This is a genomic window from Streptococcus sp. SM5 (assembly GCF_027497975.1).
Genome location: NZ_JAJNSC010000001.1, coordinates 173014 through 230684 on the forward strand (window position 1 = coordinate 173014; position 57671 = coordinate 230684).

A 57671-nucleotide genomic window follows, 5' to 3' on the forward strand; every position below is an offset into this window, starting at 1 on the left:
CAGACAAAAAAAAATAACTATTCGTGAAGGAGCAGAAATCTTAGGAGTTTCAAAAAGTACTTTTCATAATTGGCTAAAAAACTATAGTTTTTGTCAAAAAAAGTAGGAAATTTTGGACAACTAGTATCTCACCATTTTTAATTCAAAATAATGAAAAATTTAGTATTTTGATGGATTATATCTTCTTTGTTTATTCTATCAATTTTGTCCATAAAAGTCTACATTATTGGACAAAGGATTACTTCAAAAATAATAGGAGGTCTCTTTTAATGAAGACAAAATCTAAAATTAAACTTTTTGCAACTGCTATAATTGCAACTGCTAGTATAGGTGTAGCTGGTGCGATTACACAATCTAATACTGTTACCGCAAACGAAGTTACAGTTACAGAACGAGACGGGTTCCCAACAGTGACGTTCGAGACTGATGCAGTATTTAAGAATTTTGAAGAAGCTAATACTTTTGCTGAAGGACGTGCTGCTGAAATCTTAGAAGCAACTGATGGCTATAAAGATTATTCCCTAAATGCTGCTCCAGCGCTAGACGGAACTTCAAACTATCTTGTTAGTGGTGAAATCCGTGCCTACAAAGATTATTCAGGCGCAAGTGTAACTGCTGAACAAGCAAAGAAGAATATCGAAACTGCTGCTCGTAAGGTGGTTAAAGATGCAAACCCTTCAATTTCAACTACAAAACCTGTTACTCCTACTAAACCTGTAGAAGAGGTCAAACCTGTTACTCCAGCTAAACCTGTGGAAGAAGTTAAATCTGAAACTCCTACTAAACCAGAAAAAGATGTTAAATCTGAAACTCCGGCTAAACCAGAAAAAGATGTTAAATCTGAAACTCCGGCTAAACCAGAAAAAGATGTTAAATCTGAAACTCCGGCTAAACCAGAAAACAACAAAAACAACGACAAGAAGACTTTACCAAATACAGGTGAATCAACATCTACTCTTGGAATTATCGGTACTGTCCTTTCAATCACTGGACTAGGATTTATCGTAAAACGTAAGCGTGGGTAGAGAGATTAAATAACTGTAGAGTACTATCTTACAAACTTAAAAAGTTCTAACATTACAAAAATTAGCTATGATTAAAAAAACAACCTTATTTACTATTCTTACCTTAACTAGTCTAACTCTTGTAGCCTGTCAACAAAAGCAAGAAGCTACTACTTCAGCAAGTACAGAACAAACGAGTTCCACTAGTAAGGAATCCTCCAGCTCCTCTTCTGAAGTGAAGAAAACGTTTTATAGTTTATATAACGAGGTAATAGAAAAATATTCTCAACCACAAAATATACCAATCATGGACATGAAGATTAATCCCGTAGCCAAGTTTATAAATACCGAGCCAGAAGTATATTCAGATATCGACTACTGTCTATATGATTTTGATAAAAATGGGACAGACGAACTAATCATTGCTCTGAAAATTAAGTCAGGTAAACATGATATTCTAGACATCAGAACGATTCAGAATGATAAAGTCGTTCAACTCACTAATGCAGAAAATTATCTAGATGTTATCGGAGTAGAAGAGATTTTTGTCCCTCTTGAAGATGGATATTTTCAACTTTCAAGAGCATCTGGTGGTGAAAAATCTCACAAGCTCTATAAACTAAATACAAATACACCTGACTTAGAATTACTCACTGAATCAGATACAGAAGCAGGATTAGGAACTAGACCACCACTACTGAACCAAGATACATTTTCTTGGAAATCTGTAACAAAGCCAATATTAGGAGAAACAACACCCTCACAAGAAATTAAAGGAATGAATCTATCAGCTATCCAAAACGGTGATTTTTCAAGTATCTCTGGTACATGGCGCAATAGTGCTGGTGTAGAACTTGTATTTGACGAACATGGACTGGTTAGTGATCATTCGCAAGTTTCAATTGAATATGCTAAAGAAATTGACCACTATATTAAGGCAGGTTTACTTCCTAGAAATGGAGGAGCTGGTGGTTCTGCCCTTGCCTTTTTACCTGCAGGAATTCCTTTGACAACGGCTATCACTTCTTCACCCGAAAACGGATATAAGGACCTGTCCGATATTAGCCAAGAACGACTATGGGCAGGACAACAACTTATAGAAGGAAATAGCTCAGGATTTTTCTATAAGGTAGAATAGTCTTAGTAGACTCTTAAACTAGCTCATAAAATATCTATTAACTTTCCATAAATACATATAGGATAAATATTCTTATTTTCTTAGAATATTTATCCTATATTTTTATTAACTTTACATTCCTATCAATACTATCTGAATTCACTCTGAAAAAGATTAGACTTTTAAGTCTAAAATTGATAAAATAAAAAAGAAAATAATTGGAAAAGGAAACTATAAATTACCATGATGAATATGCAAAACATGATGCGCCAAGCGCAAAAACTTCAAAAACAGATGGAACAAAGTCAAGCTGAACTTGCTACTATGCAATTTGTTGGCAAATCTGCTCAAGACCTTGTTCAAGCGACCTTGACTGGAGATAAGAAAGTTATCAGCATTGACTTCAATCCAGCTGTCGTTGACCCAGAAGATCTTGAAACTCTTTCTGATATGACCGTTCAGGCTATCAACTCAGCTCTTGAACAGATCAATGAAACTACTAAGAAAAAACTGGGTGCTTTCGCTGGAAAATTGCCATTCTAATCATAAGAAAAACCGGCTCTATAATATTTGTAGGGGGTAAATCCCCCTACAGATATTATGGAGCCATTTTGTTTTATTGAAAAAAGTCTGACAAAATCAATACAATGCATTTTTTATAAGAATGAAACTTCCAGCAGCCTTTTAACTTTTTATTAATAAGTCCCTTCTTCACCTTGACTAGTCAAGATAACAGGTCCATCTTTAGTAATCACGAATTGGTGTTCATATTGACAAGATAAACCACCGTCAATGGTCTTATGCGCCCAGCCAGTTTTCATATCTGTATCAATTTCCCAGTCACCTGTATTGATCATTGGTTCAATGGTCAATACCATTCCTTCACGGAGACGAAGCCCACGACCAGCAATACCATAGTTAGGAACCATTGGTTCTTCGTGCATGGTTGGACCAACACCATGACCAACCAAATCACGTACTACACCGTAACCACGACTTTCAGCGTATTCTTGAATAGCTGCACCAATATCACCAATACGATTTCCAACAACAGCTTGCTCGATTCCCTTGTACATAGCTTCTTTGGTTACATCCATCAAGTTTTTCACTTCTTCGGACGGCGTACCAACAGCATAAGCCCAACATGAGTCTGCAAGACCACCAGAGTAGCTCTGGGTGTATTTTTTCATTTGCTCCACATTGTTGAAGTTTAGTTTTGAGACATTCAGGTCAGATTTCGCAATAGGACCTCCCAAAACCATATCAACCTTGAGCAAATCACCATCTTTCAAAATATAGTGACGAGGGAAAGCGTGAGCTACTTCATCGTTAAGAGAGCAACAAGTAGCATAAGGATAGTCCATCATGGCACCGTCAACCCCAATCTGAAGTGGAAGGAAATTTTCTTCCTTACAACGACGGCGAACGTATTCTTCAACTTCCCACATATCTACTCCAGGCTTAATCAAATCACGCAAGCCGATATGAATACTTGCTAGAAAATCACCGGCCTTATCCATAGCTTCAATTTCACGAGCTGATTTTAATGTTATCATTTTTTCTCCTAGTTTCTAATTAATTTTAACGGTTACATTTGCTTTTGAAACAATCTGATGCCCATGATAAATATCGTAATCAATAATAGCTGACCGTCTCGTATGATGGATAATGCGTGCTTGAATGCGCAATATATCATCTATCTGAACAGCCTGCAAAAAGTAGATTAGCATCTGCTCGATAATGAGATTGCGACCACTATTAACAACCAAATCTTGAGTCATATGGGTCAGAATTTCTGCCAATACTCCATTAGCCAAAACACCGTTCTTCTCTAGCATAAAGGGTTCCACTGTAATCACTACTTCATCATGGTGATAAGAAAGTTTTTGACCAATCTGCTCAGAAAAAGTTGGTAGAGCCGAAACTTGGGAACGACTCATCTTCTCCATGACATCTCGTCTGGTTACAACCCCAAGCAAGGTTTGATTATTACGAACAACTGGTACCATTTCAAAATCTTCAGCAATCATCCGTTGACTCACATTGGCAATATTTGTAGATAATCCAACTAAAAATAGACTACGAGACATGACCTTATCAATTGTGGTACTTGGTGACTTATCACCAGCATCTCTCATAGTAACAACCCCAACAACAACCTGATGTTGATTAATAACAGGGAAACGACTGCTACGATTCTTACGTACCAAGTCCAAATAATCTTTAACAGTGTCAGTCTCTCTCAAAAAACCATACTCATGACTCGGACGGTACAGTTTCTCAACTGTCAAAATATCTGTTTTGATTTGAACATTTGACAAGGCTTTATTGATCATGGTCGCAACGGTGAAAGTGTCATGTTTGCTTCTTAAAACAGGAATTCCTTTTTGATTAGCCAGTTTAATCACATCATCATGAACCTGAAATCCACCTGTCACAAGAACGGCATTTTCATTTTCCAGCGCTAATAATTGAATACGAGTCCGGTCTCCGACAATCAAGAGTCCCCCATCATGAAGGTAAGACAAAATATTTTGCTCAGTCATGGCACCGATTGAAAACTTACTAAATTCTCTCTCTAAACCTTCTTGCCCAGCCAAAACCTCAGAAGAAGTCACTTCTGCAATTTCTGCAAATGTTAATCTTTCAATAGCAACTTTCTGAGATTTAACACGGATAGTACCACTTCTTGGACGAGTCTCTACAATTCCACGATTTTCAGCTTCTTTAATGGCCCGATAAGCCGTTCCATCACTGACTCCTAGATGGTTGGAAATACTTCGAACACTGACTCTTTTACCAACGGGTAATTCTTCCAAATAGCTTAGAATTTCTTGGTGTTTACTCATTAATTTCTCCCTTTACAAAGCGAAACTCAAGATAATCACGCATTTTCTTTGTATAGCGATCACTTCCTTTAAACTGACGAATCAATCGAAATCCAGACTTAAGAGCAACCCGTTGACTAGCTTCATTTTCAAGGTGGGTAATGATGGATAATTGTTTTAAACCAAATTCCCCAAAAGAAAGTTGGCAAAGTTTTTTAACAACTTCTGTCATAAAACCTTTAGACCATGAATCTTTTCTCAAAAAATAACCAAGTTCTGCTTCTTTTTTTATTTCATCTAGCTTTTCAAACTTAATTGAACCAATCATTTTTTCAGTTTTCTTATCACAAATAGCCCATACCCCTAAAGGAGCCTTCATAAAATAATTGGCCAGTGCATATTGACTTTCTTCTGGACTAGCTTGACTTGGAAAAATGAATTGTAAATTTTCTGGATTTGAAGCTATATCATGGAAGTCCTTACTATCACTAAAAAAGAAAGGACGCAAATACAAGCGATCCGTTTCAAAAAAAGAAAACATTGCTAATTTGGTCCAAATATTCATAACCACCTCTACGGTTTATTCTTCAACAAGTGTAATATCCGCTCCTAGATTACGTAATTTTTCAATAATATCTGAATAACCACGTAAGATGAACTCAATATTTGTAATTTCAGTTTTACCTTCAGCCATTAGTCCAGCAATGACAAGTGCTGCCCCAGCTCTAAGGTCAGTAGCTTTTACATTTGCACCACGTAAACTACGTCCACCAGTATATAAAATATGGTCGTTTGTAGTCGTAATATCCGCGTCCATCTTTGCTAGTTCAAAAACATGGTTTACACGTTTCTCATAAATGGTATCAATAATGGTTCCACGCCCCTCTGCTGTTAACAGAAGAGGAGTAATTGGTTGTTGCAAGTCAGTAGCAAAACCTGGATAAGGAGCTGTCTTAATATTGATTGCTTTCAAATTAGACTGTTCCTCAACAAAAATGCTGTCTTCAGATACAGTCATTCGTACTCCCATTTCTTCCAACTTAGCAATAAATCCTTCTAAGTGTTCATAAAGAACATTATTAATACGAATTCCCTTACCAACTGCAGCAGCTAAGGAAATGTACGTTCCCGCTTCAATACGGTCTGGAATCACCTGATGACGCGTTCCATGTAATCTGTCAACACCATCAATAATGATAATATTGGTTCCAGCACCACGGATATGAGCCCCCATATTATTCAAGAGAGTAGCAACGTCAATAATCTCAGGTTCTCGGGCTGCATTTTCAATAATAGTACGACCATTTGCTTTAACCGCAGCAATCATTGTATTAATCGTCGCACCTACACTTACCGTATCCATGTAAATACTTGCACCATGAAGTCCCACATCTTTAGCAGATAACTTCATGTTATCACCCTCGTAGCTAACAGTGGCTCCCATAGCTTCAAAAGCCTTAAGATGTAAGTCAATAGGACGTGGTCCCAAATCACATCCACCAGGTAAACCAACTGTAGCTTCTCCAAAGCGACCTAAAAGACTTCCATAAAAATAATAAGATGCACGAAGACTATTGATTTTCCCATAAGGCATTGGAATATTTTGAACACCTCTTGGATCAATCTCTAACACATCGTCATAACGCTTAACGGTAGCACCCATCAATTCCATAATTTCGACAAGACTAGCAACATCCGAAATATCTGGAACACAATCCAAAGTCACAACATCATCTGCCAAGATAATAGCTGGAATCAAAGCTACAACACTATTTTTTGCACCACTAATGGTAATCTCACCTTGCAGGGGCAAGCCACCATTGATAACAATTTTTCTCATTTTAAATTTTTAATACTCTTTCAAAATTTCTAAAAAGGTCCTGTGTTAAAGTATACCATAATTTCACCTTTTTTTCCATCATTTTCAATTATATTAGCTGAATCGTATTTGTATTAACTGGCCTTTTTTAAAAAGTTTTGCCCCTTATTTGCCCCCTGCTACAAAAAAACCTATCATACAGGCTAGAAAGCTTGATATGATAGGCTTTTTTCATTTTAATTAACGTACTGTACGGATACGCATTGTGTTTGTACGTACAGCTTCTCCAACTGGTACACCAGCTACGATAACGATATCGTCACCAGATTGTACAAGACCTGCTTCAACTGCTTTACGTTCAGCAATTTCGAACATATCATCAGTTGATGATGGAGCATCTGTCAACATTGGGATAACACCCCAGTTCAACATCAATCCACGTTCTGTCAATTCGTCGAATGTCAATGCCAAGATGTCAGCATTTGGACGGTATTTAGAAATCAAACGTGCAGTGTGACCTGTCTTAGTAAGAGTTACAACCAATTTAATGTCCATTGAGTTAGTAGCATCTTTAACAGCTGAAGCCATTACTTCTGTCTTAGAGTTACGTTCAAATGAATCTGAGTTCAAACGACCGTATTCGTTAAGAAGAGTCTGAGCGTTCTTGTCGATTGTAGCCATTGTAGTTACTGACTCAAGTGGGTATTTACCGTTTGCAGACTCACCTGAAAGCATTGTAGCATCAGTACCGTCGATAACAGCGTTGAATACGTCTGATACTTCTGAACGAGTTGCACGTGGTTTTTCAGTCATTGTTTCAAGCATGTTTGTTGCTGTGATAACAACTTTACCTGCAGCATTGACTTTCTTGATAATCATTTTTTGGTAAACTGGAACCATTTCGAATGGTACTTCGATACCCATGTCACCACGAGCGATCATGATACCATCAGCAGCTTCGATGATTTCATCCAAGTTGTCGATACCTTGTTGGTTTTCGATTTTAGCGAACAATTGAACGTGTCCGTTTCCAGTTTCTTTACAGATTGCACGAACTTCGTTCACGTCTTTTGCAGTACGTACGAATGAAATCGCGATGAAGTTAATTCCTTGTTCAAGACCAAAGCGGATATCGTCGTTATCACGTTCAGCAAGAGCTGGGAAAGGAATTTTAGTGTTAGGGATGTTAACACCTTTTTGTTTAGCAATTACACCATCGTTTTCAACTTCAACTTCAAACTCACGAGTTGCGTCATCTTTAGCAACCACACGAAGACCAAGTTTACCATCGTCAACCAAAACTTGACGACCAACTTCAACATCATCATAGATGTCAAGAGCACCAGCAACGTTCAATGCGATCACATCACGAGTTGATTTGATTCCTTGTTTAGTAGCAACACGGATTTTTTCACCAGTTGTGTAAGAGTATTCTTTTGCATCTCCTTCAAACAATTCAGTACGGATTTCTGGTCCTTTTGTATCAAGAAGGAAACCAACTTTTTTACCTGCAAGTTTTTCAGCAAGTTTAACAGTTGCCATACGGTCACCTTGCTCTTGGTGGTCACCGTGTGAGAAGTTGAAACGGAATGTGTTAGCACCAGCTTCGATCAATTTAGCAATGTTTTTAGCTGAAGCTTCAACATCAAGTTTTTCACCCCAGTATCCGTCATCACCGAATTTTTTACCACCACGGATTTCAACCGCAGGTCCCAAAGTTGCAACGATTTTTACACGTTTGTTCATGATTTTTGTGACTCCTTTATATATATGACCTTTTTGGTCTTATTAACTAAATTATAAATTATGATAAGCTCTTATTCAAGCTAGATAGCTCAAGGTCAGCTTTATGTGGGTTGTTAACCACAATCTTACCATCTGCAGTAAGGCTAAACAATGCTCCTTCTTCTGCAGTTCCAAGAATTGGGTTTTCAACCATTTTCTCGTTACGGATACCAACCGCAACACCACCGATACCTTCTTTAAGAAGTTTAACGGCATGTGCACCCATACGTGATGCCAAAACACGGTCACGCGCAGTTGGAGAACCACCACGTTGAATATGTCCAAGTTCTGTCACACGAAGGTCGCTTGTATCTCCAGCTTCTTTAAGTTTTTGACCAAATTCAGCTGCTGACATCACACCTTCTGCCAAGACGATGATATTGTGTTTTTTACCACACTCGTATCCACATTTAATGCTTTCTACGATATCTTCAATCTTGAATCCTTCTTCAGGAATGATGATTTCATCAGCACCAGTTGCAATACCAGCCCAAAGAGCGATATCACCTGCGTTACGACCCATTACTTCGATAACAAATGTACGACGGTGACTTGATGATGTATCACGAATCTTATCGATAGCATCCATAGCAGTAGTAACCGCTGTGTCAAAACCGATTGTGAAGTCAGTACCAACAATATCGTTATCGATTGTACCAGGAAGACCGATAGCTGGGAATCCATGTTCAGTCAAACGCATAGCACCGTGGTAAGATCCGTCACCACCAATAACAACTACACCTTCAATTCCGTGTTTTTTCAATTGCTCAATCCCTTTAAGTTGCCCTTCAAGTTGAGCGAACTCTGGGTAACGAGCAGAGTGAAGGAAAGTACCACCACGAGAAATGATGTCTCCTACTGAAGCCGCATCTAGGGGATGAATTTCACCAGCAACCATACCAGCATATCCATCATAGATACCAAATACTTCCATTCCTTCTGAAATTGCTTGACGAACAACTGCACGGATAGCAGCGTTCATACCAGGGGCGTCTCCACCACTAGTCAAAACAGCAATACGTTTCATATTGGTTATGCTCCTTTTTCTTTTAACATTCTTACTGATTATATCACATTTAAATGGAAAATTCTTCTATTTTCCGTAATTTTAGCGATAAATCGTTTTCATAACGATTCCACCTAATTTCTCTTCTAATTCAGTGGATTTAGTCACAAAATGATGGGGAGAAACAATCGTTCTCTGTTCCTCTTCATACCTGATGATGACTGGGATTGGGCCTTTATACTGGTCTAAAATTCTCGAAATTTCTTGATCCGATTCATGATTTTTTACCTGTATCCAAAAGCGTTCAGCCACTGCTGCTCTTATTTCTTGTGCAATCATTTGCAGACGGCCATCTCGTAACTGATTTTTTCCTCTTATATAGTAGAAAGCTCCTTCTTTCAATTCCTGCCCAATCTGTCGATATAAGTCTGAGAAGAGGGTAACATCCAATTTTTTCTTACTATCATCTACCTGTAAGAATGCCATGTTTTCACCCTTTTTGGTCCGAATCACTTTTATTTTCTGAATTTCAACCAATATAATGGCGTGACTATTTTCAGACAAATTTCCGATTGGTGTAATTGGGTAGATAGCCTTACTTGCAATAGCTTGTAAGGGATGTTTGCTAACTCCTACCCCTAGAAGCTCTTGTTCCATATAGAATTTTTCTTGTTCTGTCCAATCTTCCGATTCCTGCCAACTATATATCGTATCACCGAACAAGCTTCCTAACTCTTTCACAAATTCAAATAGATTACCTAAATTATTAAATACTTTTTGGCGATTTTTTTCAAATGAATCGAAAAGACCAACTTTTACCAAAGGTTCTAGCAGAGGAAGTTTCAGATAATTCTCAGGTAATTTAGCTATAAAATCTTCAATGCTCGAATAGGGTCTATTTTCAATAATCCAAAGCGCCAAATCATTGCTGACACCCTTAATCGATTTCAGACCTAGATAGATAGATTTGTTGGCAATTTTATCGTGATAGGGAATAGTATTAATGGACAATGGGGCTACTTCAAAACCTGCTTCTAAGGCATCTGTTACATAATCACTGTTGGCAGAATTCGACATGACTTGATAAAAAATGGCTGGATAATGTGTTTTGAAATAGGCCAACTGGAAGGCCAAGGCTGAGTAAGCATAGGCGTGAGATCGGTTAAATCCATAACCTGCAAACTTCTCCATAACATCAAAGACCTGCTCTGCCTTTTCCCTAGTATGACCAGCATCTAATGATCCTTGAATAAAGGATTCCCTCATTTCATGCATGGCAAAGGCATCTTTTTTCCCCATAGCCCGACGCAAAATATCGGCTTTTCCGAGGCTAAATCCAGCAAATCGCTGAGCAACCTGCATAACCTGCTCCTGATAGAGCATAATGCCGTAGGTTGGAGCCAAAATATCCTCCAGTACTGGATCCAGAACAGTCACTTCTTCCTGCCCATGCTTTCTTGCCACAAAATTATTGATGTAGTCACTGGCACCTGGTCGATTTAGAGAAGTAGTTGCTACGACATCTTCAAAACAGACTGGTTGCACACGTTTGAGCAAGCGAATGGCACCAGGTTGCTCAAATTGAAAGATACCTTTTGTATTGCCAGAGGCAAATAAAGCTAACGTTTCTTTGTCTTCCAAATCAATTTCTTCAATTTTAAGGTGAATACCTTCTGATTCAGCAAGCAATTCTTGCATCTTCTGGACAAAGGTCAAATTTCGCAGTCCCAGAAAATCCATCTTCAAAAGTCCGCTAGATTCAACTCCATGAGCATCATACTGAGTCAGCGGAATTTCGTCGCCATGCTTTAGAGGGATGTAGTTGGTCAAGTCTTGGTCACTGATTACAACACCAGCCGCATGGACAGAGGTTTGTCTTGGATAGCCCTCTATCCTGCAAGCAATTTCAAAGGCTTTTTGGTATTCTAACTTACTATTGATTTGCTGACGAAACTGGAGATTCCCCTCATAGGCCGACTTGAGATTATCACGAAAACTGATTTTCTTGGTAATTGCAGATAATTCATACTCTGGCACACCAAAACGTTTCAAGACGTCACGTAAAGCTTGCTTGGCCCCAAAGGTCGAAAAAGTAACGATTTGAGCCGCATGTTTACTGCCATATTTATTACCAACATATCTGATAAAATCTGGACGATAAATATCTGGAATATCAATATCAATATCAGGCATGGTATAGCGTTCACGATTTAGGAAACGTTCAAAAATCAGATTTTTCTCTACTGGGTCAATCCCTGTGATGTCCAAGGCATAAGAAACCAAGCTACCAACTGCAGAACCCCGTCCCATACCCATATAATAGCCATTCGAACGTCCAAAACGCAGCAAATCCCAAACAACCAAGAAATAATCATCAAAGCCCATATCATGAATAACAGCCAATTCTTGGTCTAGACGGTCTTGATATTCTTTACCAGTTAACCCCTTCTGAGCAAGCCCCAATTCAGCGCGTTCTCTCAACTCTTCTACTGCTGGTCTAGCAGGATTAAAGCGAGGCAATTTCAGACTAGTATCCAAGTCATAAGAAATGCCTGAAATAAGCTTTTCTAAATTGTACAAGGCTTGAGGAAAACGTTCTTGGAATAGTTTCTCTAAAGAACTTGCTGATATAAAGACATCTTGTCGTGAGCGCAAGGGAACTTCTCTAAGGGGAAGATTTTCTTTAATCGCTGTTAACACTTGCAGAATTTCTCTATCCTTACTTTCAAATGTATTGACCCGATAAAGGGGCAAGATTGGATGGTGAAAGTCGCTGGCCAGTGTCTCTGGGTAAACCCCTATATAGTAATCACAGCCTATATTGAGCGACTCCAGTCCATCAAAATAAGGCACAATTACCGCAATATCCTCTAGATACTGAGATAAAACTGTCCAATCTTTCTCCCCCTGCATCTTGGATGTTGATAGTTTCATCAACTGCTGATAGCCCACACTAGATAAAGCTAAAAAGCGCAAATTCACATCCTTATCATCTACAAGCACATTCATTTCAAGCCCTAACAAAGGATGAATGCCGTATTTTTTTGTAACCTCTAGAAAATCGAAAGCCCCGTAAAGATTGTCAATATCCATCATAGCCAGATGAGTGTAGCCATAGTCTTTTGCTACTCTCACATACTTGTCGATTGAAATGACACTCTCCATAAAACTATAGACTGTTTTTGTATCTAGTTGTGCGATCAATTTACACTTCTCCTCTATCGTTCTCACTATATTATACCATTTTCTTAAAATTTCTATTACTATTACTGATGCTTTAATATCTAATAGCTCAAATCATAGTTAATTAGACAATCCTTGCCTGATTTACAACAGCACCACTAATATTTTTGTATTTAAGCTTATCATTTCACATGTTTATTTTATAAATACTTATTTTTATTTATTATAGTTTCTATTAATTTTTATAGTATCTTTTCTCTCTATTTTTTGATATAATAACTGTAATATATTTCATAAGTAGGAGGCTTTTATGCGTTTTAATCAATTCAGCTATTTTGCGCTACCTAGAGATACAATTATCTTTGAATTAAAAAAGTATGGATTTGATTTACCAGTCAACATCACAAATAAAAAAATGCTTGAAGCGTTTCTTATTCGTTTCTTTTTTAATTACAAAGATAGCTCCTATCCCCTATCCAGTTTAGCAGTTGATAAGGAAACTGACTTATTGACATTTTTTCAATCAGATAAAGAGTTGACTGCTGATATTTTCTATACTGTGGCTTTTCAACTTTTAGGTTTTTCTTACTTGGTTGACTTTGAAGACAGTGATGTTTTTCGTAAAGAGACTGGTTTTCCCATTGTATATGGTGACTTGATTGAAAATTTCTATCAGTTACTCAATACTCGCACCAAAAAGGGAAATACTCTTATCGACCAACTTGTCAGTGACGGCCTGATTCCTGAGGATAATGACTATCACTACTTTAACGGCAAGAGTTTGGCTACCTTTTCTAGCCATGATGCCATTCGCGAAGTCGTTTACGTTGAGACTCGTGTCGATACTGACCGAAAAGGGCTTCCAGACTTAGTCAAGGTCAGCATTATTCGTCCTCGTTATGATGGAAAAATCCCTGCTATCATGACAGCCAGCCCCTACCATCAGGGAACCAATGACAAGGCTAGTGATAAGGCTCTCTACAAGATGGAGGGTGAGCTTGAGGTCAAACCTACTCACAAGATTGAGCTTAAAGAACCTCAACTCAATCTCGTCCAACCCCAAGGTCAAGCTGAGCTTGTGTCAGAAGCTGAGGAAAAGCTAACGCACATCAACGCTAGCTATACTCTCAACGACTACTTCCTTCCACGAGGTTTTGCCAATCTTTATGTCTCAGGTGTCGGTACCAAAGACTCTACAGGTTTCATGACTAACGGGGACTACCAGCAAATAGAGGCTTATAAAAATGTCATTGACTGGCTCAATGGTCGCTGCCGTGCCTTTACTGACCATACGCGCCAGCGTCAAGTCAAGGCTGACTGGTCAAACGGAAAAGTTGCCACAACTGGACTTTCCTATCTAGGTACCATGTCCAATGGTCTAGCGACTACAGGTGTAGATGGTTTAGAGGTTATCATTGCCGAGGCTGGTATTTCTTCGTGGTACAACTACTACCGTGAAAACGGTCTAGTAACTAGCCCAGGTGGTTATCCAGGTGAGGACTTTGACTCCCTTGCTGAACTAACCTACTCTCGTAATCTCTTGGCTGATGACTATATCCGTGGCAACGAAGCTCACCAAGCTGACTTAGAAAAAGTAAAAGAGCAACTGGATCGCAAGTCTGGCGACTACAATCAGTTTTGGCATGACCGCAACTATCTGCTCAATGCCCATAATGTAGAAGCAGAGGTTGTCTTTACCCACGGTTCACAGGATTGGAATGTCAAACCACTTCATGTTTACCAGATGTTCCATGCTCTTCCTGCTCACATAAACAAGCATCTCTTTTTCCATAATGGCGCACATGTTTACATGAACAACTGGCAGTCCATTGACTTCCGTGAATCCATGAATGCTTTGTTGACAAAGAAATTACTGGGACAAGATACAGATTTCCAACTTCCTACTGTTATCTGGCAGGATAATACCGCTCCTCAGACTTGGTTACCACTTGATACCTTCGGTGAGCAAGAGAAGTTTGAAACCTTCTCACTTGGTCAAGAAGAGCAAGTTATTCAAAACCAGTACTCAGATAAAGATTTTGAGCGTTATGGTAAGACATACCAGACCTTCAATACAGAACTTTATCAAGGGAAAGTCAATCAGATTACTATTGACCTTCCTGTAACTAAAGACATTCACTTGAACGGTCGAGCTCAACTCAATCTTCGTATCAAATCCAGCACAAACAAGGGTCTCTTATCAGCCCAACTGCTAGAATTTGGACAGAAAAAATACCTACAACCTTATCCAGCTGTTTTAAGTGCTAGAACCATTGACAACGGTCGCTACCACATGTTGGAAAATCTTAACGAATTGCCTTTTCGTGAAAATGCACAACGCGTCGTGACAAAAGGCTATCTCAATTTGCAAAATAGAAATGATTTACTGTTAGTAGAGGATATTAAGGCAGATGAATGGATGGATATCCAGTTTGAACTGCAACCGACTATTTACAAGTTAAAAGAAGGAGATACTCTTCGTTTAGTACTCTATACTACTGACTTTGAAATCACAATCCGTGATAACACCGCTTACCACCTGACTGTTGATCTTGAACAGTCTAGTCTTATCCTACCTTGTCAAAAGGCATAATATATCAGACTTTCTATATGGAAGATTTCCACTTGAACAGTTGAAACAAACATACACTTGGTATCAAATGCAATCCCGATATAGGCTTATGATAGGTCTACACGGAAGCTTTGACAAAAGATACTAAAACCCTAACCAACATGTGTACTCATTAATAATACTCGCTACCACACCACATGTTGAAAAATCTTTGTGAATTAACATTAATCATAAATTCACAATAAGTCGTGACAAAAGGCTACCCTAATTGAATGATTTACTGTTAGTAGAGGACACCAATGTAGATAAACGGATAGATACCCAATTCATCTACACTCAACTAGTGACAAGTTAAAAGAGTGGGATTTTCTCCATTTAGTCCTATACTACTGACTTTGAAATCATCATACGTGACAATACCGCTTACCACCCGACTGACGATTTCGTTCCGTCCACGCTTTCTGTACCCAGTACAAGGAGTAACATTTTATGAATAAATCTGAACACCGACACCAACTCATACGAGCTCTTGTAACGAAAAACAAGATTCATACTCAAGCTGAGCTACAAGCTCTTCTTGCCGATAATGATATTCAAGTTACACAAGCTACACTTTCGAGAGATATTAAAAGTATGAACCTCTCAAAAGTACGTGAAGAAGACAACTCTTACTACGTGCTCAATACAGGCTCTATCTCAAAATGGGAGAAACGTCTCGAAATCTACATGGAAGATGCTCTTGTCTTGATGCGTCCCGTTCAACACCAAGTCCTCCTTAAAACCCTTCCTGGACTTGCGCAATCCTTTGGTTCTATCATTGATGCATTAAGTTTCTCTGACGCTATCGCTACTCTCTGTGGTGATGATGTCTGCCTTGTCATCTGCGAAGATGCAGAAGCTGCTCAAAGATGCTTTGAAGAACTGAAAAAATTCGCTCCACCATTTTTCTTTGAAGAATAACAAAATTCCGTGTCTGATGTGGCACGGAATTTTGTTATATTCTTTACTGAGATGGATTTTCTTTTTTAGTTCGTGCTAATCTCAGAGCACGATTTGGATTGAGACGATTAAATAGTTCTTCCAATTTCTTTTCATTCCAAACATCTGCGGCGGAAACAAAATTGCCATCCACATCTCGGAAAGATATCGGTTTATCTCCCATACCAGTCTCCTAGTCTACAAATTCAAACTCAAATTTACCAATGCGGACCAAATCGCCATCTTTAGCACCACGAGCACGAAGGGCTTCATCAATCCCCATACCACGTAATTGACGGGCAAATTTCATGACTGATTCGTCACGATCAAAGTTGGTCATATTAAAGAGTTTCATGAGTTTTTCACCAGAAAGTACCCACGTTGCATCGTCATCACGACTAATTTCAAAGGCTTTTTCTTCCTCGTCAAATCCATAGTAAGCTTCTTCTTCCATATCTGACTCGTCGTAGAGCAAGAATTCTGGTGTCTTGTCTAATAATTCAGCTGTAGCATCCAAGAGCGTAGCTAGACCTTGCTTGGTCAAACCAGAAATTGGGAAGATAGCTGGTAAGTCTTCAAATTCATCGTAGTTTTCAGCCAATTTTTTCTTGAATTCTGCAAGATTTTCCTGACTATCAGGCATGTCCATCTTGTTTGCCACGATAATCTGCGGACGCTCCATGAGACGAAGATTGTATGACTCCAACTCCTTATTGATAGCTAGGTAGTCCTCATAAGGATCACGGCCTTCGCTAGCTGACATATCAATAATATGAAGGATGACACGTGTACGCTCGATGTGACGGAGGAACTGAGTTCCCAGACCAACTCCTTGACTAGCCCCTTCAATCAAACCTGGTAAATCAGCTACTGCAAAGGATTCACCTGATTGGGTACGAACCATACCTAGATTTGGCACAATGGTCGTAAAGTGGTAGGCACCAATTTTAGGTTTAGCTGAGGTAATAACACTTAAAAGTGTTGATTTCCCAACAGATGGGAATCCAACTAAACCAACATCAGCCAAGATTTTTAGTTCCAATTGTAACTCACGTTCCTGACCTGGTTCTCCATTTTCAGAGATTTCAGGTGCAGGATTTTTTGGTGTCGCAAAGCGGATATTTCCACGTCCACCACGACCACCGTGGGCAACGATAAATTCTTGACCATGTTCAATCAAATCTGTCAAGACCTTGCCAGTCTCAGCATCACGCACAGTCGTACCTTGTGGAACACGAACTCTGAGATCCTCTGCACCACGACCATGCATCCCTTTGGTCATTCCTTTTTCACCAGAATCAGCCTTGAAATGACGGTTATAGCGGAAATCCATGAGAGTACGTAGACCTTCGTCTACAACGAAGACTACATTACCTCCACGACCACCGTCACCACCCCAAGGACCGCCATTAGGGACATATTTTTCACGGCGAAAGGCAACCATACCATCGCCACCATTACCAGCCTTGACCTTGATCTTGGCTGTATCTAAAAACATACTCATTTTTTTCTTCTCACTTTAAAAAAGGGCTGGGAAATCCCAGTCACAAAATTTTCTTGAATCTATTTTATAGATTACTGAGGGCACCAATTGCAGTTGCAAAAATTCCCAATAAACTTGCTACTAGCATGATAATCACGATAAACAAGGTTATTTTCTCAAACATAGTTTTTTTACGATTTCCATTATCTCCAAATGCCATTTTTTTCTCCTTCGTTACATTCTATTTTCTATTATCTTAGCATGAATTCAGCTAGTTTTCAATAGTCAGTTGCTACAGGTGCAATAATCCATAAAATGATATAAGCTACAATTCCCGCTCCGTAACAGCAAGCAAGGACACCCCAAATGACTCGAACGATAGTTGGATCCATATCTAGATAATGAGCCACTCCGGCACAAACACCAGCAATTTTTTGATCACTACCACTTCTCATCAATTGTTTTTTCATAGCTATTCCTCTTTCTATTCCTCATGGTCTTTCCAATAATCTCTGATGCTGATTAACTGTGTTTTTGAAGCCTTCAGCATGCGTCTAGAGCCTTTTACGGGCACAGCAACCACCTGTTGCGGTAGATACAAAACTGTCTTAAAGATACGCTGAGTGACCGTATCATCTTTGGCTAAATCTTTCTGGAAATTATTTGAAATAATAGCATCAAGATAAAACTCATGCACCCGTTTTCCAAAATTCTCAGCTGAAATCTCATATAATTTCTCTGATAAGGTATGCTCATCCATATCTGGCGTTGCAATCAGGGCCTCCAGAATAGCTCCAGCCAAATCATGTTCACCATAATACAAGGTTCCAAACATTTTATCACTGATAAGATTGTCCAGATAAGGATTTCCATGTGCAATGACAGGCGTCCCACTAGCCAAACTTTCCAAGTAGGTCAAGCCTTGGGTTTCACTTGTCGATGCCGAGATGAAGAAATCTGCCGCCTTATAGTAAAGAGCGGTCTCACTAGGAGCAATCATCCCTGTAAAGACAACGGAGTCTTGAATCTCTAGTTTCTGGGCTTGCTCTTTGAGGTCATTCAGATAAGGGCCATCCCCAGCAACTACCAGTTTAACCTTGTCTTCCTCTTTCAGAACATCAGCAAAAGCTGCTAAAACTGCTTGAATATTTTTTTCATAGGAAATTCTGGAAAGACTAAGCAACATCTTTTCATCATCTTGAATCCCTAGTTTACTACGCAGTTCTTCCAGATTTTCTTGCTTGATTTCTGGACGATCAAACTTGGCTAATTCAATCCCAGTTGGAATGACCCGTTTTTCAACCTTAACCTTATAGTCAGATAACAAGTCACGGACAATCTCACTCGGGCAAATAACCCCATCCACATCGTGCAGGAAACCTCTGACCAGATACTTGACCATACTAGGACGAATCAACATCCCTTTGGCAATATAATGTACATAGTCTTCGTATTGGGTGTGATAGGTATGGATGACTGGAATCTTCAATTCACGTGCAATCCAAATCCCCAACAGACCAAGAGAAAATTCTGTCTGAGTATGGATAATATCTAGCTGATATTGTTTAGCAATTTCAAGCGCCTTGCTGAAACCTCGATAGGCAAAGCGACGATCTTTAAAAGCAAAGAAAGGAACACTTGGAATGCGGATAATTTGCCAATCTTCATAACGATTGACATCCTTATCTGTCGTTGTAAAGATAAAAACAGCATGTCCCTGCTTTTCAAGTTCGGTTTTCAAGGTTCGAATACTGGTCGCAACACCTGAAACCTGAGGAAAATAGGTATCTGTAAATAAACCAATTCGCATAGATTACCTCACTTTTTACTTTCTCCCTAAAGCGGCTTGTTTCTCATAAAAGTCCAACCAGATTTGTAACAGATGCTCTTCAGAATACTCTCTAGAAATATTCTTAGCTTTTTCTTTCAAATCTTTTAAAGCAGCAGGATTCGCTTGATATTCCAGAATAGCTTCTTTCATCTCTTCTCTATCTGCTGTCGCCCGATAATCTCCATCCAAAATTACCTTATAAAGATCTAAATCACGCAACATAATCGGAGCTTCACAACTGGCAGCCTCTAAAATCGTCATCGGAAAGAGCTCATTATAACTAGGCAACAAGAAAAGATCCGCTAGGGCATACAATTCGCGCATCCGCTCTGGCGATACAATACCTGGAAAAATCAAATTTTTAGGGGGATTCTCCATGATTTTCTTGTAACGTTCATAACCATCTGTCATACCACCAAAAGAGAAACCACCTGCCCAGATAAAGGTAATTTGCGGCAATTCCTCAGCCAGACGGATAAAGTCATCAATTCCTTTGCGTTTCTGAACTTGCCCAGCACCTACTACGATAAACTGATTGTCACTAAGACCTAGATCTGTTCGCAGTCTCGCTACCTCTTCTTGTGGAAGAGAATGCCATTTTTCCTTGTTTACAAAGTTAGGAATATAGGTCACTTTTTCACGTGGAATACCTGCTGCCACCAAATCCTCAATAAACATAGGATTGACCACAACCAAGTGCTCCATTCGATTGTAAAAAGAAAATACATAGCGTTTAACAATTCCCTTTAAGAAAAATGGAATCTTCAAACTCCCCTCAAGTGTATCAGGCAAAAAATGCACATAGCCAATTTTTCTCCCTGAGCGTTTCTTTTGGAAGGTTGATAAATAATAGGGGAAATCAATCGTATGAAAGTGAGTCACATCTGCCTCAATTGGTAGATTTTCAGTAACAATCAATTGATCCTTGGCATCACGGTGAAGAAGACGAACTAATTCACGGTAAGCACCTGAAACTCCTTGCCCTGCTACTTTCTCACTTGAACTCAACATATTGATGCGTAATTTCTTTTTTTCCATAGCTACTATTATATCATTTTCTTTGAATAAAATCAGCAAAAGAAAGGAGAGACTAGAGGAAAAGAGGGGGAAATTTCCTCCCTATTCCAATAATCTCTCACATCCTTTTATCTGTTTACTTAATGCCTAGGGCAATGCGTGCATAGCGACTCATTTTTTCAACAGTCCAGGCTGGATACCAAACCAATTTGACCTCAGTATCCGTTACTTCTGGGACCTCTGTCATGGCATCATAAATCTGGTCTGTCAAAAGGTCTGCTAGGGGACAACCCATAGTTGTCAAAGTCATATCAATCTCTGTTTGCCCTGTGTCACCATCAAAACGAATTTCATAAATCAAACCAAGATTGACAATATCGATTCCCAACTCAGGGTCAATGACTTCTTCCAAGGCTGTTAAAATGCGTGTTTTGATGTTATCAATTTGCTCTTCTGTATAAGCCATATTTTCCTCACTCCTAGTCTTCAATAAAATCACGAAGCGGTTTGCTGCGACTTGGTTGACGTAGTTTTCTCAAAGCCTTGGCTTCAATCTGACGGATACGCTCACGGGTCACGTTAAAGACTTTACCAACATCTTCAAGGGTGCGCATTTTCCCATCATCTAGTCCAAAACGCAAACGTAGAACATTTTCTTCACGGTCTGTAAGAGTATCCAAGACCTCATCCAACTGCTCACGCAAGACGATACGAGTTGTGTAGTCCACTGGATTTTCAATCACTTCGTCTTCGATAAAGTCCCCAAGGTGGCTATCATCCTCTTCACCGATTGGCGTTTCAAGAGATACTGGTTCTTGAGCAATCTTCAAGATTTCACGAACCTTGTCAGGAGTCATATCCATACGTTCAGCGATTTGCTCAGGTGTTGGATCTTGTCCCAATTCTTGAAGAAGATTACGCTGTTCACGAACCAATTTATTAATGGTTTCAACCATGTGGACAGGGATACGGATGGTACGAGCTTGATCCGCAATAGCACGAGTGATGGCCTGACGAATCCACCAAGTTGCGTAAGTTGAGAACTTAAATCCTTTAGAATAGTCAAACTTGTCAACCGCCTTCATCAAGCCCATGTTCCCTTCTTGAATCAAGTCAAGGAACTGCATACCACGGCCGACATAGCGTTTAGCAATAGAAACAACCAAACGAAGGTTGGCTTCCGCAAGGCGTTGTTTGGCTTCGATATCGCCAGCTTCAACAGCAAGCGCCAATTCTTTTTCCTCTTCATTGGTCAAGAGAGGTACGACCCCGATTTCTTTCAAGTACATACGAACAGGGTCATTAACCTTAGCCGAAGTTGATCCAATCAAGTCCTCATCGCTGAGTTCTGGCTCTTCTTCAGTGCTAAGAACACGCGCACTTGGATTTCCTTCGTTATCTGTGATTGAAATCCCTGCATCCTGAATTCGTTGCAAAAGGTCTTCAATCCCATCAGCATCCAAGGTAAAAGGAATGACTAGACTAGCATTGATTTCATCATCTGTTGCTGTCCCTTTTTGTTTATGATTACGGATAAATTCTGCTACTTGTACGTCAAATGTTGTTACTTCTTTTTGTTTTGTTGCCATTATTACTCCATTCTTCTCTTTTGGGAAATTAAACGTTCCAATTCTTCTAGGGCTGTATCGGTATCTCCTACATGGCTAGCTTCCTGCACCTTCTTTTTGATTCTCATATTATCCTGATTCAAGAGAGCCTTATTTCGAGTCATTTCTACTTCACTTAGTTCCTGCGGAGACATCTCAACAGGCAAATCCTGAGCTAAGATTTGATACCAAGCTCTTTCAACTTCCTCTGTCTGTTCTGCTAGAACTTCTGGAGGAAGATTGCCATACTGACCAAGCAAGTCATATAAGACCTGAAATTCAGGTGTGTCAAATGCAAAATCTTCTCGCAAACGGTAATCATTCAAAATAAGGGGAGATTCCATCATTCGATAAAGTAGATGGGCTTCTGCCCTCATAATAGCCGATAACTGCTTGGTGACAGGCATAGTAATTGGCGTCGGTCTGGAAATTCCTTCCATACGATTCTGCCTTTGTGCCTGACGGCTCTCATTCACAATCTGCTCAATCTGGGCATAATCAAAAGACGCCAGACTATCAGCTAAAATATGAATATAACTGTTTTGAGCAGTGATAGACTTTTCTTGAACAATCAAGGGAGCTATTTTTTCAATAAACTCAATCTGGGCCTGCAGATTTTCACTATTTTCAGGCTTGTACTGGTGAATATAAAACTCAATCGGACTAATACGAGTTTTCGTTAATAGATAGGCCAAGTCTTCTGGACCATTTTTTTGTAGATACTCATCTGGATCCAAGTTATCAGGCATGCTGACGATCTGCACAGGCATATCGCCAATTTCATCCAAGGCTTTCAATGTCGCCGCTTGCCCAGCCTTATCACCATCGTAAACTAGAACCAACTTCTTGGTTAACCTTTTCAGATGCTCAACATGCTCTCGACTCAAGGCCGTTCCCATAGACGCCACAGCATTTTCGATTCCAGCCCGATAGGCTGCAATGACATCCATGAATCCTTCCATGAGGTAAATCTCACTGGCTTTACCAGAAGATTTTTTAGCCCTATCCATATGATATAATTCGTAACTTTTGTTAAAAATTGCAGTCGATCGACTATTTTTATACTTAGAAGTTTGTGAATCCGTTTTCTGCCAGATACGACCTGAGAAGGCAATAACCTTTCCCTGATCATTGGTCAAGGGAAACATAATTCGATTGTGAAAGGTGTCTACAAATTGATTAGCATCCGAGAGATAAAACAGTCCTGAATCCAGGAAATCCTCTTCACGATACTGACCAGACAAACGTTGATAAAGATAGTTTCGTTCTGGAGGTGCTAAACCAATCCGAAAATGCTTGAGCACTTCATCTGTCAAACCACGCTGATAGAGGTAATTTCTGGCCTCTTCCCCCATGGTCGTTGTCATGAGAATAGCATGATAAAATTTGGCAGCATCTTCGTGCATATCATAAAGAGCTTGGTGGGGTGAAGCTGGCTTCTGTTCACTATAAAGCGGTTTTTCCACCTCTATCCCGACACGCTGACCTAAGATTTGGACAGCCTCCATAAAGGGAACCCCTTGGTACTCCTCGATGAATTTAAAGACATCACCAGAGCGACCACAACCAAAACAGTGGTAAAACTGCTTGTCTTCTACAACGTTGAAAGAAGGTGTTTTTTCACCATGAAAAGGACAGAGCCCTAGATAGTTCCGTCCTGCCTTTTGTAAAGAAATCACATCTCCTATGACTTCCACAATGTTGGCATTGTTTTTGATTTCTTCAATGACTTGTTTGTCAACCATACACAATACCTCCATGTTATCATAGTTTACTTTATATAGTATACTTTATTTCAGAAAAAAAGTAAACCATTTCACGCATTTTCCCTACTTTATTCAAAGAGCTGATAATAATCAGAGATTTTCATTTTTGCTTTTTCTTCTTGTTTCAAATCTTGGATAATTCGTCCTTCTTTCATGACAATTAAACGATTGCCATATTTGAGAGCATCTTCCATATGGTGGGTAATCATAAGCGCTGTCAGCTGATCTTTCTTGACAAATTCATCCGTCAATTCCATGAGTGCGACACTGGTCTTTGGATCAAGAGCTGCAGTATGCTCGTCTAACAAGAGCAATTCAGGGCGCTTCAAGGTTGCCATCAAGAGACTCAAAGCCTGTCTTTGTCCACCTGATAAGAACTCAATCGGTGTATTCAAGTGTTTCTCAAGACCGTTTCCCACTTTTTCAATAGTTGCCTGAAACTCATCCTTATAACTAGACAAGCGTCGTGGTAACAATCCACGCTTTTCACCACGAAACTTGGCAATCAAAAGATTTTCAGCCACCGTCATACGGGGAGCTGTCCCCATCTTGGGATCTTGGAAGACACGAGACAGATACTTAGCCCGCTTCTCTGGTGAAAACTTAGTAACATCCTCACCCAAGATACGAATAGTTCCACTGCTTAATGACAAGGTTCCTGCAATAGTGTTAAAGAGAGTTGATTTCCCAGCTCCATTTCCACCCAAAATCGTGATAAAGTCCCGTTCAAAAATTTCTAAGGAAACATCATTTAAAATAATCTTTTCTTCATCAAAGCCATTTTTAACGACTTTGGTTGCATTTTTTAATTCTACAATGGCTGTCATTTACTTAACTTGGCTCCTTTCAAGATTGTTTGCTTAAATGTTGGAATCATGAGGCAGACTGCTAAAATCACGGCGCTATATAGACGAAGGTAACTTGTGTTAAATCCAAGCGCGATAACAGCCCATACTAAGAATTGATAAGCGATAGAACCTACAACGATTGTAACCAAACGCTCTGCCAAGCTCAAACTCTTGAAGATAACTTCTCCAATAATCAAACTTGCAAGCCCCACAACGATAACCCCGATTCCTCGAGAAACATCAGCATAGCCTTCTTGCTGGGCAATAAGAGCCCCTGCAAGGGCAATCACACCATTTGATAAGACCAACCCCATAAGCTCCATGCGCCCAGTATGAATCCCGAAACTTCTAGCCATATCAGGATTGTCACCTGTAGCAATATAGGCTTGTCCGAGTTTGGTATCCAAGAAAAAGAGCATGAGAGCAATAACAAGACTGACAAAGATGAGACCTGTCAAGAGTTGGTTCAAATCTGAATCAAAAGGCAAAACATCCTGGATTTGCTTGGTTCCAAGCAATCCTAAATTTGCACGTCCCATAATCAAGAGCATGATAGAGTGACAGGAAGTCATCACCAAAATCCCTGAGAGCAAGGTTGGGATCTTCCCTTTTGTATAAAGAAGTCCTGCTGCCATTCCAGCCAAACAACCTGCTCCTACAGCAACAAGAGTCGCTAAAAATGGGTTCACTCCTTTGGTTATCAAAGTGACAGCAACAGCTCCCCCAAGAGGGAAGGAACCTTCTGTCGTCATATCTGGAAAGTTCAAAATCCTAAATGTCATAAAGATCCCCAGACCTAGAATAGCCCAGACAAATCCTTGAGAAATAATAGATAATATCATCTGTTTCTTAACCTTTTCTATATGATTTCTATTGTAAAAAATTGGAGGAGATGTCCCCAACTCCTCCATTGTAGATTATTCAATCACTTGTCCTGCTTCTTTTAGAACAGATTCAGGAATCGTAATACCTAGCTCTTGTGCCAATTTTTTGTTAATTACTGACTTACCAGTTGAAAAGACATTGACTGGAGTTTCAGCTGGTTTTGCACCTTTCAAGACTTGTGCAATCATTTTACCTGTTGCCACACCAAGGTCGTGTTGGTCAACTACAACTGATGCCAAACCACCTGCTTCTACCATGGCAGTCGCGCTTGGATAAATTGGTTTCTTAGCGGATTGATTACTTGATACAACTGTTGAGAAGGCTGAAGCAATGGTGTTGTCGATTGGAACCCAGATAGCATCGACCTTGCTAGTCATAACGTTGACTGTTGAAGCAATTTCATTTGTTGAAGGAACAGCAAATGTTTCGACTGTCAAACCTGCTTTTTCAGCAAAAGCCTTAAATTCTTCTACCTGTGTTTTTGAATTGTCTTCGCTGCTTGAATAAAGAGCTCCAATTGTTTTCACATTTGGTGTGAGAGCTTTGATAAGTTCAACTTGTTGTTGAGCTGGATTATGGTCAGATACCCCTGTGATGTTGCCACCTGGTTTTTTCAAATCTTTGACCAAGTTAGCACCAATTGGGTCTGTAATAGCAGCCATGATAACCGGTAGGTCTTTTGTGGCACTAGCCAAGCCTTGAGCAGCTGGTGTTGCAATCCCTACTACTAGGTCATTCCCATTTGCAACCAATTGTTTACTCATTGTCGCAACCTTACTTTGGTCACCTTCTGAGTTCATAAAATCGATTTTAAGTTGATCATCTTTATAACCTTCTTCTGCAAGTCCATCTTGGATTCCCTTATAAATCAAGTCAAGAGATGGATGGCTTACAAACTGAAGGACACCAACTTTGGCAACTTTCTTTTCATTTTTAGCTTCTGGTTTATTCATTGAAGAGTAAATCAAGCTTCCTGCTACTAAGACCGCTAATGCAGCGATAATTCCAATTAAACGTTTATTTTTCATTCTATTTCTCCTTTTTAATTCCTTTAAAATACTTCACTTATCTAAACAAGCGACGCCATCGTTTTCTTTCCATACTAACCTCCATCAAAAAAGTCCTCACACAAAAAACTTGTGTGAGGACGTCGATGCGCGGTACCACCTCAATTATAGGGAATTTCCCTATCACTCTGTCTCGCAATAACGAGATGCACTGTAAGGTGTGCTCACCGAATTTTTATGATTTCAAATTCTAAATAACATTCAGCCCAATCTTCATCATCACCACTTATCTGTTTTCAGCTACCACAGACTCTCTAAAAAGTTTATATGATTACTTTTCTGAATGGTTAAATTATATCATTTTTCAAATACTTGTCAAGACTCTTTTAGCATTTTTTTGAACTATTCAAAAACTTCCCCTATAGAAAAGAGGAAGTTTGATAGGTATCAGCCTGAATTACGCAATCCTGTCGCAATTCCGTTGATGGTTGTATGGATTAATTTTTCTTGATCGCTTGATAATTCTCCACGACGTTGACGTTTAATCAACTCCAACTGGATATAGTTGAGAATATTAAAGTAAGGCATACGGTAATCCAAACTTGCTTTTAGATATGGATTTTCAGCCAAGAGTTCATCGTAACCTTCGATAGCCAAGATGACTTCCTTGGTAACTTGCCATTCATTTAGAATAGTCTCATAAATCGCTTTTACTTGATCATCTTCACAAAGTTTGGCATATTCAAAAGCAATATTCATATTTGATTTTGACAAGACCATGTCAACATTTGAAAGAAGTGACTGGAAGAAAGGCCAATTTTGGTACATATCTCGTAGGATAGCGATATTTTCTGGATTCTTATCAATAAATTCTTTGAAGCTTGAACCAACTCCATACCAGCCAGGGAACATGACACGGCTTTGCGACCATGAGAATACCCAAGGGATAGCGCGTAAACCACCGATTTCAGTAATCGTCTTACGAGCAGCTGGACGTGAACCGATATTAAAGCTTGAAATAGCCTTGATTGGACTTGACTCAAAGAAATAATCATAGAAATGGTCATTGCCAAAGACCAAATCACGGTAGATATCGTAACTGCAGTCCACCACTTGGTCCATAATAGCTTCATAACGATTGGATGTATTGGTATCGCTCTTCTTCTGAGTAATCATACGGTTAATGGCTGCAGATACTAACATTTCAAGGTTATAATAGGCAGCATCTTTGTTACCGTATTTATTCCCAATTACTTCCCCCTGCTCTGTCAAGCGGATACGGTCCTTGATAGACTTAAGCGGTTGAGATGTGATAGCTTCATAGGTTGGTCCACCACCACGACCGACAGTTCCACCACGACCATGGAAGAAGGTAACCTTAACACCAAATTCATCTCCAATGGCAGTCAGTTGTTGTTGAGCCTTGTAGAGAGTCCAACATGATGAAAGGTAACCACCATCTTTATTACTATCAGAGTAGCCAAGCATGATTTCTTGGTAATTATTGCGCGAAGCAATCCATTTCTTAGCAAGAGGAAGAGAAAGGTATTCTCTCATAGTTTCTTCTGAGTGATCCAAGTCCTCAATTGTCTCAAAGAGAGGAACGATTTGGACACGGGCTCTTTCTTTATCAACTAACCCTACTTCTTTTAGCAAGATAGCCAATTCCAACATGTCTGATACGCTGGTTGCATGTGAAATGATTGTCTGACGAATGACATCATCTCCCAACTTATCTTTCAACTTACGAGCAGCCTTAAAGATTTCTAATTCTTTTTCAAGTAACTCTGATTTTTCAACATGAGTGGCAGAAAGAATACGTGGATCTTCTTCCAATTCTTTCAAGAGAAGCTGGCATTTTTCTTCTTCACTTAGTTCGCTATAATGAGAATGAATACCTGCTGATTTCAAGAGTTCAGCTACACAGGCTTCATGAACACTAGAATCTTGACGCATGTCAATAGATGCCAAATAGAAACCAAAAATTTCAACTGCCTGAATTAACTCAACAAAATCACCAGAAATCAGTGCTTCACCCTTGTTTTCCAAGAGGGAATCACGAATGGTAATTAAATCCTTATAAAAATCATTAGCTGTTTCATAGCGAGCCCCAACTTCCTTATCCTCAATCAGATAGGTTTTTGTTGCTTGGATTTTTGATTGAATATCAAACAAGGCACGACGGTAAAGCTCTTTTTCACGATAAATCGAGTTATCCTTAGACTGACGAGCCATTTCTCTGACTTGCTTGCTCACATTGACAATACTGGTTGAGAGAGAGAACTCACGATAAAGTTGGTAAATTTTTTCATCATAGTAGTTCATGATGACTTCACACTGAGTCATAGCAGATTGTTTCAAGGTATCTGCTGTAACAAAAGGATTCCCATCACGGTCTCCACCAATCCACATACCCATGGTAATTGGTTTAGGATGTTTTAACTCCAAGCCATGTTTTTTAGCCAGACGCTTGTACTCAGCAGTCAAATGAGGAACTGCCTTCAGGAATGAACTATTGTAGTATTCCATAACATTCGTGATTTCATTGGTTACTTTCAATTTCTTTTCACGAATCATGTCTGTCTGCATGATAATCTCAATGTAACGACGGAGATCATTATGCCATTTTTCCTTATTAATCAAGCCTAATTTCACATCACGATACTTACGCAAAAGGGTATGGATATGATTGGTCAAATCCAACATACTCTTACGTTGTACTTGTGTTGGATGGGCAGTCAAAACAGGGACAACATTCAAATGTTCTAGAATTTCAACTGCATTTTCTTTTTCTGCAACCATTTTGATCGTTGCTGATAATTTCCCAAGATAATCTTGATCGATATTATTTTGATGGTTGATTTCATAGGCCAAATCCACGTCTTCTGAAATATTAATCAAAAGAGGCAAGATAGAGAAATAGCGTGAAATATAAGCCATTTCATCATTTGACAGACTCGTAACCAATTGGTTCAAGCCCTGATAATCTTCTTGAGTTGATAATTCTTTCAACTCCATGATTTTTGCAAAAGTCTCTGGGGCAAGCATATTTTTAGTGATATCTTCTAACAATTCTGTTAAAATCAATACTTCTTCTTGCACGACAGCTTTATTACTATAGTTTTCTAATTTTTGAAGAGACATAGGTAATCCTTTCCACTATCAACTCTACATATAGTTTGATGAGTGAGTTTCTAACTCCTCATATAATTGGGCACGTTTTTCACTTGCATCAATATTTAAGACAAAAGCAATGGCTACAGACAAGACTAGGAGACTGTTCCCTCCTTGTGATAAGAAGGGGAAGGTTACTCCTGTCGAAGGAATAATGCCAGAAATTCCACCGATATTGACAAATACCTGTACCAGCATCATCCCCCCAACCCCAATCGCCATCATGGAATTAAAGGGATTCTTAGCACGAATACCGACTAGGATAATCCGCAAAATCAGGAAAAAGACAAGGGCTAAAATCAAGCTGGCTCCCACAAATCCAAACTCTTCAATGACAATTGAAAATACAAAGTCTGTATGAGCCTCTGGTAAATAACCACGTTTTTCGATTGAATTTCCTAATCCTAGACCAAACCAACCACCATTTACCATGGCAAAGTAGGAATTTGCAAGTTGGTGGCCTGCTCCTGCCAAATCGGCAAAGGGATTAAAGTAGGCACTGAAACGCTTAGCAACGTAACCAAATACTGGAACTTTTGAAAACTTATCAACCCCGATCATAGAAATAGCTGATAAGGATAGGGCTGAAACTCCAAATAATACACCGATAAAGGCTATAAACCAACGATGAGCAATTCCACTAACTGTATACATAATCAAGGCGACCAGAGCTAGGATGGTAGCATTCCCCAGATCTGGGAAAATAGCTAAACTTCCTATCATTACTAGTAGGACGAAGCGCCAATCATTAAAAGCACGAGGAATCCATTGATTTTGAGTTAAAACTTGAAAATCGTAAATCCCAATTTCATCCTGTTGTTTTGAGAAACGTTGGGCCAAGTACCAGACGATGATAATCTTCAAATACTCAGCTGGCTGAATGGTCAAAGGTCCTACTGAAATCCAACCATAGGCTCCATTGACTGGCGTACCAATTAAGCGAGCCAGAGCCAAAAGAATCAGCTCAACAAACATAACAATAAATAGCAGTCGTTCTTTTCTTAAAAAATTCAGTTTCAGCTTATATATCAAGGCAATCAATATTAAACTAAGTATCCAAAACATTCCCTGACTTCGAACCAATTGGAGGGCACTTTTACCTTCTTCGATAAGAATGGCACTGGTTGTAGAATAAACTACAATCAAGCCCAAAATAGATAAAAGTAAGTAAGGAACTAGAATAGAATAGTTTAACAGGTGCCTCTTACTAATCTTCATAGTATCACCAATCTAATGAGAACAAAAGAAATTATTCCCAAATTCCGTTTATTTTCTAGTTTTGATTGCTATTATACCATTTTTTCCGAAAGAAAAAAACTCTTACCCTTTAAGATAGAAGATTTTCTCATAAGAAAAAGAGCACTTGGCTCTTTTCTGTTTTATTCTTTTGAAGAACTGCTTGAGCTTGAATCGCCACCACCGATATATTGGGTAAAGATATTTTGGAAGGCTTGGTCTTTAACCTTGATATTGGCTGCTTGCAATTCTTTTCCGACAATACTTTGAACAAATGATGCATCATTTTGTTTTTGAGCCAAGATAACAGTTTTCAATTTTTCTTTGTAGTCATCGATATTAGATGACTTTTCTGTTTTCTTAATGAGTTTTACAATGTAATATTGACTGCTGTATGCTTGAGTACCAGTAGCTGTAATGACATCAGAAATGCCGTTAACATCCAAGGCAAAAGCTGCTTTCTTAACTTGATCTGGTACTTCTGTTGAAGCTGAATCAAAAGTGATTTCACCACCATTCGCTTTGGTTTTCTCATCAGTTGAGTTATCTTTAGCTAATTGAGCAAAGTCTGCATCACTAGCCTTAGCTTTTTCAAGAATTTCTTTAGCCTTATCTTCATTATCAAAACGAATAATTTGAGCAGTTACGTCCGGAGTATAGTTCTCAAATGCTTTCTTATAGGCTTCATCAGTTAATTCAGCTTCTGCAGCCTTTTTAACTGCAAATTCAACTAATTTACTTGTACGAATTTGTGCTTTACGTGTTTCAAGAGTCATACCTGATTGTGATAAGACACGTTGGTAATTCTCACCATATTGTTTTTCTTCTCCAGAAATGATTTCATCGATTTCTTTGTCATCTACCTCTGAGCCATATTGCTTCTCAAATACTTTTTGGATGGTCATGTTCAACAAGACTTGTTGGGCTGAAGGATTGATTTTCACTTGCTCATAAAATTGATGTTCTGTGATGACATCCCCTTTCATGCTGATAAGGTCTGCCCCTTCTGAACCTTTCGAACAAGCTGCTAAAGTTGCTACTGATAATAGTGTAATGGCACCTGCCAATAGTTTTTTCTTCATGTCTACTCCTTTGAGATAAGTGTTACCCTATCTATTTTACTATATTTTCTTAAATTTTTCTGAAAATTATTCGCTGTCAAGTAATTGAACATCTGCTACATTTTTACGAAGCATGAGAATGCCGTCCCCTAAAGGTACTAATGTTGCAGTGAGTCCTGGATTGTCTAAAGTTGCATCAAATAATTTTTGAAGGCCTCGATAAATAGTTCGCTGGCCACGACGAACCTCCATAATGTCCTTGGCAACATCACCACCTTGAAAAATATCATCCAAGACAACCACACCACCGACTTCCAAATGTTTGAGGATTTCTGGCAGAAAGACGATGTATTTAGACTTGGCTGAATCCATAAAGACGAAATCATAGGACTCTGTCAAGGTAGATAAGACATCTACCGCATCTCCTTCTAGGAGCGTAATTTGCTTGCGACTGTCAAACTGGGTGAAATTTTCCTTGGCAAATCCAATCATTTCTGGATTGCGGTCAATGGTTGTAATCTTAGCATTTGGCGCATGTTCAGCCATCAAGAGGGCTGAAAAACCGATAGCCGTCCCAATTTCCAGAATATTTTTAGGTCGCATGGTTTCCATGAGAAAACGGAAATAAGCAACCGTTTCATGAGGAATAATGGGAATATTTTCCTTGCGAGCAAAGTCTTCCAATTCTTTCAAAGATCCTGTGACTTGCTTTTGGCGCTGACGCATCAAGTCCACAATTTCTTCTTTGACAACAGGACGACGCATGTTATGGTTGGCATTTTTACTATACGATTCAACCATCTTATGCCAATCTCAATTTTTCAACAAGGGCTTCAAACTCATTCAAACGACGTTCAAAGACTGTAAAGGCATCGTTGAGATAGTCTTCCTTCTCCATATCAACACCAGCTTTTCTCATGACATTAAGTGGATAGTCAGATTTACCTGCCTTGAGATAGTCGATATAGCGGTCACGGTCTTCTTGACTACCATGGACAATCTTTTCAGCCAAGGCTGAGGCTGCTGCAAAGCCAGTTGAATATTGGTATACATAGTAGTTATAGTAGAAGTGTGGAATTCGAGCCCACTCGTATTGGATTTCAGGATTGTCTTCCTTACTCAAACCATAATACTCTTGGTTCAAGTCTGCGTAGAGTTTATTTAAGAAATCGCTTGTCAAGACTTCACCATTTTGATCCGCTTGGTGAATCGCGTGTTCAAACTCAGCAAATTGAGTTTGGCGGAAAACTGTTCCACGGAAACCGTCTAGGAAGTTATTGAGAATAGCAAAGCGCGTTGCGTCGTCTTCCACTTCTTCCAATAATTTCTCCGTCAAGATATTTTCATTGGTAGTTGAAGCGATCTCAGCCAAGAAGATAGAGTAATCTCCGTAAACATAAGGCTGAGTTTCACGAGTATAGCTTGAATGCATACTGTGACCAGTCTCATGGACAAGAGTAAAGAGATTGTCTAGATTGTCCTGCCAGTTGAGAAGCATAAAGGCATTTGTATCGTAAGAACCACCAGAGTAAGCCCCTGAACGCTTGCCTTGGTTTTCGTAAACATCAATCCAACGCTCACTGAAGGCACGTTTAACACGGCTCAAGTAATCCTCTCCCAATACTGCCAAAGCTTCTTCTGCTTTTTTCAAGGCTTCTTCATAAGTAAAACTGTATTCAACAGATGAAAGTGGTGTGTAGACATCGTACATCTTGAGGTCTGAAATCCCCAAAATCTTTGAACGAAGTTCAAGGTAACGATGCAAGAGTGGCAAATGCTTGCGAACTGCTGCTACCAAATTGTCATAAACACTTTCTGGAACAAAATTGGCTGCTAGGGCTGCATGACGAGCGCTCTTGTAGTTGCGAACTTTGGCACGATAGTTTTGCACCTTAACATTGGTTTGCAAGGTTTTGGCATAGGTATGTTGGAATTGTTCATAAGTCGCATAAAGGGCTTGATAAGCACCACGACGAACCTCACGATTTTTAGACTCCATCAAACGTGTGTAAGTCCCATGAGATAGCTGAACTTCCTTACCATCATCGTCGAGGACATAAGGGAACACAATATCCGCATTGTCCAAGATAGCGAAGGTTTCACTTGCCGAACCAAAGATTTCCCCAGCTCCAGCTAATAATTCTTCTTCACGTTGTGAAAGAACGTGTTCCTTGCCTTGCAAAAGCTTGTCAAAATAGTGTTGATAAACCTGTAATTTTGGTTGAGCTTCTAAAAAGTCAGCATACTGCTTTTCACTGATTTCCATAAATTCAGGTTCATAGAATGAAAAGGCTTGGTCTAGCTGGCTATAGAGAGTCATTGCTTTGGCGTAATACTCTTGATACTTAGCTTCACGTGTGTCCTGGTCATTTTTCATATGAGCATAAACGTAAAGCTTCTCCATTTGACGTTCCATTTCAAGAGAAAATTCAGTAATTTCGAGTAGGCTATCCGCACTATCCAGGAGATGGCCTTCATACTGGGCTACTGTCTCCAATTGTTCTGTTAAATCTTTTAAAGCTTCTTCCCAAGCCTGGTCAGTTGGGTAAATCGTTGATAGATCCCATGTATCTTTTTCATTTATTTCATGTCTTTGTAATACCATTAGATTCCTCCATCCTTTCTATTTTACCATATTTTTTAAGAAATATTGCTGATAAAAGGCTGGTGGATAGAGCTTTTGCCAATCATTTTGAGGATTTTCTTGATAATAGGTTTGAAAATACTGATAATAGCTGCTTAAGTCCTTCTCAATTTGGCAAAACTCACCTACTAATGGTCGAATTTGTGGATACCATTCTTTTAGCCCGTAAGTCAGGAGATTTTCTCCCTTTTTATAGGCTTCTGCTTGTTCTTTCATCCAAAAAGGATTTTGATAATACAGTTGTTGCCGGATATAGCGACAGATGTCCTTGTCTTGGGAAACGGTAAAATGCGATATTTTTTGTTTCTTATAGGGAAGACGTAATATCTCCAGTAGACTACCGTGACCATAGGGAAATTCCTTAATCTGATAATGAAGTTTACCTCGGAGATCTTGGTGAATCAGGTATTTGAGTCTTAAAACTTGCTTTTCACTGTCTAATTCCCAAACATAAAAACCCATGTTTTGACTGAAATAGAGAAAACCTTGTTGTAGACGAGTCAAACGCTCCTTGAGCCACAGTTTTTTTCCCAGCAACCACAGTACTTGGTAACCCTGACTACGATAGCCCTCGCTACGCTCTTTAAGAACTTTTTGAGGCAAGGGACTACATTGAACCTCTAAAGCTAGATTGCCATTTACAAATACATCCGCAATCTGTTTAAGCTCTGGAAGCAGGTATTCTAATTGCACCTCGGCCTCTTTTTTCAACCAGTGATAAAGGACTTCCTTATTTTCCAGATGTTCTGGACTTTCATTTTCAGAGGAAAAATCACAGTCTTTTAAGGTTTTGTGGGCAAAATGGATCCGGACACTTGGTCCTTGACGCAAACGGAGCTGACCTCCACAAGCTGGGCAGGTGTATGCTTGCTTCTCAAGCTTATCCTCTAACACATTTACCAGCTGCCCCCTAGCATTTCTAGCAACAAACATGATTTCCCTCCTTTTCTATATTATTCGTAAAAAAGAAAAAAGACCAGGAAATTTCCTAATCTTCATTCATGTTTATTTGATTTTCTTAGCTAGCATGGTCGCAAAGCGTAGTTGAATGCGATTGCCATTCTCATCGCGACGGTGCAAATGGCCTGGATTTTCATTGTACTTAACCAATTCCCAGCCCTTGTAATAGTCTGCCAATTCCCCTTCTTTAAAGGTAAATGGGAAGTTCACAGAGCAAGGGTAATCTTCCGTATCCATAGCACAAACGATAAGATTATAACCACCGACCGTGGTATGCTCCTGCATATTTTTGATAATTTCAGGAATGCGGTCTGCTTGCAAAAACATCAAAACAACTGTCGATACGATGAAATCATACGCTTGCCCAATACTGGCTGAATTGATATCGTAAAGACCAACAGGCATATCTAGGTCTTCCTGCTCAACAATGCTTTGCAAGATTTCAAGGGCCAATTCATTTTGATCTACAGCTGTCACATCAAAACCTTGCTGGGCTAGAAAGAGTGCATTACGACCTTGACCACAGCCCAAATCCAAGGCTTTCCCTGGTTTTACTGTCTGCATGGCCTCTAGAACCTCTGAATGAATAGGATTGGTATTGTATTTCTTAGGAAAATAATCCTCAGGTTTACAATAAAATTCCAAATACCATTCCACATCGTCTGTAGCAGCCTCTACTCGATGCCAAGCTTGAGGTTGTGCCATGGGATTGTCGGCTCCTGCTTCAAAGAGGTGCTCAGCTAAAACCTCACCATCTTCTGTCAATTCAATAAACTTGAGAACTCCTTTTAAAACAGTAATCTTGCCCCAAGTCCCAACCTTGGTATTGTGTTTCTGCTGAACAGCCTCTGGCATAGTTTCTTTAGTCCACAAAGGCATACGTTTATAGGCAACTAGTTTTTCCATCTTCATTCCTCTTTTTATCGCTGATTAACAGCTTTCATAACACGCGCAATATCGCGATTCTGCTCACGACGTTTGATTGACTCCCGTTTATCATAGTCATGCTTCCCTTTAGCTAAACCTAAAAGGAGCTTGGCATAACCATCTTTGATATAGACTTTAAGAGGAACCAGGGTCATTCCTGTTCCTTTGGTCTCTTGTTCCAACTTTTGGATTTGCTTTTTATGAAGTAAGAGTTTTCGACGACGTTCTGGTTCTTGGTTCCAGATATTGCCCTCTTCGTAAGGAGCGATATGAACATTGCTCAACCAGACTTCTCCATTTTTTACTTGGGCAAAGCCATCCTTGAGATTGATTCGAGCTGCTCGTACACTCTTGATTTCAGTTCCAGTCAGGACCATCCCTGCCTCTAGCGTATCTACGATAGTATAGTCGTGGCGCGCCTTTTTATTTTGTGCGACGACCTTTCCCTCGCCCTTTGCCATGCTTGGCTCCTTTCTTAGCTACTTCCTTGTAAAAAGGTTTCTTGCCCTTTTTCTTCTTGTCTTTTTGTGAATGCTTTCGCTTATCATTTGAGCGTCCTGATTTTCTCTTATCTTCCTTCTTATCTGAACGACGATTTGAACCACGCCCTCTGTCTTTGCGACCAGCTTGTTTCAAGCCTTTCTCAATCACATCAAACTCACTTGGAATGTAAGAGAAATCAATCTCGCCCGTCATCTTGTCGGCTCTTTCAACTCGGATACGGATTTGCTGACCTACACGGAAGGTTGTTCCTGATTTCTCCCCACGAAGAGTCAAATCCCGCTCATTGAAATGATAAAATTCAGGTAGATTAGTGATGTGAATCAAGCCTTCAACTGTATTCGGCAATTCTACAAAGAGACCAAATTTAACGATGCTGGATACAACCGCATCATACTCTTCACCCACGTATTCTTCCATATACTCAGCCTTTTTCATGGCTTCGACCTCACGTTCTGCCTCGATGGCACGACGCTCACGGTTGGAAGACTGGGTTGCAATCTCTGGAATCACTTGTTCAAAATGCTCTGCTATTTCCTTAGAACGGCCGTAATCCCGAATCATACGGTGAACAAGAAGGTCTGGATAACGACGAATCGGACTAGTAAAGTGAGTGTAATAGTCAGCCGCTAATCCATAATGGCCGTGATTGTGCTCCGAATAGCGGGCCTGTTGCATGGAACGGAGAAGCATCATGGACAATACATCTGCATAAGGTTCTCCCTCAACAGTACGCATGATGTCTTGAAGTGCCTCCTGGCTAATCTCACTAGCAGTCCCATAAATGCGCAATCCAAAACTTGAAGCATAATCAATAAACTTCTGAACTTTTTCAGCCTTAGGCTCCTCATGGATACGATAGATGAAAGGCAAATCCAGCTTGCTGAAATGCTCGGCAACTGTTTCGTTGGCTATCAACATGAAGGACTCAATCATGCGCTCGGCAACACCACGTTGACGAAGAACAATATCAACAGGCTTACCCTGTTTATCCACTAAAATCTTAGCTTCATTGGTATCGAAATTGAGGGCTCCACGTTTCACACGCATGTTTTCTAAAATTTCATGGAGCTTGGCCATGAGTTCGATACTTGGAACAATTTTCTGATACTCTTGTCTCTTCTCCTCGTCACCTGCTAGGATATCATTAACATCGTTATAGGTCATACGGAAGCTTGTCTTGATTACCGTTTGTGTAATGGTGTAATTGACCACACGACCATGTTTATCAATCTCCATAATGGCAGACTGGGTCAGGCGATCAACTTGAGGATTGAGAGAGCAGATACCATTTGACAGTCGTTCTGGAAGCATTGGGACCACACGGTCTGTCACATAGACAGAAGTTGCGCGATTAAGGGCTTCCTTATCAAGGGCAGACCCCTCGGTCACATAATAGGAAACATCTGCGATGTGAACACCGAGCTCCAAATTCCCATTTTTTAAAGCCTTGATATGCACCGCATCGTCCAAGTCTTTGGCGTCAGCACCGTCAATGGTAAAGGTAATCTCATCTCTTAGATCCAGACGGCCTTCCATATCCTTTTGAGACGGAACATCAGGCACACTTTCTGCTTCCTTGACAACAGCTTCTGGAAATTCTGAGACAATGTCCATAGACTCCAAAACCTCAAGAACATCAATTCCGACATCCGTTGAATGCCCCACCACATCGAGGACACTAGCGACAAAGAAATCATGTTTCTTGCTTGGGTATTTATCGATAAAGACCTTGAGAACTTCTGTTCCCTCCAGTTTAAGGGCTGGTTTTTTTACATAAATCGGTTGGCTGATTTTCTGATTTTTTGAACGGATGTAGCCAGCATACTTAGGTTTTTCCTGATCTAGAACGATTTGGCCAACAACGGTTGTCAAACTGTGCTCTAGAATATCAATAATTTTGGCTTCCGCTGCTGTTCCCTTGTTGCGATCAGCGACTTTCTTGATGACGACCTCAACGGTATCGCCATCAATAGCATAATTGACATCATTTTTTCCTACAAAAAGGTCGTCCTCTTCCCCTTCCAGACTGACAAAACCAAAGCCATTTTTATGGGCATGAAAAATCCCCTTGAGGGTAATCTCATGTTTTTTCTTGGCTTCCAAAGCCAGACTGCCATCTTCCTCAAAGCGTATCTGGTGCTTTCTTTCCATTAGGGACAAGGTTTTAATCAACTCACGAAAATCCTTGGAACCGTCTTTTCCCAAAGCCTGAGCCAAGTCATTGACCGTTACCTTTCCCTTATCTTTCAAATATTCTTTTATTCTATCTTTCATATTTTCTTTCTAGATTTTTTAATTTTCTTTTACTGTAAAACCTTCTCAAACATCCTTTAAAAATAAAAAGAGGCAAAGACCTAGTCCTGCCCATTATTTTCTTATCTACTTGATAATACCGTCAATGCTAAGGCAATGGCTAGCCAGAAAAAGACTAAAATCCCTGTCAAACGCTGCATTACAGCTTCAAAACCGCGTGCTTTACTGCGTTCAAACAAATCACCTGAGCTGGCATCAAATACATTGCTGGATTGGTTTTTGGTTGGTTGCATGAAAATCGCAATCACAATCACAACAGATAATACTAATAAAATGGTTAATAATAGGTTATACATATCAAACTCCTTAAAATCCTTATTATTTTACCATAAAATCTACTTAGATTCAAGATGTAGGGTTACTTTTCTTTCCTTGGGACAATACTTTAAAACCTCGATCTTGTCTGGATGGGTTTTTGAATTTTTACTGGTTAGGTAATTGATACTGCCACAAGAGGAGCATTTGAGATTAATTTTTACTCGCACTAGATTTCCTTTACTTTTAATAATGTTCGAAATTGAAGCAGGTTAAAGAGACAACTAAAGGCAACACAAAGGCTTGTCGCATAAAAGACTGCATGGTAGCCAAATTGACCTGCTACTGCAGAACCTGCCATGGGACCAACGACACCTCCCAGATAAAAGAATACCTGATTGAAGGCAAAGACCCTCGAAATGCCGGCTTTGGGAGTCATTTTGCTGAGTAGGGCATTAATCCCAGGAATCAGCGCACCGGTTCCCAAGCCAAAGAGGAAACGATAGAGTCCTAGTTGAAGGGGACTAGATGCATTGGCACAGAGGAGATAGATGATAACTGAATAAAACTGTGCTACAACCAAAAGACGATGATTGCCCACCTTGTCACCTAGCTTGCCCATAACACCTGCACTCATCATGCTAGAAAAGCCCATACTGGATACAATCAAACCAGAGACAAAAAGAAGATTCTCTGTCTGGCCTAAGTCGCGTACATACAGAGCTAAGATAGGGCCGATTGATTGGGCTGAAAATTGGATGACAAAACTAGTCAGAAATAGGTTGACCAAGAGATAGGGAAATTTAACTGATGTAAATAATTCCTTTGTTGGAATAGCCTTTCCCTTGGCTACTGGTTGAAAATCTTCCTTGATAAAGCAAATAGTCAAAATAGCAGCTAAGAACAGAAAACTACCAACCAATAAGAAAACCGTACGAATGCCAAATAATTCTGCGATAAAGCCGCCAATAAAAGGACCAGTTAGAGTACCTGCAACTACACCTGTAGACAAAGTACCTAAGGCAGAGCCTGATTTCTCCTTGGGAACCTGACTGGCTATCAGGGCTGTTGCATTAGGAACAAAACCCGCAAATACACCATTCAGTAAACGAAGAAAGATTAACCAATAGATATTTGGGACAAAGGCCAAGCCTCCCATAGTGATAGTCATGGCAAGACCTGCCCGAATCATCATGGGTTTTCGGCCGTATTTGTCAGCAAGAATACCCCAGATAGGAGAAAAGAGCGCCGCAGAAATAGCTGATACAGAAATTGCTAAGCCTGCATAAAAAGCAGCTTGCTCACTCCCTACACCTAGATTTTCCACAAAGATAGGCATAAAAGGCACAACCAAAGAAATACTGGCTCCTGTCAGAAAATTACCAAACCAGGCAATGCGCAGATTATCCTTCCAGTTAATCTCTGTCATCTTGCTTACCTCCCTCAAGCAGGGAGAACACCTGAGTAAGAAGCTGGTCTTGATTCCCATTATTATCAAGAATTTGGCTGGCCAAATCTTTCTTTTTCTCTAAAGGCCACTGGGCTGCCAGACGAGATTCAGCCTCAACTTTGGACAACTGGTCTCTTTTTATTAAACGTTCTACTTGGACATCTCGGTCCACATAGACCAACCAAGTCTCATCAAACCAAGCGCTGTAGTCCTGCTCAAAAAGCAAAGGAATATCCATGAAGAAAATCTCTTCTGTCTGAGCCAACTGGTCTCTTAATGTAGCTAGTTCCTCACGGATAATCTCTCCTTGGATTTGCTTAGACCATTCTCGTTCATCAGGATTTGAAAAGATGAGACTAGCTAGGAGAGGGCGATTGAGTTCTCCATTTTCTAAGATAATTTTTTGACCAAAGTGCTGGACTAGGGCTTCAAACAGACGACCACCAGGTTTCTGTAGTTGGTGGACGACTGCGTCAGCATCCACTACTTGAAAGCCTTGCTTTCTTAGAAAATTTGTCACAGTTGACTTACCAGAGGCAATTCCCCCAGTGATTCCGATGATTCTTCCCATCAATTCCTCCTTTGGCACTGAGGACAAAAATGGGTGCCTCGTCCGCCTAGTTGGATTTTTTCAATGATGGTATCACAACGTGAACATTCTTGACCAGCCTTGTCATAGACCTGATGAAAGTCCTGCATGGTTCCATCTTCCCCAAAGGCATTGGTATAGGTCCGAATGGTTGAGCCACCTTTTTCAACAGCCTGTCCCAATACAGCAATGGTTTGGTCATGAATGGCAGTCGCTTCTTCTGCTATCAAAGTCTGGGAAGGTCTAGCCGGATGAACCTGAGCTCGCCAGAGAACCTCATCCACATAGATATTGCCAAGACCAGCTACCAAAGTCTGGTCTAAAAGATGGGATTTGATGGGCTTTTTAGACTTAGCTAGGGTAGCTTGAAAGACCTGCAAATCAAAGTCTTGTTCGCTTGGTTCAGGCCCTAATTTTTTAGAAATAAAGTAGGCGTCTAAAAGGTCAGGAGCCAAGAGTTCCATAGTACCAAACTTGCGTACATCCTCATAAACAAGCGTGCCACCATCTTCAAACTGAAAGAAAACATGGGCATGCTTGCGTTCAGGAACCTGGTCTGGATAGTAAAAATACTTGCCTTCCATGCGCAAATGGGAAATCAAGACCTTGTCTGTCAGGTAGAAAAGTAAATATTTACCCCGACGTCCCATTGACTCAACAATTTGACCAGGCACTTCCTTTCGAAACTCGTCCAAATCCGTCTTAATCATCTTGGGATAGCGAATTTCTATACTCGAAATCTTCTTTCCCAAAATCAATTTTTCCAAGCCACGTCGAACGGTTTCAACCTCAGGTAATTCAGGCATAAGTCCTCCTTCTGTAAAAACAAGAAGCAGGCATGAGCCCACCTCTACTTAGTATTCTTTTTCATTATAGCCAAAGTCAGCCAAATCTAGCTTTTTATCGCGCCAGTTTTTCTTGACCTTGACCCATGTTTCTAGGAAGACCTTGTCTCCTAGCATGAGTTCGATATCACGACGGGCCATGCTACCAATTTTTTTAAGCATAGCACCACCTTTACCGATAATAATCCCTTTTTGACTATCACGCTCGACCATGATTGTTGCACGGATGTGCACCTTGTCTGTCTCTTCATCTCGTTTCATAGAATCCACTACTACTGCAACAGAATGCGGAATTTCTTCACGAGTTAGGTGCAAAACTTTCTCGCGAACCATTTCTGAAACCAAGAAACGTTCTGGATGGTCTGTAATTTGATCAGACGGGAAATACTGGAAACCTTCATCCAGATTTTCACTCAAAATATCTACTAGACGAGAGACATTATTTCCTTGAAGAGCTGAGATTGGTACAATTTCCTTAAAGTCCATTTGATTACGAAAATCATCAATCTGAGACAAAAGCTGGTCTGGATGAACCTTATCAATCTTGTTCACCACCAAAATCACAGGAACCTTGGCAGCCTTGAGACGCTCGATAATCATGTCGTCTCCCTTACCACGTGCTTCATCAGCAGGCACCATGAAAAGAACTGTGTCTACTTCACGAAGGGTACTGTAGGCAGACTCAACCATGAAATCTCCGAGAGCTGTTTTAGGTTTGTGAATCCCTGGTGTGTCGATAAAGACAATTTGCTCCTTATCAGTCGTGTAAATTCCCATGATTTTGTTGCGCGTTGTCTGCGCCTTGTCACTCATGATGGCAATCTTTTGCCCCATAACGTGATTTAAAAAGGTTGACTTCCCAACATTGGGACGTCCTAAAATGGCTACAAAGCCTGATTTAAAAGTCATAATTTCCTCTTACTATTTAAAATAATAAATCCCAGATTCGTGGGAGAAAAATCAATGCGCCTGTTAAAGCTGCGAAAAGAGAGACCACTAATACCGCGCCAGCCGCCATGTCCTTGGCATTTTTAGCCAGCATGGAAAAGTGATAGTGACTGGCCAAATCCACCACATTTTCGATAGCAGAATTGATAATTTCAAAGGCTACTACCAAGAAAATGCTCAGTAGGAGAAAGAGCCATTCGATTCGTGACACCTGAAAAACAAAACCTGCAAGAATGACTACAAGAGCCGTCACCGCATGTTTTCGCATATTGCGTTCTTCCTTGATGGCAGTAAAAATTCCTGTGAGAGCAAATTCTAAACTGGATATCAGGTCACGATTTTTCCATTTTCGTTTATTGTCTTGTGAGTCCATAGGCTGTCAAAATTTCTTCTTGTAAACCGAACATCTCCGCTTCTTCTTCCGGAGTGTAGTGATCATAGCCGTTGATATGTAAAAAGCCGTGTACTGCCAAGAAGCCCATCTCACGCTCAAAGCTGTGACCGTATTCCTCGGCCTGCTCATGAGCCTTATCGATAGAGATGAACAGTTCCCCAATATAGGCATCAAACTCAGACATCATCTCTGCCAATTCTGGATTTTCAAGTAAATCCTCATCGTCAAAGGCAATTTCCAACTCTGGTTTATATTCAAGGCTGATGACATCTGTCGGACGGTCGGTGTCACGGTACTCCAGATTGAGTTCATGACTACGCTCATTGGTCACAAAGGTAACTGCCATCTCCTTGTCTTCTTTTCCTAATTTTTGGGCTGCAAATTCCAAAATCTCTTGGGTTTGTTGCAACATTTCTTTTGAAACTTGACCAGTTTCATCTACCATTTCAATATACATGTGCTTCTCGTTTCTCTTTACTTGGCTTTATTATACCACATTTCCATGATTTTATTCTACCTTTTTGATATAATACTATGGAATACAATCACAAGGAGAGAACGATGTCATTTGACGGATTTTTTTTACACCACATGGTTGAGGAATTGCAAAGAGAATTAGTGAATGGTCGCATTCAGAAAATCAATCAACCTTTTGAACAAGAGTTGGTCTTGCAAATCCGTAGCAATCGCCAAAGTCATCGCCTGCTCCTTTCTGCCCATCCAGTTTTTGGACGCATTCAGCTGACCCAAACAACTTTTGAAAACCCAGCCCAGCCTTCTACCTTTATCATGGTTTTAAGAAAATATTTGCAGGGTGCCCTGATTGAATCGATTGAGCAAGTGGAAAATGACCGTATTGTGGAAATGACAGTTTCCAATAAAAACGAAATTGGAGACCATATCCAGGCTACCTTGATTATCGAGATTATGGGTAAACACAGTAATATTCTACTGGTCGATAAAAGTAGCCACAAAATCCTCGAAGTCATTAAACACGTTGGTTTTTCACAAAATAGCTACCGCACCTTACTTCCAGGATCGACCTATATCGCTCCGCCAAGTACGGAATCTCTCAATCCTTTTACAATCAAGGACGAGAAACTCTTTGAAATCCTGCAAACACAGGAAACGACAGCTAAGAACCTTCAAAACCTCTTTCAAGGTCTGGGACGTGATACGGCAAATGAATTGGAAAGCATACTGGTTAGTGATAAACTATCTACTTTCCGTAACTTTTTCAATCAAGAAACCAAACCATGCTTGACTGAGACTTCCTTCAGTCCAGTTCCTTTTGCAAATCAAGTGGGAGAGCCTTTTGCAAATCTTTCTGATTTGTTGGACACCTACTATAAGGACAAGGCTGAGCGCGACCGCGTTAAACAGCAAGCCAGTGAACTCATTCGTCGTGTTGAAAATGAACTTCAGAAAAACCGCCACAAACTCAAAAAACAGGAAAAAGAGTTACTGGCGACAGACAATGCTGAAGAATTTCGTCAAAAAGGAGAATTGCTAACAACTTTCCTCCACCAAGTGCCTAACGACCAAGACCAGGTAATCCTAGACAACTACTATACTAATCAACCTATCACAATTGCGCTGGATAAAGCTCTAACACCCAACCAGAATGCCCAACGCTATTTTAAACGGTACCAGAAACTAAAAGAAGCTGTCAAATACTTGACTGATTTGATTGAGGAAACCAAGGCAACCATTCTCTATCTGGAAAGTGTGGAGACCGTCCTCAACCAAGCTGGACTAGAAGAAATCGCTGAAATCCGTGAAGAATTGATTCAAACTGGTTTTATCCGCAGAAGACAACGGGAAAAAATCCAGAAACGCAAAAAACCAGAACAATATCTAGCAAGCGATGGCAAAACCATCATCTATGTAGGACGTAATAACCTGCAAAACGAGGAGCTAACCTTTAAAATGGCCCGCAAGGAGGAACTTTGGTTCCATGCCAAGGACATTCCCGGAAGCCACGTTGTCATCTCAGGCAACCTAGATCCATCTGATGAAGTCAAGACAGACGCGGCAGAGTTGGCTGCCTACTTCTCGCAAGGTCGCCTATCAAATCTGGTGCAGGTAGATATGATTGAAGTCAAGAAACTCAACAAACCAACTGGTGGCAAACCCGGCTTTGTCACTTACACAGGACAAAAGACCCTCCGCGTCACACCAGACCCAGAAAAAATCGCATCCATGAAAAAATCCTGATTTTACTTGAAATCAGGATTTTCTTTTACATTTTACTCTGCAATCAAGGTTTCCAAACCAACCTTCATCATATCAGTGAAGGTATTTTGGCGTTCTTCTGCAGTCGTGTCTTCATCTGGATTGACCAAGCTATCAGAGATAGTCATAATAGCTAAAGCATCAACATGGTGTTGAGCAGCAAGATAGTAAAGAGCTGCTGCTTCCATTTCCACAGCCTTGACGCCCCATTTACCAAGTTCGATGTTCTTTTCAAAGTAGTTTGAATAAAAGACATCAGAAGACAAAACGTTCCCAACGTGGGTGGTCATACCAAGTTCTTTGGCGATATGGTAGGCCTTGTCCAGCAAATCAAAGCTAGCGATTTGTGGGAAATCGTACTGTGGCCAGTCATTGCGGATGATGTTAGAGTTGGTTGCAGCTGCCTGCGCCAAAACCAATTCACGAACGTGGACATCTTCATTCAATGAACCTGCAGTTCCCACACGGATCAATTTTTTCACACCGTAGTCCACAATCAACTCACGCGCATAAATCGAAATCGATGGCATTCCCATCCCAGTTCCCATGACTGATACACGGTGGCCCTTGTAAGTACCAGTGTAACCAAACATATTACGCACTTCGTTAAAACAAACAGCATCTTCAAGGAAATTTTCCGCAATAAACTTCGCACGAAGAGGATCCCCAGGAAGAAGAATTTTATCAGCAATTTCACCCTGCTGAGCAGCAATATGGATAGACATAATTTATGATACAAAGAGCGACAAGAAAACGACTGAAAATTAGGAATCTGACGAGAAATCCTGATTTCTCAGTCAGATTATCTATTTTCCAAGTTTTCCGCTCGTGTTCAAATTAGAACACCTCACTCTACCTTTCTTTTTTTATATTCAGGATAGCGACAGAGAATAAAGTAAAAATAGGAAACTGATGACGCATCGCAGATGCTAAACAGTTTATCTTTTTTACACAGTTCTCCGCCCGTATTCAGTTCAGCAAATACGGTTTACCCATCCTTTCTTTCTTAATTTTGATAATATTGAGAAGATTAGGGCGGCCTCTATTCAAATCCGAACTCCCCCTTCTCTTCTAAGTTTTTAGAAAAGTTTTCCGCTCGTGTTCAAATCAGAACACAAGCTCTACCTTTCTCTTTTTTATTTTTATATTTCATAGCTAGGAAAAATAGTATTCAATCAGGATTCCAATAGGGCTACTACATTTTTATTTAAAACAGTTATTGATAAACTGACAATAGTTTTTAACCTTTTAAGATAAATCCTTGATTAGAGGAAACAGGCATTTCCTACCTAATTACTTTATTCCTTGACTTCTGACTCAGTATGCTAGCCCAAGGAAAGCGGTCTAACATTTTTGCAAATTCATAGGCTAAAACAGCTGTTACTAAGAGATACGGAAGAGAAACTATACCTAGCCCAGTGAAACCTATTACTAATCCAGTTGCAGAAAAGGGCGCCCTCAAGGTCACAGACAAAAAGCAAACCGATCCCAAAAGCAAAATGCTTGGCTGGCTATCCCCACCTAGAATCATGCCCAAGAGAGCAGCTCCAGCCATCCCCAAGGCAAAAGATGGCGTAAGAGTACCACCATAGGCCCCTGCCCAAAGGATAATAAGAACGACCACTGCTTTTAGGAAAAACATGAGAAGCACTGTTTGACCACTGCTACCATTTAAAATTTCCTGAGCCATCATACGTCCATTTCCAAATAGATGTGGAAAATAACTTGCCAATCCAGCAAGAAAAAGAAAAGCTGAGGGCAATGTGAGAAGTATTCGTTTATCTTTTATTCTGTTTGAAGACGCTGCCTTACTTAAGCGACCAAAAAGCCAAGCTAGTGGGGTTAAGAAAAGAAGTAATAAGGGAATAATCCACGTTTCCTTTAATGACCATGCAATGGCTGGAATCTGGTAGAGAGCCTGATCTGAAATAACCAAGCCTGCTATATAGGTTGAGACATAGGTTGTCAAACCGACTAAGACAAATCGTTTAATAGATAGAGCGATGCCTAGGGTTTCAAAAACAAAGAAGACACTTGTTAATGGAACCTGATAAACAGCCGCTAAACCAGCACCAGCACCACAAGCAAGGAGAAAGATACAATCCTTCATAGACAGTATACATATTTTTCCAATTGGTCCTGCAGATAGAGTTCCAATCTCTCGTGGTGCAGCTTCTTTGCCAATAGGGGCTCCCCCTCCAACTGCAATGATCTGCCAAATTGAATGAAATAGCTGTTTTAGAAAATGAAGCTTGTATTGTGAAGTCTCATCCTTCATCTGAGCTTTGATGGAAAAAATCTTCGACCCTTTTTGCAAGAAGTACCAGACTAAGGACGAGCTAAGACCCACGATTATTAAACTTAGTCCTATCCGTGAGGAGGAAACTCCATCTGTCAAAAATCCACTATGGTGCTCTGACTGACCAAAAGCTAGCTTCTCCATCATCTCTAAAAGATAATGGAGAAATATACCAGATAAACCCGAAACTATTCCTTGCAGAATTACTGCTATGAATAATCTAAAATTATAAGGAATTTTTCGAAAAATACTCCTCAATTCTATTAACATGATTACAATTCAGCAAGAATCGCTTTAAGCAAGCCTTTGAAGTCGCCTTTAACACGTTCAGTCTCTTCTACAACTTCTTCGTGGTTGAGTTCTTCTTGGAAACCTGCAGCATGGTTAGTGATACATGAAATTCCTAGAACTTTCATGCCAGAGTGGGCTGCAACAATAACTTCAGAAACAGTAGACATACCAACTGCATCTGCTCCCAATGTCTTATAGGCACGAATTTCTGCTGGGGTTTCATAAGTCGGACCTGTTACTCCAATATAGACACCTTCATCAAGCTTGATACCAAGTTTCTTAGCCACTTCATGGGCAGTAGCACGATATTCTGGAGTGTAGGCTTTAGACATATCTGGGAAACGTGGACCAAAATCATCCAAGTTTTCACCCATCAATGGGTTTTGCCCCGTCATATTGATATGGTCTGAGATAGCCATCAAGGTACCAGGCCCAAATCCAATACCTCCAGCTGCATTGGTTACAATGACACCTTCGCATCCAAGAACTTTCATCACACGTACTGGGAAAGTCACAACTTCCAGAGGATTTCCTTCGTAGAAATGGAAACGCCCTTGAAGAGCTAAGACCTTGCGACCTGCCAGTTCCCCATATACCAATTTACCAGCGTGACCGACTACTGTAGAGCGGCCCCAGTTTGGAATATCAGCATAGTCTACAACAACTGGATTTTCGATTTCTTCTGCCAGTTCTCCAAGTCCTGATCCAAGGATTAAACCAAACTCAGGTGCTTGGATTCCCTTGTCTTTCAGGAAGGCAGCTGTTTCATTGATTTTATCTAAAAATGTCATTGTGTGTCTCCTTTATTAATTTTTTAGCATTTGACCGATTTTGTCAAAAGTTTTAGCATTGCGAATGGTGATTTGGCGGTAGAAAGGCATCTTGAGTAAGTATTTGTGATAGGCAGTTGCATAGTAGGATTCTTCAGAAAATTTCCCCCAGAAAATACCAAGTTTTCCAAAATGAACGACTTCATCTTCTAGTTCCAAACTGTTCACTTTCTCGATGACTTGATCCACATCCAAGCCCTCTGTGTAAAAGAGGACATCTTTTCGAGCTAGGTCTTTGGTCCACCAATCTGGCAGATTCTTCAGCTCTTCTTCATAATCTTCATGACTCAGTATAGAAAAGCTCTGAATAAATGGATAATGGACTGCAAAGAAAGCCTCTAACTTTTCAACCAATTGGGCTTTGGCATCTGTCGAATTAAAGAAAATATTGCCACTGTTGATGTAGGTCTCAACATTTTCAAGCCCAAACTCTGTCAATTCTTGCCGAAGCACTGCCATGACGACCTTATTCTTGCCACCAACATTGATGCCTCTAACCAGTAAAGCATAACGCGTCATCTTATACCAATTTATCTAAGAAACTTTCCCCAATCATGGCAGTTTCAACACCAAAGTTATCGGCAATAGTCGCTGAGATATCTGCAAAATGTCCTACTGGAATAACACCATTGCCTTTAAAGGCAGGGCTGTAAGCCAAAAGTGGAATAAATTCACGAGTGTGGTCTGTTCCTGCATAGGTTGGGTCATTTCCATGGTCAGCAGTAATCAAAAGAAGATCATTCTCTCTCATGGCTGCGATAATTTCAGGTAAGCGTTCATCAAACTCATGCAAGCAATCACGGTAGCCATGAGCATTACGACGGTGGCCGTATAGGGCATCAAAGTCCACCAAGTTTGTGAATGAGAATCCTTTTTCAAACTCAGCAAGGCCCATAGTCTTCAACAGTGTATCAATTCCGTGGCTATTTGACTTGTTATGGCCCATGTCGTGGTTGATACCAGCACCGTTAAAGATATCGTTGATTTTACCAACAGCGTAAGTATCGATACCAGCCTCATTCAATTTATCCAAAACAGTCGGTGCAAATGGAGATACTGCCAAGTCACGACGGTTTGCTGTACGAGTGAAGTTACCTGGCTCACCAACATATGGACGGGCAATGATGCGACCAAGAAGGGCAGGACGCTCAAGGGTAATCGAACGAGCGTACTCACAGATACGGTACAATTCATCCAGAGGAATGATGTCTTCGTGGGCAGCAATTTGCAAAACAGGGTCAGCTGAAGTATAGATAATCAACTCCCCAGTTTCCATTTGACGTGGTCCAAAATCATCGATAACAGCTGTTCCTGAGTAAGGTTTATTAGCTTCACGAATAACCTTACGTCCTGAAAATTCTTCAATTTTTGTCAAGATTTCTTCTGGGAATCCGTTCCAGAAAGTATCGAAAGGCTCGGTAATATTGAGTCCCATGATTTCCCAGTGACCAGTCATAGTATCCTTACCAAGGGATACTTCTTCCAATTTTGTTGCATAACCCGTTGGATTGCTTTCAGCTGGAACAGTCTTCAGAGGAGTTTCACGAGGAATATTTCCTAGACCGATTTTAGCCATGTTTGGCACATTCAAACCAACTGTTTTTGAAATGTGTCCTAGTGTGTCAGAAGCTCCATCTGGAACCCCTGCATTGACAAAGTTATTGGCATCTGGTGCAGCACCGATTCCTACAGAATCCAGTACCACCAAGTGAATACGATTAAATTTTGACATAGTGTATCTCCTTATTATGTTGATTAGTTTGCTTTTGTTGAAGTTAAAATCTGAACCCCGTCTCGTCCAGCAACGATTACCTTATCCACCATTTGGTTGAATAAGCCGTGCTCAACGACACCAACGACATGGTCCAATTCTTGCCCAAAGGCGATTGGATCTTCAATGACATCCAAGGCAAGGTCAATGATAAAGTTCTGCATATCCGTCACAAAACGTTGGCCATCTTTTTCACGGAAACTTGGTTTGTAGCTAGCTCGCTCAAAACGACGGAAGACCTGTTCTGCACCATACTGGACTACTTCCACTGGCAATTTAAAGGCACCCAATTTCTCAACTAGTTTGCTTTCATCTACCACCCAAATGTATTCTTTTGAGGGCGTTGCGACCACCTTCTCCATCAGAAGGGCACCACCACCACCTTTAATTCCGTTAAACTGGCTATCTACTTCATCCGCTCCGTCAACCGTCACATCAACCAAATCTACTTGGTCAATAGACTTGAGTGGGATATTAAGACCTTCAGCCTGTTTACTAGTCACACTAGAAGTCGTTACAGCTGTAATTTGCAGTCCTTCTTCCTTGATACGACGACCGATTTCTTCGACAAAATAATAGGCAGTAGAACCCGTTCCCAGTCCAACAACCATCCCATCCTTGACAAACTCAGCAGCCTTGATACCAGCCATTTTCTTCAGATTTTCCACTCAAACACCTCCATTAAAGAGCTACTTTTATTATAACATGTATCCCTTTTTATTTCATGGATACACTGGAAAAACCCGAACATTTTTATTTCGGGTTTTGATGTCCTATTTAACCATGTCAGGATCGTAGTCATAAAATCCTGTATCAAGGAAACGGTTTTTAGGGTGTAACTTGCGTACTTCCTCATCCAGCAAGAAGGCTTGGTCATGGCTAAAGTTGCCCTCTTGGATCAAGCTTCGCGCTTGGATAAAGAGTTTGGCAATCTCAACAAAGTTTTGACCAGGTGTATAGAGACCTTCTAATTTCCAGTGAGTAAAGCCATGCTCTACCAATTCTGTCAATTTGGTCATCAAATCAAGGTCGTTATTGGCAAAGATATGGGTCCCATGATTGTCTTCAAAAATGGAGTAGTGGCTCTCTGGGTCGCTTGGTTCAGCCAAGAAGAGGTCACGTTTACGCGTCTTTTCATCATCGATATGCGTAAAGTTATAGTAGTTTTGCAAGAGCGGACGTTTAGAATGATGAATAACACTTGCACCGTAAACCAAAACTTCAGCAGGAATTTCCAAAATCTCTGGCATTTTGAAAAGTTCAGCTGATGGAATTTCACGTGCCAAAACAGCCTCAGATGCGCCAGCCTTTTGTCCCCAGAAGTTAATCTGACGACTGCTTGTTACCATGGTTGAAGCATCGTAGATGGTCTTAAAGGAATAGGCATCGCGGTTGACCACGTAAAAAACGCCTGCGTCTCCAATAGTAATGTAGTCTGTCTTGATTTCTTCCAAAAAGTCTAAGAAAGGCTTGATACGGTCCATCATATCTTGGTGCATGAGGGCATTGACTGCAACGATCAATTCCTTACCAGCATCATGAACCAGCTTAGCGATTTCACGCAATTGGTCATAACTAAAGGTTGTTGGCAGACGAAGACCAAAATCTTTCTCACCGACATAGATACGGTCAACGCCAGCTTCGAGCAGTTGTTTAACTTGTTCAATACTTTCAGCAGTTGCTGTAATAATAATCTTTTCCATAAGAAAAATTATACCACATTTCTGGAAAATCAGCTATGAATACTGGGAGTTTTACAAAAAGTAAGTCTTATTTTTAAATTTTGAAATTAAAAAATGAACAGTAACCAACACCGTTCACTCTCTTTTTATGCATGTGTTTCTTCAACTAGGTGACCATCATTCATGATATAAATACGGTCAACCTTATCAAGAAGTCGTGTATCATGTGTAATCATAACAACTCCTCTACCTTGTTCATGTGCAATACCAGCCAACATCTCCGTTACTTGGTAGGCACGCTGGGTATCCAGACTAGCTGTTGGCTCATCAGCAAGCACAATGCTTGGATTGTTATAGAGGGCTCTAGCAATCGCAGCTCGTTGACGTTCTCCACCTGACAATGCCTTGGGATACTGATCTTGTACTTTTTCCAAATCCAACAAGTTAAAAAGTTCTTTCCGGTCACTTTTACTATGTTTTCTCTTATCTAGTCTGTCAATCAAATCCAGCTGTTCCTTGACCGTTAGAAAAGGAATTAAGTTTGAAGCCTGGAGAATGAAGCCAAACTCTCTAAAACGGAGGTCTGTTTTCTCCTTCTCCGTCAAATTGCCTGTTTCCTTCCCCTTTACTAGAATCTTTCCACTAGATGCTTCCTGAAGTTGACCTAAAGTTGTTAGAAAGGTCGTCTTTCCAGAACCTGATGGCCCAACGATCGCCACGAACTCTCCCGCATTTAGCTGAAAATTAGTCTCATGCAGGGCAACGACTTTCATCTTTCCTTCCCCATAGGTTTTTGTCACTTGCTTCATTTCTATCAATGCTGTCATACTATTCTCCTTATCACTCTGCAATCGCAGTAATCGGGTCCACCTTTAGCAAGCGTGGAAGTGAAATGACACCACCTAGAAGGGCCATCAAGGAAATTACCAAGCTTAGGACAGAATAGGCTAACCAACTTGGGTAGAAAAAGAAGGTAGCTGGCAAGACTAAAATCACTCCTCCAACAGCCAGCAAGGCTAAAGCAATCCCCATACTAGCTAGGAAGAAGATTTGACAGAAAAGAGACCATACAATGGTTTTGATCTGTATTCCCTGAGCCCGCATTATTCCATAAAGTCCTAGTTTTTGTATGGTAATGATATAAACAAATATACCCACAATCAAGCCTGTGATGACAATCATAGCAAGAATCATCCCTGAAAATACATTAACTTGAGGTGTGTAACCAGGAATTTTCGAAATCATTTTTGGGATGGAAATCTGTTTCAATCCATCGCCAGCCAATTCTATATCATTTTTCAATACCAAGGCAGAGATCGATTTATTAGATTTTAAAGTTCCTTGTAAGGTCCAATAAGTTGTCAAACTCGAAAAGACAACAGGCTCAGTAAAAAATTTATTTCCTTGAGTCAGCCCTACAATCTTGTAACTTACTTCGCTTCCATTGAGTTGAATGGCATCACCTAGCTTGATTCCATAATTCTCAAAGGACTGATCCACAACCACCTCATCGTCCCCTTCAGGATAACGCCCCTCCTTCAAACTAGGTGAAATAAAAGAGTCCCACTCCTGAGCAAAGATGGAAACATTGACCTTTTCACTATCACCGACTAGATTGGTCACAGCGAACATATAACCCAGTGGAGCTGCCTCTTTAGAACTCTTATCCTTATAATCCTTTTCAGGAATAAAAGATGCCGTCAAATTATCATTTGCGTAGTCAGATAAAACCACACCCGTCGCTTGCCAATTATCAATAGCGGCTCGGTTGTTTCGCACAAGACCAAGAGCTAAGCTGGTCATAAAAAAGACCATGAAAGCGATAAGAAAAATGGTAGTTAAAATCAAACTATATCGAAGTTTGTTTTGTAATATTTCTTTGATAGCAAGATACATGCTTATCTCCTTTAACTTTTCAAGAGGTATCGATTAGACACCCTACTACTATAAAAATAGGAGACAGAAAATCTGTCTCTGTATTCAAAACAAATCTCACTAATCAAATTAAATAAAATCAAGAAAATAAGGAAACACATTTTCGTAAAAAAGAATCATTTGGTAGCTCTATTTCCTTGATAATATAAGCAATTATGAATATTAATAAGTATTTGGTGTCCATCCATCCTATCATTTTCACATTATGGTGTCAAGAAAAGTGATTTTGAAAAGGGACTTTATTCTTTTTGTAACCTTTCTGTAATAATTCTCTGCTGAAAAAATGATAAAATAGGTATGTACTGTTAAGGAGAGAATAATGCCCGTAAGAAAATTACAATCCTATGAGGTAGATTATCAAGAAGAATTAAGCCAGCAGGTTCCTCGCTATCAAGATTATACACCTGAAGCGCAATCTGATGCCAATCTCAAGGAAATCCTATTTTTTGTTAATATCGCTGTTTTTTGCATCTGTATTGCTATCTTTAGTTTTATCTTTTTATCATTAAAATTATCGCCTGCTCTTGCATTTGCCGCAGCAATCGGATCCAGCTTACTTGTTTTAAAAATTCAACGATCTATTATCAAACGAAAACGTAGAAGATAAATCCAAAATATCGCCCCGTCTGGAGCGATATTTTTATTTTTTCTTTTTAGATGGTGTGTGGATGGCAATCTTCACTTCAAAGATTGTTCCCTTTGGTTTATTATCTTTAACAGCAATGGTTCCTTTTAAGGCATCTACAATTTGCTTGGCTAGGGATAATCCTAAACCAAAACCACCTTTTTGACGGGTTCTAGCCTTGTCCACTCGATAAAAACGGTCAAAAATTTTCTTCTTATCTTCTGCTGAAATACCGACTCCATTGTCGGAAACTAGCAAATAAAGATTACGATCAGTCGCTGAAATCATAAAATCAATTTCACCATCCTCCTCAGTATATTTGATAGCATTATCAAATAGGATGGTCATCAGTTGTTTTAGTAAAAGTTGATCTGTGACAATCGTTCGATGGATGCGATTTTCAAAACGGAAGACACGGTCATTTTCAGAAGCAATCATCTCATAGTTTGTAAAAGTCGTATTGAAAAAACTGGTTGGAACTTCTGCAAGTTCCGGCTTAATCCCATCATCTCTACGAGCTAAATTCAACAAGTTCGTTGTCAAAAACCGCATATTTCGGACTTCTTCCAAACTCGATGCAATGCTTTCACTCACATCCATAATGGTTGCCTCTGGCTTGCGAAAAAGGGTCTCTAAGCGATTTTGCAAAACTGCAAGTGGAGTTCGTAACTCATGACTGGCATTTTCCACAAAGGACTGCTGCTTCTGCATGCTCTCAAGAAGAGGACGAACACTGACCCTAGCCAGATAGAGACTGGCAAGCAAAGACAGAATCCAGAAACTTGCCATCACAATCACAATCAATTGCTCATGCTTTTGACTTGCTTGCTCCAACTGACTGGTATTAATCAAGACAGCCGCATACTTGATATTGGTTGAAACTGAACTGATATTCGTTTCCATCAAAATCATGCGATAGATTTCTTCTTGTCCATAGCTATTAAAAACCTGAATCTGATAGATATGACCTAGTTCTTTCTTCTCTAACTTAATCTTATCCAATCCCAAAAATCGATTTCCAGAAAGGAGTTGGGTAAAATTCTTATCAAAAAGGATAACCTCCGTGTTGGAACTGACATTGGGTTTTATCTCAGTCTTACTAGTATCTGTAGCGGCATTCTCTAAATCTTTAATCTCTTCTGTTGCCCTATTTACCGCAAGCTGAATAACCGCCTGAGGATTCTTACTCAAGCCATGAAGCGTATCATCTACCGAAGTATAAAGGCTCGAATGCATGACCTGCAAAATAATCAGAGTCATGGTAGAGAAAATCAGGGTGAAGACACCGAAGTTGCGGATAAAGTAACTAAAGTCATCCGCATACCATGTTTTTTTTAGTTTACTGAACATCTTTTAAAATATACCCAACACTACGCAAGGTTTGCAAATTCTCCGCAAAAGTGGTTCCTTTTAATTTCTTACGGACTTTTGAAACATAAACTTCGACAACCGAAATCGTTGTATCACTATCAAATCCCCATAGACGATCAAAAATCTGAGTCTTAGGCAAAATCACATTTTGATTTTGAAGGAAATAAACCAGTAAATCGAACTCTTTCCCCAGCAATTCGACAGGAGTATCTTCGACCTTAACGGTGTTGGTTGACAAATTAACCACAATATTTCCATAAGTCAAGGTGTTTTCATTAAACTTGCCTGAACGTTTGAGAAGGGCTTGAATCCGCATTTTGAGTTCTTCTAGGTAGAAAGGTTTGGTCAGATAATCATCTGCTCCTAATTCAAATCCATGTCCCTTGTCATCCAGGCTTTCCTTAGCAGTCATAATCAGAACTGGGGTCGTAATTCCCTTTTCACGCAATTCTTTCAAGACTTGGAAACCATTTTTTTCTGGCAACATCAAATCGAGCAAAATCAAGTCATAGACGCCACTCTCAGCTTCGTAGAGACCTTCTTCTCCATCAAACACCTGCATAACATCCGCAAAATCGTCCAAAAAGTCAAATACT

53 protein-coding genes, 2 pseudogenes and 1 other annotated feature (2 of these 56 only partly in view) are annotated in these 57671 nt (G+C 40.0%); of the genes and pseudogenes, 8 read left to right on the forward strand and 47 right to left on the reverse strand.

Annotated features, from left to right (window positions below):
- From PAN07_RS00795 to PAN07_RS00810, 4 genes and pseudogenes are all read left to right on the forward strand, one after another.
- Nucleotides 1-106 (forward strand): annotated as a pseudogene (locus PAN07_RS00795) (recombinase family protein) (it extends 500 nt beyond the left edge of the window).
- Between the two features lie 163 nt (nucleotides 107-269).
- The gene (locus PAN07_RS00800; RefSeq protein WP_269796708.1) at nucleotides 270-1025 is read left to right on the forward strand and encodes an LPXTG cell wall anchor domain-containing protein; all 756 of its coding nucleotides are present in this window, start codon (nucleotides 270-272) and stop codon (nucleotides 1023-1025) included.
- A gap of 67 nt (nucleotides 1026-1092) precedes the next feature.
- The gene (locus tag PAN07_RS00805; RefSeq protein WP_269796709.1) at nucleotides 1093-2142 is read left to right on the forward strand and encodes a DUF6287 domain-containing protein; all 1050 of its coding nucleotides are present in this window, start codon (nucleotides 1093-1095) and stop codon (nucleotides 2140-2142) included.
- Nucleotides 2143-2364: 222 nt separating this feature from the next.
- Entirely contained in the window at nucleotides 2365-2664 is a 300-nt protein-coding gene (locus PAN07_RS00810; RefSeq protein ID WP_084863333.1) for a YbaB/EbfC family nucleoid-associated protein, read from the forward strand.
- A 152-nt stretch (nucleotides 2665-2816) separates the two neighbouring features.
- Here the strand turns inward: PAN07_RS00810 and PAN07_RS00815 are convergent, their stop codons facing one another.
- The 7 genes from PAN07_RS00815 to PAN07_RS00845 form a co-directional block, all read right to left on the reverse strand.
- A complete protein-coding gene (locus PAN07_RS00815; RefSeq protein WP_000631543.1) occupies nucleotides 2817-3677 on the reverse strand; it encodes a methionyl aminopeptidase in 861 nt (286 codons plus the stop codon).
- Nucleotides 3678-3692: 15 nt separating this feature from the next.
- The gene (gene spxR / locus PAN07_RS00820) at nucleotides 3693-4970 is read right to left on the reverse strand and encodes a CBS-HotDog domain-containing transcription factor SpxR (RefSeq protein ID WP_000033822.1); all 1278 of its coding nucleotides are present in this window, start codon (nucleotides 4968-4970) and stop codon (nucleotides 3693-3695) included.
- Complete coding sequence (locus tag PAN07_RS00825; protein ID WP_020902408.1) at nucleotides 4963-5514, reverse strand: GNAT family N-acetyltransferase; 552 nt, start codon at nucleotides 5512-5514, stop codon at nucleotides 4963-4965. Before PAN07_RS00825 ends, spxR begins: the two co-directional genes overlap by 8 nt.
- A 15-nt stretch (nucleotides 5515-5529) precedes the next feature.
- A complete protein-coding gene (locus tag PAN07_RS00830; protein WP_020902409.1) occupies nucleotides 5530-6789 on the reverse strand; it encodes a UDP-N-acetylglucosamine 1-carboxyvinyltransferase in 1260 nt (419 codons plus the stop codon).
- Nucleotides 6790-7008: 219 nt separating this feature from the next.
- Nucleotides 7009-8514, reverse strand: coding sequence for a pyruvate kinase (pyk, locus tag PAN07_RS00835; protein ID WP_004259601.1), 1506 nt, complete (start codon nucleotides 8512-8514; stop codon nucleotides 7009-7011).
- Between the two features lie 58 nt (nucleotides 8515-8572).
- On the reverse strand, nucleotides 8573-9580 hold the full coding sequence (gene pfkA / locus PAN07_RS00840; RefSeq protein ID WP_000820863.1) for a 6-phosphofructokinase: 1008 nt from the start codon (nucleotides 9578-9580) through the stop codon (nucleotides 8573-8575).
- A gap of 81 nt (nucleotides 9581-9661) precedes the next feature.
- On the reverse strand, nucleotides 9662-12763 hold the full coding sequence (locus PAN07_RS00845; protein ID WP_269796710.1) for a DNA polymerase III subunit alpha: 3102 nt from the start codon (nucleotides 12761-12763) through the stop codon (nucleotides 9662-9664).
- A gap of 289 nt (nucleotides 12764-13052) precedes the next feature.
- Here PAN07_RS00845 and PAN07_RS00850 point away from each other — a divergent pair, with 289 nt between their 5' ends.
- Nucleotides 13053-15335, forward strand: coding sequence for a Xaa-Pro dipeptidyl-peptidase (locus PAN07_RS00850; protein ID WP_269796711.1), 2283 nt, complete (start codon nucleotides 13053-13055; stop codon nucleotides 15333-15335).
- Between the two features lie 468 nt (nucleotides 15336-15803).
- Nucleotides 15804-16274 (forward strand): arginine repressor, encoded by a 471-nt coding sequence (locus PAN07_RS00855; RefSeq protein WP_020902899.1) that lies wholly within the window; start codon nucleotides 15804-15806, stop codon nucleotides 16272-16274.
- Between the two features lie 43 nt (nucleotides 16275-16317).
- Here PAN07_RS00855 and PAN07_RS00860 read toward each other — a convergent pair whose 3' ends face one another.
- The 29 genes from PAN07_RS00860 to ybeY form a co-directional block, all read right to left on the reverse strand.
- Complete coding sequence (locus PAN07_RS00860) at nucleotides 16318-16476, reverse strand: hypothetical protein (RefSeq protein ID WP_049546460.1); 159 nt, start codon at nucleotides 16474-16476, stop codon at nucleotides 16318-16320.
- 9 nt (nucleotides 16477-16485) lie between these two features.
- Nucleotides 16486-17796 carry a GTPase ObgE gene (gene obgE / locus PAN07_RS00865; protein WP_125393713.1) on the reverse strand — a complete coding sequence of 437 codons (1311 nt, stop codon included), beginning with the start codon at nucleotides 17794-17796 and terminating at the stop codon, nucleotides 16486-16488.
- Nucleotides 17797-17860: 64 nt separating this feature from the next.
- Complete coding sequence (locus PAN07_RS00870; RefSeq protein WP_000863859.1) at nucleotides 17861-17995, reverse strand: DUF4044 domain-containing protein; 135 nt, start codon at nucleotides 17993-17995, stop codon at nucleotides 17861-17863.
- Between the two features lie 58 nt (nucleotides 17996-18053).
- Nucleotides 18054-18230, reverse strand: coding sequence for a PspC domain-containing protein (locus tag PAN07_RS00875; RefSeq protein WP_084947671.1), 177 nt, complete (start codon nucleotides 18228-18230; stop codon nucleotides 18054-18056).
- Between the two features lie 29 nt (nucleotides 18231-18259).
- Nucleotides 18260-19585 carry a glycosyltransferase family 4 protein gene (locus PAN07_RS00880; protein ID WP_269796712.1) on the reverse strand — a complete coding sequence of 442 codons (1326 nt, stop codon included), beginning with the start codon at nucleotides 19583-19585 and terminating at the stop codon, nucleotides 18260-18262.
- 15 nt (nucleotides 19586-19600) lie between these two features.
- Nucleotides 19601-20644 carry an alpha-galactosylglucosyldiacylglycerol synthase gene (gene cpoA / locus PAN07_RS00885; protein WP_269796713.1) on the reverse strand — a complete coding sequence of 348 codons (1044 nt, stop codon included), beginning with the start codon at nucleotides 20642-20644 and terminating at the stop codon, nucleotides 19601-19603.
- Between the two features lie 115 nt (nucleotides 20645-20759).
- On the reverse strand, nucleotides 20760-21089 hold the full coding sequence (locus PAN07_RS00890; RefSeq protein WP_000331921.1) for a metal-sulfur cluster assembly factor: 330 nt from the start codon (nucleotides 21087-21089) through the stop codon (nucleotides 20760-20762).
- Nucleotides 21090-21102: 13 nt separating this feature from the next.
- Nucleotides 21103-22212 carry an RNA polymerase sigma factor RpoD gene (gene rpoD / locus PAN07_RS00895; protein WP_000201903.1) on the reverse strand — a complete coding sequence of 370 codons (1110 nt, stop codon included), beginning with the start codon at nucleotides 22210-22212 and terminating at the stop codon, nucleotides 21103-21105.
- 2 nt (nucleotides 22213-22214) lie between these two features.
- Entirely contained in the window at nucleotides 22215-23975 is a 1761-nt protein-coding gene (gene dnaG / locus PAN07_RS00900) for a DNA primase (protein ID WP_269796714.1), read from the reverse strand.
- 89 nt (nucleotides 23976-24064) lie between these two features.
- On the reverse strand, nucleotides 24065-24823 hold the full coding sequence (locus PAN07_RS00905) for an ABC transporter ATP-binding protein (protein WP_218493494.1): 759 nt from the start codon (nucleotides 24821-24823) through the stop codon (nucleotides 24065-24067).
- On the reverse strand, nucleotides 24820-25686 hold the full coding sequence (locus PAN07_RS00910; RefSeq protein ID WP_004234420.1) for an ABC transporter permease: 867 nt from the start codon (nucleotides 25684-25686) through the stop codon (nucleotides 24820-24822). The genes PAN07_RS00905 and PAN07_RS00910 overlap by 4 nt, the downstream gene beginning before the upstream one ends.
- Before the next feature lie 75 nt (nucleotides 25687-25761).
- On the reverse strand, nucleotides 25762-26757 hold the full coding sequence (trpX, locus tag PAN07_RS00915; RefSeq protein ID WP_061864128.1) for a tryptophan ABC transporter substrate-binding protein: 996 nt from the start codon (nucleotides 26755-26757) through the stop codon (nucleotides 25762-25764).
- A 112-nt stretch (nucleotides 26758-26869) separates the two neighbouring features.
- Nucleotides 26870-27087, reverse strand: a binding site (T-box leader).
- Nucleotides 27088-27183: 96 nt separating this feature from the next.
- A complete protein-coding gene (gene ppc, locus PAN07_RS00920; RefSeq protein ID WP_269796715.1) occupies nucleotides 27184-29880 on the reverse strand; it encodes a phosphoenolpyruvate carboxylase in 2697 nt (898 codons plus the stop codon).
- Nucleotides 29881-29904: 24 nt separating this feature from the next.
- Complete coding sequence (locus PAN07_RS00925; protein WP_269796716.1) at nucleotides 29905-31128, reverse strand: FtsW/RodA/SpoVE family cell cycle protein; 1224 nt, start codon at nucleotides 31126-31128, stop codon at nucleotides 29905-29907.
- 161 nt (nucleotides 31129-31289) lie between these two features.
- Complete coding sequence (gene prsA / locus PAN07_RS00930) at nucleotides 31290-32228, reverse strand: peptidylprolyl isomerase PrsA (RefSeq protein WP_125447136.1); 939 nt, start codon at nucleotides 32226-32228, stop codon at nucleotides 31290-31292.
- Nucleotides 32229-32294: 66 nt separating this feature from the next.
- Entirely contained in the window at nucleotides 32295-33008 is a 714-nt protein-coding gene (locus tag PAN07_RS00935) for an O-methyltransferase (protein WP_080975942.1), read from the reverse strand.
- A gap of 1 nt (nucleotide 33009) precedes the next feature.
- Nucleotides 33010-34812 (reverse strand): oligoendopeptidase F, encoded by a 1803-nt coding sequence (gene pepF / locus PAN07_RS00940; RefSeq protein ID WP_269796717.1) that lies wholly within the window; start codon nucleotides 34810-34812, stop codon nucleotides 33010-33012.
- An 18-nt stretch (nucleotides 34813-34830) separates the two neighbouring features.
- Nucleotides 34831-35784 carry a competence protein CoiA family protein gene (locus PAN07_RS00945; RefSeq protein WP_269796718.1) on the reverse strand — a complete coding sequence of 318 codons (954 nt, stop codon included), beginning with the start codon at nucleotides 35782-35784 and terminating at the stop codon, nucleotides 34831-34833.
- Between the two features lie 72 nt (nucleotides 35785-35856).
- Complete coding sequence (gene tehB / locus PAN07_RS00950) at nucleotides 35857-36717, reverse strand: SAM-dependent methyltransferase TehB (RefSeq protein ID WP_224218198.1); 861 nt, start codon at nucleotides 36715-36717, stop codon at nucleotides 35857-35859.
- A 14-nt stretch (nucleotides 36718-36731) separates the two neighbouring features.
- Nucleotides 36732-37199, reverse strand: coding sequence for an SsrA-binding protein SmpB (smpB, locus tag PAN07_RS00955; protein WP_001051750.1), 468 nt, complete (start codon nucleotides 37197-37199; stop codon nucleotides 36732-36734).
- Nucleotides 37162-39516, reverse strand: a complete 2355-nt coding sequence (gene rnr, locus PAN07_RS00960; RefSeq protein WP_269796719.1) for a ribonuclease R — start codon at nucleotides 39514-39516, stop codon at nucleotides 37162-37164. Before rnr ends, smpB begins: the two co-directional genes overlap by 38 nt.
- Nucleotides 39517-39617: 101 nt before the next feature.
- A complete protein-coding gene (gene secG, locus PAN07_RS00965; RefSeq protein WP_000282517.1) occupies nucleotides 39618-39851 on the reverse strand; it encodes a preprotein translocase subunit SecG in 234 nt (77 codons plus the stop codon).
- A 39-nt stretch (nucleotides 39852-39890) separates the two neighbouring features.
- Nucleotides 39891-40040 (reverse strand): 50S ribosomal protein L33, encoded by a 150-nt coding sequence (gene rpmG / locus PAN07_RS00970; protein ID WP_001809104.1) that lies wholly within the window; start codon nucleotides 40038-40040, stop codon nucleotides 39891-39893.
- Nucleotides 40040-41239, reverse strand: a complete 1200-nt coding sequence (locus tag PAN07_RS00975; protein WP_269796720.1) for a multidrug efflux MFS transporter — start codon at nucleotides 41237-41239, stop codon at nucleotides 40040-40042. The genes rpmG and PAN07_RS00975 overlap by 1 nt, the downstream gene beginning before the upstream one ends.
- Complete coding sequence (gene coaE / locus PAN07_RS00980) at nucleotides 41226-41831, reverse strand: dephospho-CoA kinase (protein WP_269796721.1); 606 nt, start codon at nucleotides 41829-41831, stop codon at nucleotides 41226-41228. The genes PAN07_RS00975 and coaE overlap by 14 nt, the downstream gene beginning before the upstream one ends.
- A complete protein-coding gene (mutM, locus tag PAN07_RS00985) occupies nucleotides 41831-42655 on the reverse strand; it encodes a DNA-formamidopyrimidine glycosylase (protein WP_269796722.1) in 825 nt (274 codons plus the stop codon). The genes coaE and mutM overlap by 1 nt, the downstream gene beginning before the upstream one ends.
- Nucleotides 42656-42703: 48 nt before the next feature.
- On the reverse strand, nucleotides 42704-43603 hold the full coding sequence (era, locus tag PAN07_RS00990; protein WP_000143264.1) for a GTPase Era: 900 nt from the start codon (nucleotides 43601-43603) through the stop codon (nucleotides 42704-42706).
- Between the two features lie 16 nt (nucleotides 43604-43619).
- Nucleotides 43620-44015, reverse strand: coding sequence for a diacylglycerol kinase (locus PAN07_RS00995; protein WP_000378166.1), 396 nt, complete (start codon nucleotides 44013-44015; stop codon nucleotides 43620-43622).
- Complete coding sequence (gene ybeY / locus PAN07_RS01000; RefSeq protein ID WP_141230831.1) at nucleotides 43996-44493, reverse strand: rRNA maturation RNase YbeY; 498 nt, start codon at nucleotides 44491-44493, stop codon at nucleotides 43996-43998. The genes PAN07_RS00995 and ybeY overlap by 20 nt, the downstream gene beginning before the upstream one ends.
- 104 nt (nucleotides 44494-44597) lie before the next feature.
- Between ybeY and pavA the strand changes: the two genes are divergently transcribed.
- Nucleotides 44598-46253 carry an Rqc2 family fibronectin-binding protein PavA gene (gene pavA / locus PAN07_RS01005; protein ID WP_269796723.1) on the forward strand — a complete coding sequence of 552 codons (1656 nt, stop codon included), beginning with the start codon at nucleotides 44598-44600 and terminating at the stop codon, nucleotides 46251-46253.
- Between the two features lie 32 nt (nucleotides 46254-46285).
- On the opposite strand, the gene deoD is transcribed toward pavA, so the two are convergent.
- From deoD to PAN07_RS01050, 9 genes and pseudogenes are all read right to left on the reverse strand, one after another.
- Nucleotides 46286-46996 carry a purine-nucleoside phosphorylase gene (deoD, locus tag PAN07_RS01010; RefSeq protein WP_000022091.1) on the reverse strand — a complete coding sequence of 237 codons (711 nt, stop codon included), beginning with the start codon at nucleotides 46994-46996 and terminating at the stop codon, nucleotides 46286-46288.
- Nucleotides 46997-47556: 560 nt separating this feature from the next.
- Nucleotides 47557-48840 carry a chloride channel protein gene (locus PAN07_RS01015; RefSeq protein ID WP_084863284.1) on the reverse strand — a complete coding sequence of 428 codons (1284 nt, stop codon included), beginning with the start codon at nucleotides 48838-48840 and terminating at the stop codon, nucleotides 47557-47559.
- 2 nt (nucleotides 48841-48842) lie between these two features.
- Nucleotides 48843-49652 (reverse strand): purine-nucleoside phosphorylase, encoded by an 810-nt coding sequence (locus PAN07_RS01020; RefSeq protein WP_084863282.1) that lies wholly within the window; start codon nucleotides 49650-49652, stop codon nucleotides 48843-48845.
- Nucleotides 49649-50210 (reverse strand): annotated as a pseudogene (locus PAN07_RS01025) (DUF1697 domain-containing protein). The gene PAN07_RS01020 and the pseudogene PAN07_RS01025 overlap by 4 nt, the downstream one beginning before the upstream one ends.
- A gap of 1 nt (nucleotide 50211) precedes the next feature.
- The gene (locus PAN07_RS01030; RefSeq protein WP_265465432.1) at nucleotides 50212-51423 is read right to left on the reverse strand and encodes a phosphopentomutase; all 1212 of its coding nucleotides are present in this window, start codon (nucleotides 51421-51423) and stop codon (nucleotides 50212-50214) included.
- A gap of 23 nt (nucleotides 51424-51446) precedes the next feature.
- Nucleotides 51447-52130, reverse strand: coding sequence for a ribose-5-phosphate isomerase RpiA (rpiA, locus tag PAN07_RS01035; protein ID WP_084863276.1), 684 nt, complete (start codon nucleotides 52128-52130; stop codon nucleotides 51447-51449).
- 105 nt (nucleotides 52131-52235) lie between these two features.
- Complete coding sequence (locus PAN07_RS01040; RefSeq protein WP_084863274.1) at nucleotides 52236-53165, reverse strand: peptidase U32 family protein; 930 nt, start codon at nucleotides 53163-53165, stop codon at nucleotides 52236-52238.
- 125 nt (nucleotides 53166-53290) lie between these two features.
- Nucleotides 53291-53971, reverse strand: a complete 681-nt coding sequence (locus tag PAN07_RS01045; RefSeq protein WP_084863272.1) for an ABC transporter ATP-binding protein — start codon at nucleotides 53969-53971, stop codon at nucleotides 53291-53293.
- Nucleotides 53972-53984: 13 nt separating this feature from the next.
- Nucleotides 53985-55040 carry an ABC transporter permease gene (locus PAN07_RS01050; protein WP_269796724.1) on the reverse strand — a complete coding sequence of 352 codons (1056 nt, stop codon included), beginning with the start codon at nucleotides 55038-55040 and terminating at the stop codon, nucleotides 53985-53987.
- 358 nt (nucleotides 55041-55398) lie between these two features.
- Here PAN07_RS01050 and PAN07_RS01055 point away from each other — a divergent pair, with 358 nt between their 5' ends.
- A complete protein-coding gene (locus PAN07_RS01055) occupies nucleotides 55399-55686 on the forward strand; it encodes a DUF3270 domain-containing protein (RefSeq protein WP_269796725.1) in 288 nt (95 codons plus the stop codon).
- 33 nt (nucleotides 55687-55719) lie between these two features.
- On the opposite strand, the gene ciaH is transcribed toward PAN07_RS01055, so the two are convergent.
- On the reverse strand, nucleotides 55720-57054 hold the full coding sequence (ciaH, locus tag PAN07_RS01060) for a two-component system sensor histidine kinase CiaH (protein WP_269796726.1): 1335 nt from the start codon (nucleotides 57052-57054) through the stop codon (nucleotides 55720-55722).
- On the reverse strand, nucleotides 57044-57671 hold the 3' portion of the coding sequence (gene ciaR, locus PAN07_RS01065; RefSeq protein WP_000590639.1) for a two-component system response regulator CiaR. 47 nt of this gene lie beyond the right edge of the window; the window shows 628 of its 675 coding nt (coding positions 48-675); the start codon falls outside the window, past its right edge — the gene reads right to left on this strand; it ends in the stop codon at nucleotides 57044-57046. Before ciaR ends, ciaH begins: the two co-directional genes overlap by 11 nt.

Coding starts and splice junctions, on each gene's coding strand:
- PAN07_RS01030 (WP_265465432.1), bottom strand. CDS start 51,423: ATGTCAAAATTTAATCGTATTCACTTGGTGGTACTGGATTCTGTAGGA.
- PAN07_RS00870 (WP_000863859.1), bottom strand. CDS start 17,995: ATGGCATTTGGAGATAATGGAAATCGTAAAAAAACTATGTTTGAGAAA.
- PAN07_RS01040 (WP_084863274.1), bottom strand. CDS start 53,165: ATGGAAAAGATTATTATTACAGCAACTGCTGAAAGTATTGAACAAGTT.
- PAN07_RS01045 (WP_084863272.1), bottom strand. CDS start 53,971: ATGACAGCATTGATAGAAATGAAGCAAGTGACAAAAACCTATGGGGAA.
- PAN07_RS00880 (WP_269796712.1), bottom strand. CDS start 19,585: ATGCGAATTGGTTTATTTACAGATACCTATTTTCCTCAGGTTTCAGGT.
- PAN07_RS00975 (WP_269796720.1), bottom strand. CDS start 41,239: ATGACAGAGATTAACTGGAAGGATAATCTGCGCATTGCCTGGTTTGGT.
- cpoA (WP_269796713.1), bottom strand. CDS start 20,644: ATGGAAAAAAAGAAATTACGCATCAATATGTTGAGTTCAAGTGAGAAA.
- PAN07_RS00800 (WP_269796708.1), top strand. CDS start 270: ATGAAGACAAAATCTAAAATTAAACTTTTTGCAACTGCTATAATTGCA.
- PAN07_RS01020 (WP_084863282.1), bottom strand. CDS start 49,652: ATGACATTTTTAGATAAAATCAATGAAACAGCTGCCTTCCTGAAAGAC.
- rpoD (WP_000201903.1), bottom strand. CDS start 22,212: ATGGCAACAAAACAAAAAGAAGTAACAACATTTGACGTACAAGTAGCA.
- pyk (WP_004259601.1), bottom strand. CDS start 8,514: ATGAACAAACGTGTAAAAATCGTTGCAACTTTGGGACCTGCGGTTGAA.
- ppc (WP_269796715.1), bottom strand. CDS start 29,880: ATGTCTCTTCAAAAATTAGAAAACTATAGTAATAAAGCTGTCGTGCAA.
- mutM (WP_269796722.1), bottom strand. CDS start 42,655: ATGCCTGAATTACCTGAGGTTGAAACCGTTCGACGTGGCTTGGAAAAA.
- pepF (WP_269796717.1), bottom strand. CDS start 34,812: ATGGTATTACAAAGACATGAAATAAATGAAAAAGATACATGGGATCTA.
- ybeY (WP_141230831.1), bottom strand. CDS start 44,493: ATGTATATTGAAATGGTAGATGAAACTGGTCAAGTTTCAAAAGAAATG.
- PAN07_RS00995 (WP_000378166.1), bottom strand. CDS start 44,015: ATGGACTCACAAGACAATAAACGAAAATGGAAAAATCGTGACCTGATA.
- era (WP_000143264.1), bottom strand. CDS start 43,603: ATGACTTTTAAATCAGGCTTTGTAGCCATTTTAGGACGTCCCAATGTT.
- deoD (WP_000022091.1), bottom strand. CDS start 46,996: ATGTCTATCCATATTGCTGCTCAGCAGGGTGAAATTGCTGATAAAATT.
- PAN07_RS00825 (WP_020902408.1), bottom strand. CDS start 5,514: ATGAATATTTGGACCAAATTAGCAATGTTTTCTTTTTTTGAAACGGAT.
- obgE (WP_125393713.1), bottom strand. CDS start 17,796: ATGAGTATGTTTTTAGATACAGCCAAGATCAAGGTCAAGGCTGGTAAT.
- spxR (WP_000033822.1), bottom strand. CDS start 4,970: ATGAGTAAACACCAAGAAATTCTAAGCTATTTGGAAGAATTACCCGTT.
- PAN07_RS00805 (WP_269796709.1), top strand. CDS start 1,093: ATGATTAAAAAAACAACCTTATTTACTATTCTTACCTTAACTAGTCTA.
- rnr (WP_269796719.1), bottom strand. CDS start 39,516: ATGAAAGATAGAATAAAAGAATATTTGAAAGATAAGGGAAAGGTAACG.
- coaE (WP_269796721.1), bottom strand. CDS start 41,831: ATGGGAAGAATCATCGGAATCACTGGGGGAATTGCCTCTGGTAAGTCA.
- PAN07_RS01015 (WP_084863284.1), bottom strand. CDS start 48,840: ATGTTAATAGAATTGAGGAGTATTTTTCGAAAAATTCCTTATAATTTT.
- PAN07_RS00935 (WP_080975942.1), bottom strand. CDS start 33,008: ATGGTTGAATCGTATAGTAAAAATGCCAACCATAACATGCGTCGTCCT.
- smpB (WP_001051750.1), bottom strand. CDS start 37,199: ATGGCAAAGGGCGAGGGAAAGGTCGTCGCACAAAATAAAAAGGCGCGC.
- dnaG (WP_269796714.1), bottom strand. CDS start 23,975: ATGGTTGACAAACAAGTCATTGAAGAAATCAAAAACAATGCCAACATT.
- PAN07_RS00925 (WP_269796716.1), bottom strand. CDS start 31,128: ATGAAGATTAGTAAGAGGCACCTGTTAAACTATTCTATTCTAGTTCCT.
- secG (WP_000282517.1), bottom strand. CDS start 39,851: ATGTATAACCTATTATTAACCATTTTATTAGTATTATCTGTTGTGATT.
- PAN07_RS00875 (WP_084947671.1), bottom strand. CDS start 18,230: ATGAGAAGTGGTAGTGATCAAAAAATTGCTGGTGTTTGTGCCGGAGTG.
- PAN07_RS00850 (WP_269796711.1), top strand. CDS start 13,053: ATGCGTTTTAATCAATTCAGCTATTTTGCGCTACCTAGAGATACAATT.
- PAN07_RS00810 (WP_084863333.1), top strand. CDS start 2,365: ATGATGAATATGCAAAACATGATGCGCCAAGCGCAAAAACTTCAAAAA.
- PAN07_RS01050 (WP_269796724.1), bottom strand. CDS start 55,040: ATGTATCTTGCTATCAAAGAAATATTACAAAACAAACTTCGATATAGT.
- PAN07_RS00905 (WP_218493494.1), bottom strand. CDS start 24,823: ATGACAGCCATTGTAGAATTAAAAAATGCAACCAAAGTCGTTAAAAAT.
- PAN07_RS00910 (WP_004234420.1), bottom strand. CDS start 25,686: ATGATATTATCTATTATTTCTCAAGGATTTGTCTGGGCTATTCTAGGT.
- PAN07_RS00855 (WP_020902899.1), top strand. CDS start 15,804: ATGAATAAATCTGAACACCGACACCAACTCATACGAGCTCTTGTAACG.
- PAN07_RS00860 (WP_049546460.1), bottom strand. CDS start 16,476: ATGGGAGATAAACCGATATCTTTCCGAGATGTGGATGGCAATTTTGTT.
- PAN07_RS01055 (WP_269796725.1), top strand. CDS start 55,399: ATGCCCGTAAGAAAATTACAATCCTATGAGGTAGATTATCAAGAAGAA.
- pfkA (WP_000820863.1), bottom strand. CDS start 9,580: ATGAAACGTATTGCTGTTTTGACTAGTGGTGGAGACGCCCCTGGTATG.
- ciaH (WP_269796726.1), bottom strand. CDS start 57,054: ATGTTCAGTAAACTAAAAAAAACATGGTATGCGGATGACTTTAGTTAC.
- PAN07_RS00890 (WP_000331921.1), bottom strand. CDS start 21,089: ATGGCTTATACAGAAGAGCAAATTGATAACATCAAAACACGCATTTTA.
- tehB (WP_224218198.1), bottom strand. CDS start 36,717: ATGGAAAAACTAGTTGCCTATAAACGTATGCCTTTGTGGACTAAAGAA.
- PAN07_RS00830 (WP_020902409.1), bottom strand. CDS start 6,789: ATGAGAAAAATTGTTATCAATGGTGGCTTGCCCCTGCAAGGTGAGATT.
- PAN07_RS00815 (WP_000631543.1), bottom strand. CDS start 3,677: ATGATAACATTAAAATCAGCTCGTGAAATTGAAGCTATGGATAAGGCC.
- trpX (WP_061864128.1), bottom strand. CDS start 26,757: ATGAAAAATAAACGTTTAATTGGAATTATCGCTGCATTAGCGGTCTTA.
- pavA (WP_269796723.1), top strand. CDS start 44,598: ATGTCATTTGACGGATTTTTTTTACACCACATGGTTGAGGAATTGCAA.
- PAN07_RS00945 (WP_269796718.1), bottom strand. CDS start 35,784: ATGTTTGTTGCTAGAAATGCTAGGGGGCAGCTGGTAAATGTGTTAGAG.
- prsA (WP_125447136.1), bottom strand. CDS start 32,228: ATGAAGAAAAAACTATTGGCAGGTGCCATTACACTATTATCAGTAGCA.